This is a genomic window from Hymenobacter sublimis (assembly GCF_023101345.1).
GTDB lineage: Bacteria > Bacteroidota > Bacteroidia > Cytophagales > Hymenobacteraceae > Hymenobacter > Hymenobacter sublimis.
Genome location: NZ_CP095848.1, coordinates 3630200 through 3687512, shown reverse-complemented (window position 1 = coordinate 3687512; position 57313 = coordinate 3630200). Strand labels below are relative to the sequence as shown.

The 57313-nt window shown below is 58.4% G+C and carries 50 protein-coding genes (2 of these 50 cut by a window edge); 33 read left to right on the top strand and 17 right to left on the bottom strand.

Annotated elements, in window-relative coordinates; translation table 11 throughout:
- Positions 1-1038: the 3' portion of a methionine adenosyltransferase gene (gene metK, locus MWH26_RS15465; RefSeq protein ID WP_247974979.1), read on the top strand. 225 nt of this gene lie to the left of the window's left edge; 1038 of the gene's 1263 nt are visible here — the last part of the coding sequence; its start codon lies beyond the left edge, outside the window; the stop codon is at positions 1036-1038.
- Positions 1039-1170: 132 nt separating this feature from the next.
- On the opposite strand, the gene hpf is transcribed toward metK, so the two are convergent.
- The 4 genes from hpf to MWH26_RS15445 form a co-directional block, all read right to left on the bottom strand.
- On the bottom strand, positions 1171-1470 hold the full coding sequence (hpf, locus tag MWH26_RS15460; protein WP_188555948.1) for a ribosome hibernation-promoting factor, HPF/YfiA family: 300 nt from the start codon (positions 1468-1470) through the stop codon (positions 1171-1173).
- 30 nt (positions 1471-1500) lie between these two features.
- Positions 1501-2388, bottom strand: a complete 888-nt coding sequence (locus MWH26_RS15455) for a tyrosine-type recombinase/integrase (protein ID WP_247974978.1) — start codon at positions 2386-2388, stop codon at positions 1501-1503.
- A gap of 153 nt (positions 2389-2541) precedes the next feature.
- A complete protein-coding gene (gene rpsU / locus MWH26_RS15450; RefSeq protein ID WP_188555950.1) occupies positions 2542-2739 on the bottom strand; it encodes a 30S ribosomal protein S21 in 198 nt (65 codons plus the stop codon).
- A 153-nt stretch (positions 2740-2892) separates the two neighbouring features.
- Positions 2893-4032 (bottom strand): acyl-CoA dehydrogenase, encoded by a 1140-nt coding sequence (locus MWH26_RS15445; protein ID WP_244697525.1) that lies wholly within the window; start codon positions 4030-4032, stop codon positions 2893-2895.
- 237 nt (positions 4033-4269) lie between these two features.
- Between MWH26_RS15445 and MWH26_RS15440 the strand changes: the two genes are divergently transcribed.
- From MWH26_RS15440 to MWH26_RS15390, 11 genes are all read left to right on the top strand, one after another.
- A complete protein-coding gene (locus tag MWH26_RS15440) occupies positions 4270-5205 on the top strand; it encodes a polysaccharide biosynthesis/export family protein (RefSeq protein ID WP_247974977.1) in 936 nt (311 codons plus the stop codon).
- A 63-nt stretch (positions 5206-5268) separates the two neighbouring features.
- Positions 5269-7725, top strand: a complete 2457-nt coding sequence (locus MWH26_RS15435; protein WP_247974976.1) for a GumC family protein — start codon at positions 5269-5271, stop codon at positions 7723-7725.
- A gap of 18 nt (positions 7726-7743) precedes the next feature.
- Complete coding sequence (locus tag MWH26_RS15430; protein ID WP_247974975.1) at positions 7744-8511, top strand: tyrosine-protein phosphatase; 768 nt, start codon at positions 7744-7746, stop codon at positions 8509-8511.
- A 42-nt stretch (positions 8512-8553) separates the two neighbouring features.
- Complete coding sequence (locus MWH26_RS15425) at positions 8554-9561, top strand: NAD-dependent epimerase/dehydratase family protein (protein WP_247974974.1); 1008 nt, start codon at positions 8554-8556, stop codon at positions 9559-9561.
- A gap of 198 nt (positions 9562-9759) precedes the next feature.
- On the top strand, positions 9760-11157 hold the full coding sequence (locus tag MWH26_RS15420) for a tetratricopeptide repeat protein (protein WP_247974973.1): 1398 nt from the start codon (positions 9760-9762) through the stop codon (positions 11155-11157).
- Between the two features lie 186 nt (positions 11158-11343).
- Positions 11344-12177, top strand: coding sequence for a phosphosulfolactate synthase (locus tag MWH26_RS15415; RefSeq protein WP_247974972.1), 834 nt, complete (start codon positions 11344-11346; stop codon positions 12175-12177).
- 257 nt (positions 12178-12434) lie between these two features.
- On the top strand, positions 12435-13772 hold the full coding sequence (locus MWH26_RS15410) for a PQQ-dependent sugar dehydrogenase (RefSeq protein ID WP_247974971.1): 1338 nt from the start codon (positions 12435-12437) through the stop codon (positions 13770-13772).
- 164 nt (positions 13773-13936) lie between these two features.
- The gene (locus tag MWH26_RS15405; RefSeq protein ID WP_247974970.1) at positions 13937-14860 is read left to right on the top strand and encodes a TraB/GumN family protein; all 924 of its coding nucleotides are present in this window, start codon (positions 13937-13939) and stop codon (positions 14858-14860) included.
- 84 nt (positions 14861-14944) lie between these two features.
- Complete coding sequence (locus MWH26_RS15400) at positions 14945-15604, top strand: spermidine synthase (protein ID WP_247974969.1); 660 nt, start codon at positions 14945-14947, stop codon at positions 15602-15604.
- Positions 15605-15688: 84 nt separating this feature from the next.
- Positions 15689-16348 carry a DedA family protein gene (locus tag MWH26_RS15395; RefSeq protein ID WP_244697513.1) on the top strand — a complete coding sequence of 220 codons (660 nt, stop codon included), beginning with the start codon at positions 15689-15691 and terminating at the stop codon, positions 16346-16348.
- 93 nt (positions 16349-16441) lie between these two features.
- On the top strand, positions 16442-17185 hold the full coding sequence (locus MWH26_RS15390; protein WP_247974968.1) for a shikimate dehydrogenase family protein: 744 nt from the start codon (positions 16442-16444) through the stop codon (positions 17183-17185).
- Positions 17186-17420: 235 nt separating this feature from the next.
- Here MWH26_RS15390 and MWH26_RS15385 read toward each other — a convergent pair whose 3' ends face one another.
- From MWH26_RS15385 to MWH26_RS15350, 8 genes are all read right to left on the bottom strand, one after another.
- Positions 17421-19910, bottom strand: coding sequence for a TonB-dependent receptor (locus tag MWH26_RS15385; RefSeq protein ID WP_247974967.1), 2490 nt, complete (start codon positions 19908-19910; stop codon positions 17421-17423).
- A gap of 449 nt (positions 19911-20359) precedes the next feature.
- On the bottom strand, positions 20360-22948 hold the full coding sequence (locus tag MWH26_RS15380; protein ID WP_247974966.1) for a TonB-dependent receptor: 2589 nt from the start codon (positions 22946-22948) through the stop codon (positions 20360-20362).
- 243 nt (positions 22949-23191) lie between these two features.
- Positions 23192-24031 (bottom strand): ABC transporter permease, encoded by an 840-nt coding sequence (locus tag MWH26_RS15375; protein WP_247974965.1) that lies wholly within the window; start codon positions 24029-24031, stop codon positions 23192-23194.
- A 47-nt stretch (positions 24032-24078) separates the two neighbouring features.
- Complete coding sequence (locus tag MWH26_RS15370) at positions 24079-25017, bottom strand: ABC transporter ATP-binding protein (RefSeq protein ID WP_247974964.1); 939 nt, start codon at positions 25015-25017, stop codon at positions 24079-24081.
- A gap of 231 nt (positions 25018-25248) precedes the next feature.
- A complete protein-coding gene (locus MWH26_RS15365; protein ID WP_247974963.1) occupies positions 25249-25977 on the bottom strand; it encodes a hypothetical protein in 729 nt (242 codons plus the stop codon).
- Positions 25978-26156: 179 nt separating this feature from the next.
- Positions 26157-26930: a DUF4097 family beta strand repeat-containing protein gene (locus MWH26_RS15360; RefSeq protein WP_244697503.1), complete on the bottom strand. Its 774-nt coding sequence runs from the start codon at positions 26928-26930 to the stop codon at positions 26157-26159.
- Between the two features lie 92 nt (positions 26931-27022).
- Positions 27023-27892 (bottom strand): HEAT repeat domain-containing protein, encoded by an 870-nt coding sequence (locus tag MWH26_RS15355; protein ID WP_247974962.1) that lies wholly within the window; start codon positions 27890-27892, stop codon positions 27023-27025.
- A 29-nt stretch (positions 27893-27921) separates the two neighbouring features.
- Positions 27922-28470, bottom strand: a complete 549-nt coding sequence (locus MWH26_RS15350) for an RNA polymerase sigma factor (RefSeq protein ID WP_247974961.1) — start codon at positions 28468-28470, stop codon at positions 27922-27924.
- 312 nt (positions 28471-28782) lie between these two features.
- Between MWH26_RS15350 and MWH26_RS15345 the strand changes: the two genes are divergently transcribed.
- On the top strand, positions 28783-30054 hold the full coding sequence (locus tag MWH26_RS15345; RefSeq protein ID WP_247974960.1) for a sensor histidine kinase: 1272 nt from the start codon (positions 28783-28785) through the stop codon (positions 30052-30054).
- 162 nt (positions 30055-30216) lie between these two features.
- Positions 30217-30954, top strand: coding sequence for a LytR/AlgR family response regulator transcription factor (locus MWH26_RS15340; protein ID WP_247974959.1), 738 nt, complete (start codon positions 30217-30219; stop codon positions 30952-30954).
- Between the two features lie 248 nt (positions 30955-31202).
- On the opposite strand, the gene wrbA is transcribed toward MWH26_RS15340, so the two are convergent.
- Positions 31203-31814, bottom strand: a complete 612-nt coding sequence (gene wrbA, locus MWH26_RS15335) for an NAD(P)H:quinone oxidoreductase (protein WP_247974958.1) — start codon at positions 31812-31814, stop codon at positions 31203-31205.
- A 436-nt stretch (positions 31815-32250) separates the two neighbouring features.
- Here wrbA and MWH26_RS15330 point away from each other — a divergent pair, with 436 nt between their 5' ends.
- The 7 genes from MWH26_RS15330 to MWH26_RS15300 all read left to right on the top strand — a co-directional run bounded on the left by MWH26_RS15330 (position 32251) and on the right by MWH26_RS15300 (position 39752).
- Positions 32251-32943, top strand: a complete 693-nt coding sequence (locus tag MWH26_RS15330; protein ID WP_188555971.1) for an RNA polymerase sigma factor — start codon at positions 32251-32253, stop codon at positions 32941-32943.
- A complete protein-coding gene (locus MWH26_RS15325; protein ID WP_247974957.1) occupies positions 32924-34534 on the top strand; it encodes a hypothetical protein in 1611 nt (536 codons plus the stop codon). Before MWH26_RS15330 ends, MWH26_RS15325 begins: the two co-directional genes overlap by 20 nt.
- Positions 34535-34561: 27 nt before the next feature.
- A complete protein-coding gene (locus MWH26_RS15320; protein WP_247974956.1) occupies positions 34562-34927 on the top strand; it encodes a DUF6970 domain-containing protein in 366 nt (121 codons plus the stop codon).
- Between the two features lie 320 nt (positions 34928-35247).
- Complete coding sequence (gene uvrB, locus MWH26_RS15315; RefSeq protein ID WP_247974955.1) at positions 35248-37284, top strand: excinuclease ABC subunit UvrB; 2037 nt, start codon at positions 35248-35250, stop codon at positions 37282-37284.
- 160 nt (positions 37285-37444) lie between these two features.
- Positions 37445-37672, top strand: a complete 228-nt coding sequence (locus MWH26_RS15310) for a DUF433 domain-containing protein (protein WP_244697479.1) — start codon at positions 37445-37447, stop codon at positions 37670-37672.
- Positions 37673-38005, top strand: a complete 333-nt coding sequence (locus MWH26_RS15305) for a DUF5615 family PIN-like protein (RefSeq protein ID WP_247974954.1) — start codon at positions 37673-37675, stop codon at positions 38003-38005.
- A gap of 214 nt (positions 38006-38219) precedes the next feature.
- The gene (locus tag MWH26_RS15300) at positions 38220-39752 is read left to right on the top strand and encodes an ArnT family glycosyltransferase (protein WP_247974953.1); all 1533 of its coding nucleotides are present in this window, start codon (positions 38220-38222) and stop codon (positions 39750-39752) included.
- Here MWH26_RS15300 and MWH26_RS15295 read toward each other — a convergent pair.
- Entirely contained in the window at positions 39745-40464 is a 720-nt protein-coding gene (locus MWH26_RS15295) for an HAD family hydrolase (RefSeq protein ID WP_247974952.1), read from the bottom strand. The genes MWH26_RS15300 and MWH26_RS15295 overlap by 8 nt on opposite strands.
- A 57-nt stretch (positions 40465-40521) precedes the next feature.
- Between MWH26_RS15295 and MWH26_RS15290 the strand changes: the two genes are divergently transcribed.
- Complete coding sequence (locus tag MWH26_RS15290; protein ID WP_247974951.1) at positions 40522-41163, top strand: chloramphenicol acetyltransferase; 642 nt, start codon at positions 40522-40524, stop codon at positions 41161-41163.
- Between the two features lie 35 nt (positions 41164-41198).
- Here MWH26_RS15290 and MWH26_RS15285 read toward each other — a convergent pair whose 3' ends face one another.
- Entirely contained in the window at positions 41199-41612 is a 414-nt protein-coding gene (locus MWH26_RS15285; RefSeq protein WP_247974950.1) for an EamA family transporter, read from the bottom strand.
- 103 nt (positions 41613-41715) lie between these two features.
- Positions 41716-42561, bottom strand: coding sequence for a phosphatase PAP2 family protein (locus MWH26_RS15280; RefSeq protein WP_247974949.1), 846 nt, complete (start codon positions 42559-42561; stop codon positions 41716-41718).
- A 299-nt stretch (positions 42562-42860) separates the two neighbouring features.
- On the opposite strand from MWH26_RS15280, the gene MWH26_RS15275 reads away from it, so the two are divergent.
- From MWH26_RS15275 to MWH26_RS15230, 11 genes are all read left to right on the top strand, one after another.
- Complete coding sequence (locus MWH26_RS15275; protein ID WP_247974948.1) at positions 42861-44213, top strand: sigma-54-dependent transcriptional regulator; 1353 nt, start codon at positions 42861-42863, stop codon at positions 44211-44213.
- 145 nt (positions 44214-44358) lie between these two features.
- A complete protein-coding gene (locus tag MWH26_RS15270) occupies positions 44359-45489 on the top strand; it encodes a TlpA disulfide reductase family protein (protein ID WP_247974947.1) in 1131 nt (376 codons plus the stop codon).
- A 290-nt stretch (positions 45490-45779) separates the two neighbouring features.
- Entirely contained in the window at positions 45780-46133 is a 354-nt protein-coding gene (locus MWH26_RS15265; RefSeq protein WP_244697467.1) for a DUF7674 family protein, read from the top strand.
- Between the two features lie 134 nt (positions 46134-46267).
- Entirely contained in the window at positions 46268-46348 is an 81-nt protein-coding gene (kdpF, locus tag MWH26_RS20275; RefSeq protein WP_375374049.1) for a K(+)-transporting ATPase subunit F, read from the top strand.
- Between the two features lie 9 nt (positions 46349-46357).
- Positions 46358-48058, top strand: a complete 1701-nt coding sequence (kdpA, locus tag MWH26_RS15260; RefSeq protein ID WP_247974946.1) for a potassium-transporting ATPase subunit KdpA — start codon at positions 46358-46360, stop codon at positions 48056-48058.
- A 176-nt stretch (positions 48059-48234) separates the two neighbouring features.
- Positions 48235-50280, top strand: a complete 2046-nt coding sequence (gene kdpB, locus MWH26_RS15255) for a potassium-transporting ATPase subunit KdpB (RefSeq protein ID WP_247974945.1) — start codon at positions 48235-48237, stop codon at positions 50278-50280.
- A gap of 137 nt (positions 50281-50417) precedes the next feature.
- Positions 50418-50969, top strand: coding sequence for a potassium-transporting ATPase subunit KdpC (gene kdpC / locus MWH26_RS15250; RefSeq protein ID WP_247974944.1), 552 nt, complete (start codon positions 50418-50420; stop codon positions 50967-50969).
- 181 nt (positions 50970-51150) lie between these two features.
- Positions 51151-52281, top strand: a complete 1131-nt coding sequence (locus MWH26_RS15245) for a porin (protein WP_247974943.1) — start codon at positions 51151-51153, stop codon at positions 52279-52281.
- Between the two features lie 204 nt (positions 52282-52485).
- The gene (locus tag MWH26_RS15240) at positions 52486-53655 is read left to right on the top strand and encodes a sensor protein KdpD (protein WP_247974942.1); all 1170 of its coding nucleotides are present in this window, start codon (positions 52486-52488) and stop codon (positions 53653-53655) included.
- Positions 53656-53696: 41 nt separating this feature from the next.
- Positions 53697-55493 carry a HAMP domain-containing sensor histidine kinase gene (locus tag MWH26_RS15235; protein WP_247974941.1) on the top strand — a complete coding sequence of 599 codons (1797 nt, stop codon included), beginning with the start codon at positions 53697-53699 and terminating at the stop codon, positions 55491-55493.
- A gap of 248 nt (positions 55494-55741) precedes the next feature.
- Positions 55742-57103: a site-specific integrase gene (locus MWH26_RS15230; protein WP_247974940.1), complete on the top strand. Its 1362-nt coding sequence runs from the start codon at positions 55742-55744 to the stop codon at positions 57101-57103.
- Positions 57104-57251: 148 nt separating this feature from the next.
- On the opposite strand, the gene MWH26_RS15225 is transcribed toward MWH26_RS15230, so the two are convergent.
- Positions 57252-57313: the 3' end of a hypothetical protein gene (locus MWH26_RS15225; RefSeq protein WP_247974939.1), read on the bottom strand. Its footprint extends 1534 nt past the window's final position; only the last 62 of its 1596 coding nucleotides appear in the window; its start codon lies off the right edge, out of view; it ends in the stop codon at positions 57252-57254.

Below are 57313 nucleotides of genomic sequence, written 5' to 3'. Positions count from 1 at the left end.
GGCTACAACAAGCCCGAGTACCTGTTTAACGCCGACACCTGCGAGGTAATGAACCGCCTGCACGAGCAGTCGGCCGATATCAACCAAGGAGTGGAGCGCGCCAAGCCCGAGGAGCAGGGCGCCGGCGACCAAGGCATGATGTTCGGCTACGCTACCCGCGAAACCGAGAACTACATGCCCCTGGCCCTCGACCTGTCGCACCGCCTGCTGCGCGAGCTGTCGGCCATCCGTAAGGCTGGCCAGGAAATGACCTACCTGCGCCCCGATGCCAAAAGCCAGGTAACCATCCGCTACAACGACGACAATACGCCCGAAGCCATTGAAACCATCGTGGTGAGCACTCAGCACGATGAGTTCGACCAGGACGAGCAGGCCATGCTCAGCCAGATTGAGCAAGATATCAAGACCATTCTGGTGCCCCGCGTGAAGGCTCAGCTCGGCGAAGAAGTGCAGGCTCTGTTCACGTCGGACATCAAGTATCACATCAACCCCACCGGTAAGTTCGTCATTGGTGGTCCTCACGGCGACTCTGGCCTCACGGGTCGTAAAATTATTGTGGACACTTACGGCGGCAAAGGAGCCCACGGTGGCGGTGCCTTTTCGGGTAAGGATTCCTCGAAGGTAGACCGCTCCGCGGCGTACGCGGCCCGGCACATTGCTAAAAACCTGGTAGCCGCCGGCGTGGCCGACCAAGTGTTGGTGCAGGTAGCCTACGCCATCGGCGTAGCCGAGCCCGTAGGCGTATTCGTAACGACCTACGGTACCACGAAAGCCACCGGCTCTTTCGGCCACCAACTCACCGACGGCGAAATTGCCCAGAAGGTGCAGCGCATCTTCGATTTGCGCCCCTACGCCATTGTACAGCGCCTGGGCTTGCAGAATCCCATCTTCGCCGAATCGGCTGCTTACGGCCACATGGGCCGGCAACCGGGCACCAAGCATATCCAGCAGGCTGATGGCTCAACCAAAACCGTGGAAACCTTCACCTGGGAAAAGCTCGACTATGTTGATAAGATCAAGGCAGAATTTGGTCTGTAAATCTTAGTTATTCATACTGGCTATTTATTGCTGACCATGTACAAAAAAGCCCTACCTGATGAATTCAGGTGGGGCTTTTTTCTTAACACGAAAGCTGTTAGCCGTCAGTCAACTGCTAACAGCTCGCAAAAATCAGTGGCTAACTAACTTCTCCTTATACTTAGTAATCTGCCGCTTCAGGTTTTCGGCGGCAGCATCAGTAGCCGCTTCGAAGGTACCGGCATCTTCCTGCGAGAACAGGGTAGTGCCGGGCACGTGCAGCTTAATTTCTACTGTTTTATTGTTTATCCCGTCTTTGTTATTCAGGCGAAGAATTACTTCTCCTTCAATCACGCGGTCATAGAAGGTTTCGAGTTTATCGAGGCGCTTCTGGATGAAGTCAAGCAGTTTTTGGTCGGCATCGAAGTGCACCGATTGCATCTGTACTTTCATCGGGAGTGGGGTTAAGGGTAAAAGGAAAAATCAGGCCTTGGGGTGGGCCTTGTCAAATACGGATTTTAGCTTGTCAATACTCAGGTGGGTATACACCTGGGTAGCCGCCAGACTAGCGTGCCCGAGCAGCTCCTTAATGGCGTTCAAATCAGCTCCTTTGCCCAGCAGATGGGTAGCAAAGGAATGACGAAGCACGTGCGGATGCTGCTGGCCGGAAGCAGTGGTTATCTGGCTCAGATAGTGCTTCACGGTCCGGTACACAAACTTTTCGTAGAGCGGCTCTCCCTTGTCCGTAACGAGGAGGGCCCCCCGGGCGTTGCTCTCCGGGGCAAATTCACGTTGCTTAAATTCTATATAGCGGCTCAACACGAGCAGCAGCGTGGGGTTTAGCGGCACCACGCGCTGCTTATTACCCTTGCCCGTTACCCGCACCGTTCGGCCAGCCAGGTTGAGGTCATCGGCCCCAATACCAATCAGTTCCGAGAGCCGAATGCCAGTGCCGTACAGCAGTTCCAACACCAGTTGGTCGCGCACGCCGGCAAACGTGTCGGGAAACTCAAAAGAGTTGAGCAGCCCATTCAGGGATTCCTCCGGCACGAAATCGGGTAGCTTTTTCGCCACTTTAGGCGAGGTGATGCGCAGCATCGGGTTCTTCTGAATAACTCCCGTACGAAGTAAGTACTTGAAGTAGGAGCGCAGGCAGGCAATTTTGCGGTTCACCGTGCGCGGATCTTGCTGCTTTTGCATCAGCTCCACTACCCAGGAGCGAATCAGCGTGTGGTCGGCCTGGGTAGGGTCGGTCAGTTCGTAAGTGCCGGACAAAAACTCGGCAAACTGCCGTAAATCGGTCTGGTACGAAAGCACCGTGTGTGGGCTGTAACGCCGCTCAAACCGTAAATAGTCAAAAAACAATTCCATATAGCAGGGGCCAGCCGCCAGGGCCGGACAACCAATGTATGGAATTCAGGGGAGAAAAAAACGAAATAGCCCGGACGCGAAAAAACCGGCTGATTCACGCTAAGCGAGTGAATCAGCCGGTTTTTTCGTCCTGACAAGAGCAGGGGCAGACGATTACTCGGCGGCGTCGGGGCCGTAGGTAGCCAGCTTGTAGATGGCCTTCTGCTTCTGCTTGCGGTTGGTGATGGACGGCTTCTGGAAGAAAGTGCGACGACGCAACTCTTTCAGAACGCCGGTGCGCTCAAATTTCTTCTTGAAGCGCTTCAGCGCACGGTCAACCGACTCGTTTTCTTTGATTTGGACGATGATCATATGTTCAGTGACTTAGAAACCCGGATTGAAGGGGCCGCAAAGATAACCACAGATTCAGCAGATTTGAAAATGATTACGCTGATTTTGTAGGAAATAGCCCGCCGAAAGGCTACACAACGCAAAATCAGCCGCAAAACTGCCAACGACAAAACGCTATTTCAGCAGGGCCCGAGCAATTACGAGCTTCTGAATTTCAGAAGTTCCTTCGCCAATGGTGCACAGCTTGGCGTCGCGGTAGTACTTCTCGGCAGGGTAGTCTTTGGTGTAGCCGTAGCCCCCGAAAATCTGCACGCCTTCATTGGCTACTCGAACCGAAACTTCCGAAGCATAGAGCTTAGCCATAGCTGATTCCAGGTTCACATTCAGGCCGCGGTCCTTCATATCAGCGGCGCGGTAGGTGAGCAAGGAAGCCGCCTCGATTTCTGTGGCCATGTCAGCCAGCTTAAAGCTGATGCCCTGGAAATTGCTGATGGGCTGGTTGAACTGCTGACGCTCTTTAGAGTATTGCAACGCCGCCTCGTAAGCGCCCTGGGCGATACCCAGGCTCAGAGCTGCAATGCTGATGCGGCCGCCATCCAGCACTTTCAGCGCCTGCACAAACCCGTCGCCTACCTGCCCGATTACATTTTCCTTCGGCACACGGCAGTCGGTAAAAATCAGTTCGGTGGTTTCGGAAGCCCGCATACCCAGCTTGTCTTCCTTGCGGCCGGCCTCGAAGCCGGGCGTGCCGCGCTCAATGATAAAGGCCGTCATGCCGCGGGAGTCGCCTACCTCGCCGGTGCGGGCAATAACCACGGCCACGTTGCCAGTTTTACCGTGGGTAATAAAGTTTTTGGCGCCATTCAGGATGTAATCATCTCCATCGGCCACGGCCACGGTACGCATGTTACCCGCGTCCGAACCCGTGTTCGGCTCGGTCAGGCCCCAGGCCCCAATCCACTCGCCAGAGGCCAGCTTGGGTAGGTACTTGTGCTTCTGCTCCTCGGAAGCATGTTGCAGAATGTGGCCGGTGCATAAGGAGTTGTGGGCGGCCATGCTCAGGCCAATGCTGCCGTCAATCTTGGCCAGCTCCGCAATAGCCGTTACGTACTCCACGTATCCGAAGCCGGCACCACCATACTCCTGGGGCACCAGTACGCCCATTAGGCCCAGCTCGCCCAGCTTGTGAAATACTTCCGCCGGGAACTCCTGGGTTTCGTCCCAGCGCATCATGTGGGGCTTGATATGTTGAGCTCCGAAGTCGCGCACCATCTGGGCAATCATCGTCTGGTTTTCAGTAGCGACCAGTTCCATAGTAGTAGGGGTAGGGTGGGAGGTAAGAATGGACAGGTATAACCCATCCGAGCAAAATTTGGGTCCGCGAAAGTAGGATTTTACTGGCGTACAAGCCAGTGCCAGACCAAGGCCAAGGGTAGTGAATTTTGAAAGGGGGCACTAATTCGGTTTCTTTGATGGTTTTTTAGGGAAATACTGCCCGCGCAGATTTGTTTCCTAAATTTTTTACCACCGAATCCGGTTGTCCCGGCTTGCATGAACCGACCCACTTGCTACCACCTGTTGCGTCTCTGGATGCTGTGTTTGCCGATAGTACTGCTTACTTTCTCCTGCACTACCTCCCGAGTGCGGCAGCAAAACATCCTGTTTCGTACTGATGGAGCCGGGCGCCTGGATACTGCACGGCTGCGCGACGTAGTAAACCGAGCCGAACGCAACTACATCATCCAGCCTAACGACTACCTCGAGGTGCGGGTGTACACCAACAAAGGTGAGCGTATCCTCGACCCGAATGGCGAGTTGTTTTTCGGCTCGCCGGCCGGAAACAACACGGGTGGTGGCGGCTTTTCTCGCCAACGGGCTGGTGGTCAGCAAGGTTTGCAGGGGCAACAGCAAGGACAGCAGCAAAATGGGCAGCAGGGTCTTAATGAGTTCCTGGTTCAACACGATGGTATCGTGAAGCTACCTATGGTTGACTATGTCAAACTAGCCGGTCTGACCCTGCTCCAGGCTGATAGTCTCTTGCAGATTCGGTATACTGAGTTCTACAAAGATGTTTTCGTAACCACTCGCGTCACCAATAACCGCATCATCGTATTGGGGGCTACCACAGGTGGGGCCCGCGTAATTCAGATGTTCAACGACAACATGAACCTGCTGGAAGTGCTAGCCCAGGCGGGTGGCATTTCGGGTGGCTTTGTAGGGCCTACCGGCGGCAATGGCCAGGCCGGGCGGGCTGATAACATCCGCTTGATTCGGGGCAATTTGAAAAACCCGCAGGTTCAGATTATCGATTTGACTACCATCGATGGAATGCGGCGCGCCAATTTGCAGGTAGAGCCCAACGACATCGTGTACGTAGAACCCATTCGTCGGCCCTTCTATGAGGCCCTGGCCGATGCCAGTCCACTATTTGCCTTTTTAGGCGGGCTGTCGGGGCTAGCAACGCTCCTCATTGCCATTTCAAAATAAGTACAAGCACGCAGCGTTTCTCTTTGGCAATTCCAAGGAGCTGTTTTCACTACTCATTACTACATGGCGGCGAAAGAAGAGGCTGATCTGGAAGAACTAATTCGGAATGCAGGCGGCGAAGCCGAGGAAGAGGACGAAGGCGGCGGGCTGGACCTGACCACTTTATTAATGGTAGTGCGCAAGAGCCTGCCCTGGATGCTCTTGCTCATTCTGCTGGGCCTGACTGCCTCCTGGTTGTTCCTGCGCTACACGCCGCCCCTATACTTGTCGTCTTCCTCCATCAAAATTGATGAGAAAACGGAAGCCGGCTTGCTAGGGCTGGAAGGCATTGGTGCGCAAGCTGAAAAGCAGCAAAGCATCAATAAGCTCTCCGGTGAGGTAGAGCTTATTAAGTCGGATATTATCTATCAGCGACTAAAAGACTCCCTGGACTTAGCCGTGAACTACTACGTTCAGGGCACCGTCCTGGAGAATGAGCTGTACCGTACCTCTCCGTTCCGCGTCGAGTACATTGCCACCCCCGAGGCAGTGTATAACGTGAAATTTGGGCTAAAGCTGCTACCGGGCAACCGGGTGCGGCTGCAATATGAGCACAACGGCCAGGAAGGCGGCGGAGAATACGCTTTTGGACAAACTATTCGCGCGCTGGGCTTTACCTTACAAATATTTCCTACCAATCAGTATAACGCGGCTGCTCTGGAGCCCAATTACCACTTTGTCATCAACGACGAAGCTAGTCTGAATGCTTATCTAAGCAAAAATTTGACGGTAGAAATCGGCAATGCCGATGCCAACATCATCGGTATTTCCTTCACGGACCACAACCCGCGCAAAGCTCACGACATTGTCAATAAGATTGATTCGGTTTACCTGGTAGAGAAGCTGGCCCGCAAGCAGGAACAAGCTGCTCGTGCCACGCGCTACATCAATGAGCAGCTGGGCGAAAATCGCAAGGATTTGCAGCAGGCAGAGGAGAACATGCAGTCCTTTGTGAAGCGCAACGGCACCTATGACATCAAGGCCGATGTAGCTATGATTACCACGGCTCTCGAAGAGCAGGAGAAAGAGCGAGAAAAGTTACAAGAAGAGTCTGATGTGCTTCTGGAACTAGAGCGTCTGTTGGCCCAGCGACGCTTAACCAACCGGGAGGACGGTGACGTTTTTCAGAGCATACCGGCCTTGGGCGAGCTGAAGGATGAACAACTTTCGCAGCGGATTGTAGAGCTCAGCGACTTGCAATTAGATTTAGAGCGAGCCGAGCTATCCTATCAGCCTGGCGCTACTACCGCTCTGCAGTTAAGAGAACAGCGGATAGATAACACCAAGAAGATAATTCGGGAGCTGCTGCGGCGTAATCAGCAACTGGTGCGGCAACAGCTGCTGAAAATGGATGCCAAACGGGCCGAGTTGGAGAGCCGACTACGGGCCCTACCTGAGAAGCAAACGGAGCAAGCCCGGCTTCAGCGTCCCCTTGAATTGTACGAGAAGTACAATTTGAACATGATGGATAAGAAGATTGAGTTTGGCATTTCCATGGCTGGTACTACCGCCGATTTCCAGATTCTGTCACCGGCTACCATGCCTTCAGCGCCAATTTCGCCAGTGAAGCTGATGGTGTACGCCATTGGCCTAGCGGCGGGTATTATTCTAGGCCTGGGTCTGATTGCCGTCCGGTACCTCATGCACAACACCGTAACCAACATTCGGGAGTTGGAGCGAGCTACTTCTTCCTCCGTACTAGGTATTATCCCAACGTACGATAAGGAGAAGATGGCCGTATCGAAGCTGGTAGTGGATAAAAATCCGAAATCGGCCATTTCCGAGTCCATACGTTCCATCCGAACCAACCTGGAGTTCATGGCTTCTTCTAAAAAGAAGCGCTTGATTTCCATTACGTCGACCATTAGCGGTGAGGGCAAAACCTTCGTGACGGTAAACCTAGCCGGCATTATTGCTGCTTCTGACCAGCGCGTAATCATCCTGGACCTGGATATGCGTAAGCCCAAGGTAAACCTGGCTTTTGATGCAGAAAACGTGAAAGGGGTAAGTACTATCCTGATTGAGAAGCACACGTGGCAGGAGTGCGTGCAGCATACCAGCATTCCAACCCTGGATTTTATTTCAGCTGGTCCTACCCCACCTAACCCTTCGGAGCTGATTCTAAGCAACCGTTTCGACGAGTTGATTCAAAGCCTGCACGAGTCTTATGACGTGGTGATGATTGATACCCCGCCCGTTGGCTTGGTAACGGATGGTATCCTGATTATGCGCAAGGCTGATGTGCCGATTTACATTGTGCGCGCCAACTACTCTAAAAAGGCCTTCCTGAAGAATATCAATAAGCTGATGCGGGTGAATGGCTTCACTAAGCTCTGCACCATTCTGAACGATGCTCAGGGCAGTGGCGGCTACGGCTACGGGTATGGGTACGGCTACGGCTATGGGTATGGCCAGGGCTACTACGAGGATACGGCCCCCAAAGGTGGCCTGCTGAGTCGGTTGCGGAAGCGGAATTCCTAACCCGGCCCAACGTCAGCTATGTCTTTCTTTCAGAAATTATTCGGGCGCCCTACCCCGGACGACAATACGCTACCCGTTACGCTGGCCGTACTGGGCGCCGACATGCACTCCCACCTCCTGCCCGGCCTCGACGACGGAGCCGAAACCCTGGAACAGTCGCTGGTGCTGCTACAGCAGCTGCAGGACCTGGGCTATCGAAAGCTGGTGATGACTCCTCACATTATGGGGGACTTCTACCGGAATACGCCAGCCGGCATCCGGGGGGCACTGGACGTGTTGCGTACTGCTGCTGTTCAGGCAAACATTTCTGGGGTAGAGCTGGAGTGCGCGGCTGAATACTACATGGATGAGAGCCTGGCCCGCAAGCTGGAGGATGACGAAGAGCTGTTGAGCTTTGGGGGCGAGCAGCGCTACGTGCTGTTCGAGACGTCTTACATCAATGAGCCCTTCAACCTCCAGGAGATAATGTTCAAGCTGAAAGCCGCCGGCTACCGGCCCGTTATGGCGCACCCAGAGCGGTATACCTACCTGTATGGCCGGTTCGAAGAGCTGGTTCGAATTCGGGAGGAGGGCGTGCTGATGCAAGTGAATCTGAACTCCTTAACCGGTTACTACTCAGCCGGAGCCAAGCGTGTGGCCGAAAAGCTCATCGACGCGGGGCTAGTAGACATGGTAGGCACCGATGCTCATAACCTCAAGCACGTGGACAGCATTCGGAGCAAAGTGCTGCTAAGCGAGTACCTGCCCAAGTTGCTGGCTCTGCCCTTGCTGAATTCTACGCTGTAAACGTCGCCGCTTTTTTCCTTCTTCATAAGTTACCCCCACTTCATGATTTTCGTCACTGGCGGCAGCGGCTTAGTAGGGAGCTTTGTAATCTCGGCGTTGCGGCAGCGCGGACTATCCGTACGGGCGCTTTACCGGCAGCAACCGCCTGCTCTGGAGTTTGCCGAGCAGGTAGAATGGGTAGAGGGCGACATCCGGGATGGGCTGGGGTTGCGGGCGGCTTTGGAAGGCGTTACGCACGTGTTTCATTGCGCAGGGCTGGTGTCCTACGCGCCCCAGGATGAGGACTTGCTGCAGCAGATAAACGTGGAGGGAGCCGCTAACCTCGTGGACGCGTGCCTGGAGCGCCCTGGTATTCGGTTAGGCTTCGTTTCGTCGGTAGCAGCGTTGGGCGGCACCGTGCCGGGGCCGGAGCAGCCGACGGCGGCCGGACCGCTGGTGCTCGATGAAAATGCCAAGTGGGATTTGGGCGCTGAGCACAACGCTTATGCTACCTCTAAATACTTAGGTGAGCTGGAAGTGTGGCGTGGCGTGTCAGAAGGGTTGCAGGCTGTAATGATTAACCCTTCGGTTATCCTCGGGCCGGTCGACTGGGACCGAAGCAGCACCCGCTTGTTTCGCTACGCCTACAATGAGCACCGATTCTATACGCCCGGCAGCATTAACCTGGTAGATGTGCGGGACGTGGTAGACATCTTGTTGCGCCTCACCCTTGACACGAACTACAGTGGTCAGCGCTACGTCGTAAATGCCGGCGCCCTACCCCTGCGCGAGTTCATGACCCAGGCTGCGGCCTGCTTTAACAAGCGTCCACCCACCGTAGCCGTACCCGACTGGGCCGCCGAAACCATTTGGCGCCTGGAGCACGTGCGGTCCTTGCTTACCGGGGCCCGTCCGCTCATTACCAAGGACACGGCCCGCGCCGGCCGTCGGGTCACCGAATACCGCGCCACTAAAATTGAGCAGGCCTTGGCGTTTCGCTTCCGGCCCTTGGCGGACACTATTAGTTGGTGCTGTGCCGGACTTGTGCAGAGTAGCGGAGTAAATAGATAACAGCATCAGTAGGGTTGTCAACCCTTACCCGCTCGCTAATGCTGCTCCTTATTTACTCCGTTACTCCTCCAGAACCCATCGGCCTCCGGTGCGGTTATTGTATATTCAGGGCGGGAGGTGCTTTCCGCTGAAAATGCCCCCACTGACCCACGAAGTCTGCCGTTTTGGCGGCGGCGTGTCGATTGTAGCAGAATGAGAATGAACGAGAATTTTGAGGATCGGGAAGAAGTAGAAGCTACCGTGCGCCGTTTTGAGCAGATGGTAGCCCTCAACGAACCCGTGTTTTTTGATTTGGCCGATTTTGAGAACATCATCGACCATTATACCACCACTACTCAGTACGAAAAAGCCCTGCAAGCCTGCGAAGCAGGTATTGCGCAATATCCTTTCAGTACCGAACTCCTGATTGACCGCTCCCAGGTGCTGGCCATGAAGGGCGAGTATGCCGCAGCTAGCAGCCAGATTGAGGACGTAGCACTGCTCGACCCTGACAACCCCGATGTGGCGGTGACCCGCGGCATCATTGCCACCCAAAAAGGCGAGTTTGCCGAGGCCATTGCCTTTTTCCACCAGGCCGCGGAACGCGCCCAGGACCGCGACGACATCTTCTTCAACCTGGGGCTAGCCTACCAGAGCTGGCAGAAGTTCAAGAGTGCTGCCAAGTACTACAAGCAAAGTCTGCGCCTGAACCCCGACAACGATGTAGCAGTGCAAGAGCTGCTGTATTGCCTGGAAGTGAGCGAGCGGCTGGAGAAAAACCTGGATTTCTTTCGCCGCTTCACTGATGACGACCCCTACTCAGCGGTGGCCTGGTACAACCTGGGCCAGGCCTACTACCGGGCGGGCAAGCTCGATGAAGCCATTAGTGCCTTTGACTATGCTATCCTGATTGACGGCAAGTTCTATGAGGCGCACGGGTTTCTAGCCAGCGTGTACGTCACGCAGGAGCGCTACCGCGCCGCCATTAGTGAGTTTGAACTGAGCCACCCCGAGGGAGAGCCCAGCCCGGAGGCTCTGTGCAACATTGGCGAGTGCCACGAGAAGCTGGCCGAATGGGACTTGGCCCGCCGGTTCTACCAGCGTGCCATCGACCTGGACCCCGAGATGGATGAAGCCTGGTTTGGTATCGGCATTGTGATGAACGTGCAGGAAAAGTACTTCGAGGCCATTCATTTCTTCCGCAAGGCCGTGAGTCTTTATGAGGAAAGCGTGGAGTACTGGCTGGCCCTGGCCGCCGCCGAGTACCAGATTGGCAATATCGTATCGTCTATCGAGGCCTATGAGAAGGCCGTGGAAGTAGCCCCCGATAACAAGGATGCGTGGCTGAACTGGAGCATCATCCTGTATGAGCAGGGCAACTTCGATGGGGCCATTGACCTGATGCGCAATGCCGTAGAAATTCAGCCCATGGAGGCTGAGTTGCATTACCGCCTGTGCGCCTACCTGCTAGCCGGCGGCCGGTACCGCGAAGCCTACGAGTGCCTGGAAAACGCCTTAGTACTCGACTTCGACAAGCACCGTTTGCTGTTCGATTACTTCCCGGAGCTGGAGTCGCAGAAGGCCCTGGCCCGCCTGATTGATCAGTATCGGAAATAGGCGTTGCTTTCGGTTGAACGGGGGCCTCTGCGGGTACCGGCTACGTAGCCAGTGCCTGCGGAGGCCTCGCCTTTTCTAAGCGGTTACAGAATTCGGGCGTACTTTTGGGCGCGGCGCTACCTGGCTTTGGCATGGTTTCGAAGCCTGGCGCTGCTTTCACGTTCATCTGACTCTAGGTCTTACAACATGAATTACACCCTCAACCAACTCCCCGAGCGCACCCAAAAACCCCGCGAGCAGGGCTTTACCATGGTCATGGACAAAGGCCTTAGCGTACGCGAAGCGGAGGACTTTCTGGAAGTAGGGGCCGCCTACACCGACATTGTGAAGCTGGGGTGGGCCACGTCCTACGTCAACCCCAACCTGAAGCGCAAGCTAGCAGTGTACAAGGAAGCCGGCATCCCGGTGTACTTCGGCGGAACCTTGTTTGAGGCCTTTATTATCCGGAACCAGTTCGATGATTACCGCCGGCTGCTAGAAAACTTTGGCATGGAGTACGCCGAAGTTTCCGATGGCTCCATTGACCTAAACCACGATAAGAAGCTGGATTTTATCCGCACGCTGGCCCAGGATGTAAACGTGCTGTCGGAGGTAGGCTCCAAGGATGCGGAGAAAATCATTCCGCCTTACAAGTGGATTTCGCAGATGAAAACCGAGCTGGAAGCCGGTGCCGTGAAGGTTATCGGGGAAGCGCGGGAGGCCGGCAACGTGGGCCTGTTCCGCAGCACTGGCGAGGTACGCTCCGGTCTGGTGGAGGAAATCCTGACCCAGATTCCCTTCGAGAAAATCATCTGGGAAGCTCCGCAGAAAGCCCAGCAGGTGTGGTTTATCAAGCTACTCGGCGCCAACGTAAACCTGGGCAACATCGCCCCCAACGAAATCATTAGCCTGGAAACCATCCGCCTGGGCCTACGCGGCGACACCTTCACCGACTTCCTGGACATGGACAACGTGGACGAAATGTTCAAGCCCGAGCCCAAGGTAGCCGGCAAGCCCGGCACCTCTATGCCCCGCGGCTAGGCCCTGAAGAATCCGCTTAAAAAAGGCTGCGCCATATGTGGGCGCAGCCTTTTTTGTTTTTACAGCCCGTTTTTCCAATCCGAAACCTTTCTGCCAACCAAGCTAGTAGCAGCGCCGTGCTGCCCCACGCTACCCAGTAGCAAGCTGTTTGGGATGTACGGCGCCACAGAAGCCAACCTCATCCACGGCAATTCAGTAAGAGAAAAGCCCGGCTGCGTGAGGCTGGGCTTTTGCTTTCTACTGATCTAGCCATTACCATGAATAAACATTTTTCCGGCTCCGCCCTGAGCTTGCTGACGCTGTTGGGCGCCTGCAGCGGACCTTCCAAACAAGAAAAAGCGGAAGCCGCCGCTACTACCCCCGCCGACACCGTAGCTACGGCCGCTACGGCCGTTAATCTGCCTCAGCCCTACGCCAGTAAGTCTACCACCAAGCGTAGCAAAGTTATCGGCTGGCCCCAGGGCAAAATGCCCACCGCGCCGGCTGGCTTCGTGGTAACCAAATACGCCGATGGCTTCGAGAGTCCGCGCAATACCTACGTGCTGCCCAACGGCGACGTGCTGGTAGCGGAGTCGAACACCATTCCGCAAGACCCAAAAAAGAAGGTGGTGGCTGCCCTGGATCTGGACCCTTCCCGATCCTTGCGGGCCACCAGCGCCAACCGCATTACCCTGCTGCGCGACGCTAACAAGGACGGGAAGCCCGAAACCCGGGAAACGTTTTTGGCAGGTCTGAGCCAGCCTTTCGGTATGCTGGTGCTCGACAACTACTTCTACGTGGCGAATACCAACGGGGTGTGGCGCTACCCCTACCAAACTGGCCAAACCAGAATTACCGGCCAGGGCCAGAAAATTATGAACCTACCAGCCGGGGGCTATAACAACCACTGGACGCGCAACTTGCTGGCGGGCCCCGGTGGCGAGAAAATCTACGTGTCGGTGGGCTCCGCGTCCAACGTGGCGGAGCATGGCATCAAGGAAGAAGAGCGTCGGGCCAACATTTTGGAAATTAACCCCGACGGTAGCGGCGAGAAAGTGTACGCCGCGGGCCTGCGCAACCCCGTGGGCATGGATTGGGCCCCGGGCACCCAAACCCTATGGTCGGCCGTGAATGAGCGGGACGAGCTGGGTGACGAACTGGTGCCCGACTACCTAACCAGCGTGAAGCCGGGTGCCTTTTACGGGTGGCCCTACGCTTACTTCGGTCAGCACGAAGACCCCCGCCGCAAAGGAGAACGGCCCGATTTAGTGCAGAAAACTGTAGTGCCCGAAGTGCCCCTGGGCCCGCACACAGCTTCCCTAGGACTGGCCTTTTATAAGGGCAATGCCTTTCCGGCCCAATACCGCAGCGGGGCCTTTATTGGGCAGCACGGCTCCTGGAACCGCTCGGAGTTTTCGGGGTATAAAGTGGTGTTCGTGCCATTTGCTAACGGCAAACCCAGTGGCCCCATGCAAGATTTCCTGACTGGCTTCGTGGCCAATGCTGAGGAGAAGGAAGTGTATGGCCGCCCGGTAGGCGTAACGGTGCTGCCAGATGGGGCCCTGCTAGTAGCCGACGATGCGGCCGATACGCTCTGGCGCGTGGCCGCCCAGTAAGTTGCTCCTGAACATGATACCAAGCCCGCGTTTCCTTCTGGAAGCGCGGGCTTTGCATTGGTGGTCAGTAGAAATGGCCCTTTCGATAAAAAGATGCGTGCAAGCGCAACGCTCCGCCGCTGTAGCCGAATAACAGCAGATGTACTTCCTGTTTCGCGCTGATTATGCACTGGCTCTATAAAATTGCTTTACTCAGCACGTTGTGGCTGACTTTCCTTGGTGAAGGGCAAGCCCAGCCTGCCAGTAGCCCGCGCCGCTCCGTTGCCAAAGTTGCGGCCCCGCCCGCTACGCCTGCCAATGCGCTGCTGTGGAAAGTTTCGGGCAAAGGCCTCGCCAAACCCTCCTACCTCTACGGCACCATTCATCTGATTTGTCCCCAGGACTTGCGCATAAGTGAGCCGGTCAAGCGGGCCTTCGCCAGCACTCGGCAACTCATACTGGAGCTGGACATGGATAGCCCTACGCTGCTTGAGGACATGAAAGCCGGCATGAAGATGAACGACGGCCAAACCCTGCACAAGCTGCTGTCGGCCGCCGATTACGCCCGCGTTAGTAGCTACCTCAAAGACAAGGCCGGCATTCCTATTGCCCAGGTCAGCATGCTCAAGCCCTTTATTGTCAGCTCTCTGCTTTACTCCAACCTGCTGGGTTGTGCCCCGGCTAGTTACGAAACCAGTTTCGTGAAGCTGGCCCAGGAGCAGCACAAGGAAATACAAGGGCTGGAAACGGTGCAGGAGCAGCTAGGCTTTTTCGACAAGATACCCTACACCGTACAAAGCCAGCTCCTGGCCGATCTGGTTACTCGCGAAGCGGAGGCCCAGCAGGAGTTTCAGCAGTTGGTTACGCTTTACAAGGCCCAGAAAATTGAGGAGCTGCGGGCCGTAACCAGCGCCAGCGCCTTTTCCTTCCCTGGCTACGCTGAAATGCTGCTCGACAACCGGAACCAGCGCTGGCTAGCTACCATTGCCCAGCAGGCTGCCGGCCAGCCCACATTCTTTGCCGTGGGAGCGGCCCACCTAGGCGGCCCCAAAGGACTCTTGGCCCTGCTGCGCCAGCAGGGCTACCAAGTACAACCCGTAACCCGCTGAGGCTGCCCCTGCCGGCGGGCTGCTAAGCGTTGCTTCCTAGAAAGCGTGCTGCCAGGCTTACCCAAGGGCCGTATGTTTGCCCAGATGAACAAGCTCCTAACTACGTTACGCTACTGGGTAAGCTACGCCCTACCTCTTTCCCGCCGAATAAACTCGCGGTACAGCGGGCCGCTGACGGTAGAGTTGCACCGTGGCCGCAAGGTGCTGAACGCCCAATACGCTAATTACAGCTACGGCCCGCTCCAGCAAATTCTGCGCTACGGGCTGTTTATCATGGCTCCCAACCCCACGGTGCCAGTGCTGGTGCTGGGCATGGGCGGCGGCTCCGTCATCGATACGTTGCGGCGGGAACGGAAACACACCGGCCCCATCACGGCCCTAGAGCTGGACCCAGCCATTGTGGAACTAGCTGCCACCGAATTTGACATTCGCCCTGACGCCCAGCTGCACATTGTCTGCGCCGATGCGTTTGCGTGGCTGCCTACTGCCCCCGCGGCCGCTTACGGCTTGGTCATCATTGATCTATTCATTGATCTAACCTTGCCCCACCAACTCAGCGAGGCTGGTTTCTGGCAGCAGTTGCGGCGGGTGCTGCAACCCGGCGGCGCCGTGCTGCTCAACACCCTAGTGCAGGCTCCGCTTTTGATTGCCGGACAGCCGGCTCCCGCGTACCTAACCCAGCAGGGTTTCGAGGTGAAAGACCTGGAAGTGGAGTATAACCGTCTGCTGATCCTGCGGGGGTAGGGGCCGCATCCGGCTAAAAGCCTGGCCCATCACTAGAAGTTGCAACGCAGAAACCCCTTTCTTTGCAGGCTCAACCCCCGCCCTATGGAAATTCTGAAGCATCTGCTCGACTTTATTCTGCACCTTGACAAGCACCTGGCCGAGATAATTCAGGATTACGGGGCCTGGACTTACGCTATTCTTTTCCTCATCATCTTCGTGGAAACCGGGGTAGTGGTGCTGCCCTTCCTGCCCGGCGACTCCCTGCTATTCGCGGCCGGCTCGTTGGCAGCTCTGCCCGGCTCCCCGCTCAACGTGTGGGCCATGATGGGCCTGCTGATTCTGGCCGCCGTGCTGGGCGACACGCTCAACTACCACATCGGCGACTACCTCGGGCCGCGGGTGTTTCGGGAAAATTCCCGGTTTCTGAAGCGGGCCCACCTCGAAAAGACCCAGGCTTTCTACCAGAAGCACGGGGCCAAAACCATTATTCTGGCCCGCTTTATTCCTATCATTCGCACGTTTGCGCCGTTCGTGGCCGGGGTAGGCACCATGAGCTACACCAAGTTTCTGTCGTACAACCTGGTAGGGGCCGTGCTGTGGGTGGTGTTGCTCACGGGCGCCGGCTACTTTTTCGGGCAGATTCCGATTGTGCAGAAAAACTTCTCCCTGGTGGTGTTGGCCATCATTGTGCTGTCGGTGCTACCGGCTGTGTTTGAGTTCGTAAAAGCACGTCGCCCCAGTGGCAGCCGTCCGGTAGCGTAGGCAGATGTAGTAATTAACTGATAAAAACCGTTCGGCCTGAGTTGGGGCTGAACGGTTTTTTGTTGTTGTTTACAACGCAATTACCCGTGTTTTATGCCTGAATTCGGACTTTTGGGTCGCTCCTTGCGCCACTCCTTCTCTCAGACCTACTTTTCCCAGAAATTTCACAATCTGGAGTTGGCTGATCATCACTACGAGCTGTTCGAGCTAGCTACGATGGATGAGCTGCCGGGCCTGTTGCACCAGCACCCCAACCTGCGCGGCCTCAACGTTACAATTCCGTACAAAGAGCAAGTATGGCCCTTCCTCAACGAGGTAGCGCCTTCCGCCGCGCGCGTGGGGGCCGTGAATGTCATTGAGTTCCGGGAGGACGGGCAGCTGATTGGGCACAACACCGACTATGTGGGCTTTCGGGAGTCGTTACGGGGCTTTTTGCCCAAGGCCAAACTGCCGGAGATGCGCGCCCTCATTCTGGGTAGCGGCGGCGCCTCCAAAGCCGTGGAAGTTGCCCTTCGGGAGCTAAACATCGGTTATTGGGTTGTGTCGCGCAACGCGTTAGGCGCAGGACTTACCTACGAGGAACTGACGCCGCGCCTGCTGCAGGATCATCCGCTGATTGTTAACACTACTCCTTTGGGTACCACGCCCAATATAGAAGAGTGCCCGCCCATTCCTTACCCCTACCTCACGTCTCAGCACTACCTCTACGACCTTATTTATAACCCCACCGAAACTGAATTCATGAAGCGCGGCGCTGCCGCCGGCGCCCAAACCAAAAACGGCTTTGAAATGCTCTGCCTCCAAGCCGAGGCCGCCTGGCAAATCTGGAATCGGTGAAACGGGGAGATGGTGAAATGGTGAGTTGGCTGTTCTGTCATGGCGAGCGAAGCGCGGCTATTTTTCCTTCACGAAGTACTACCTCTTCTAATGCGACAAGCCCTTGACGCCAGCGCGGACGTCAAGGGCTTGTCTCGTTTCCAAGCTGGCCACAGAAGAGAGGACGGATGGCCGCGCTCCGCTCGCCATAACAAAACAGCCAACTCACTCATTCACCATCTCCCCGTTTCACCACTTACCCACCGGTGTTGCTGCTGCCTTGCTTGGAGTCGTCGTTGCGGATGGTGCGGCGCTGGCGCTGGCCGCTGCCATCCACCTTACCGAAGCGGTAGTTGAAGGCCAAGCGTACGGAGCGTTGGTACTGGTAGAAGCTGCCAACGCTGCGGAACTGGTCGGTGATGGTGGTGTTGCGGAACTCGCGGCCGGGCGAAAGAAAGTTGTTGGCACTGAGCGTGAGGTCGGCCTTCTCCTTAAACAGCATGCGCTTGAGACCCAGGCCGTAGTACACGCCGCCGGAGTAGCGCGTTTGGAGCTGCACGCCGCCCGTCCAGAAGCCGCCGTAGCCTTGCAGGGTGTAGTGGGTTTTGAATTTCAGCGACGAATTCAGGTTCATGTACATAGAGGCCAAGCTGCTGGTGCGGTTCAGGGCCTTACTGCGCAAGCGGGTGTAGTCGCCGCTGATGTTGCTGCTTAGGTTCCAGTCTTTGGTAGGCTTAAGCGAGCCATAGAGGTTCAGGCCGTAGGAGGAGTTGGTGGCCAGGTTGCCGTAGGTAGTTTCGGAGCGAGCCAGCGCCTCGTTGTAGCGGTAGAACTGCTCAATGGAGTTGCCCGTGCGCCGCGCAAATGCCGAAATGTTTAGGGAGCTTTTCTCGGCGAAGGTGCCGTAGCTCAGCTCGTAGCTGTCCGTCACTTCGGGCCGGAGCGTGGGGTTGCCGTAGCGGATGCTGTTGGGCGTTACCTGATCGACGTAGGGGTTGAGGTAGTAGATGTGTGGGCGCTGAATGCGGCGCGAGAAGCTGAAGCGCAGGGTTTGGCCTTCTTTCTTGAGCGTGCGGGTGGCGCTCAGGTTGGGCAGCACGTTCAGGTAGTCGTTCGAGAAACGGCCGTTTTCGCCCTGAAACTCGCCCTGAATGTCGGTGCGCTCCAGGCGGGTGCCCAGGCTGAACGTGTATTTTTTGCCCGCGGCGAAATTGTAAGTGCCGTAAGCCGCCAGCACGTTCTGGCTGTAGTCGAAGGCATTGGAGCGGCGCGGACTCCGGGCAAAATCCGCCTGCCGGCTGAGCTGTAAGGTGTCCAGGGTATAGTCGCTGCTCACTTGGCGACGGATGAGCTTGGCTCCGGTTTCCAGGGTGTTTTTCTTGCCGAACGGGTGCGTGTAATCAGATTGAAGAGTGGTTTCCAGGTTCCTGGCCAGGTTGGCGCTTCGTTCCCGGTACTCCAGCAGCCCTTGTTTCACATCCGCCGATTTATATTGATCGAGGCGGTAGCTTTCGTCGGAGCGACTGCGAGTGTGCTGGGCCAGCACGGCCCACTCCCGGCGCGGCTGCTTTTCCCCGAAAGTGCGTGTGTAGCCGGCGTTCAGGTCGTAGTTGCGGCTTTCCCCGTCGCGGTTGATGTCGCGGGAATACAGCGTGTCGCGCTGGGGTAGGCCGGCGTACTGGCTGAACAACTCCTGAGGCGAGTTGCTGCGGTAGAGGTTGCCGTTGCCGCTGAGCGTGAAGCTGTGCAGGGGCGACGGGTCGTAGGTAAGCTCCAACTGTCCGTAGCCGCCATTGCCCACGTTGCGGGAAGTAGTGCGCTCCGTAAGCTGACCAGTGGTTTCATTGGGCAGAAAATCGGTGCGCTGGTTGCTACTCTTGAACGGGTACACGTTGTGGAAGGCGCTGAGCTTGGTGTTCACCCCAAACTTGCCCCGCTTCACGTTAAGGCTGCCGTTCAGACCTTGGTTTCGGTTGCCGGTATTGGCGCCTACGCTACCATTCACGCCCTGCAAGCTGTTCTTTTTCAGAACAATATTGATAACCCCGCCCGAGCCTTCTGCATCGTACTTGGCCGAGGGCGAAGTGACTACTTCAATAGCCTTGATCTGGTCGGCGGGAATCTGCTTGAGTGCCTCGGCCAGGTTGCCGGATAGCAGCGACGAAGGCTTGTTGTTGATGAGAATGCGCACGTTGCTAGTGCCGCGCAGTTGCACGTTGCCGTCCCCATCCAGGTTCACCATGGGCGTTTTGCGCATAATGTCGGCGGCCGTGCCCCCAGCATTGGTGGCGTCTTGGTCGGCGTTGTACACTAGCCGGTCGGGCTTGGTTTCGATGACGGGCCGCTCCCCCGTGACGGTTACGCCCGCCAGATTTTGGGCGGAGGCCACAAGTGTGAGCGTCCCTAGGTTTAAGGGCTCCGTCGTAAGCGCCACGTCCTTCAGCTGACTCGCGTAGCCCACAAAGCTGATTTGCAGCCGAAAAGAGCCGGTTGGCAAATCCTTCAACTCAAACCGACCTTCCGCGTCGCAGGTGCCGCCCGTGAGTGGGGTAGTACCCGTGGCGGACAGTAGGGCCACGGTGGCGTACTCCACGGGCTTTTGGGTGGTGGCATCCACTATGCGGCCCGTGATGCGCGCGGGGCCTTTGGCCGCTGTGGAGGGGGTAGTAGGAGAAGAGAGAGTTTGCGCCTGAGCCGTAGGCGCGGCCAAGGCGGCCAGCAACAGCAGCGTAGCAGTATGCTTCATTGGGATAGTGGGAAAAGGATAACGCGCGTAATATTCTGAGGTCCGGTGCGTGCTGATACAGGAGTCCGCTCCGGTGTAATTGGTGGCAGAACGCTTCAAACCTAGACAGTATTTTCTTCTCCTAGCTAAAAATTAACCAGCAACTATATTCTAGTTTGTATAAACCTGTTTTCAAAACTGGTGAAGTGGTGATTCAGTGAGTTAGTGATTGAGTAACGGAGTGAGTAGCTGAGTAAACAGTGGTGTCATGGCGAGCAGAGCGACGCCATCCGTCCTCTCTTCTGTGACAAGCCTAGAAAAGTAACAAGCCCTTACCTCCGTGCGGGAAGTAAGGGCTTGTCATTTATCAGGCTTCGAGCAAAAAGGAGGAAGGATGGCGTCGTCGTGCCTCCTCGCCATGACAGAACAGCCAACTCACTCAATCACTAACTCACCGAATCACTAACTCACTACTGCTGACCTTGGCCGTTGCCTTCGCCTTGCTTGGTGTCGTCGTTTTGGATGCTGCGGCGGCGCTTCTGGGGCTGGGTGGTGGTTTTGCCGAAGCGGTAGTTGAAGGCTAGGCGCACCCCGCGCAGGTAGATGTAGTTGTTGCTTACCTGCCGAAATTGGTCGGTGTCGAGGGTGGAGCTGAGGTTGCGGGTGGCTTGCAGGAAGTTATCGGCGTTTAAGGTCAGGTCGGCCTTTTCCTTGAGCATGGTTTTGCGCAAGCCCAGGGAGTAGAACGTCCAGGCGCGCTGGCTGCCCTGCAGCTGGATGCGCGGCGAGTTCAGGCCGCCGAAGAACTGCACGCTCAGGCCCTTCTCGAACTTGTAGCTGGAGTTCAGGTTCAGGTTGTACATCACCCCGCTGTTGGAGTAGGCCGAAGTGGTAATGCTACCTTCCTCAAACGTCAGGGCTGGGCTTTCCAGCGACACGTAGTACACGTTCACGTTGCCGCTCACATCCCACTTCGGCACGGGCTTCACCGAGGTAAACAGGCTCACCCCAAAGGTAGCGTTGCGGCCGATGTTGCGGAAGGTTTGGTTATTCACGCCATTGCGGTCAATGAAGCGCACCGATTCAATAGCGTTGCCGGTGCGGCGGGCGTAGGCCGACATGTTCAGCACCGAGCCCTTAATAAAGGTGGTGTAGTTCAGCTCGTAGCTGTCCGTCAGTTCAGGGCGTAACTCTGGCTCGCCGTAGCTGATATTCAAGCTGTCGGAGGCATTGACGAAGGGGTTCAGGAAGAAGATCTGGGGGCGCTGGATTCGGCGGGAGTAGGCCAGGCGTAGGGTCTGACCGGGCTTCTTGGGGTTGTTCGGCTGGAAGCTCATGCTCAGGTTGGGCAGCAGGTTGGTGTAGTTCTGCGACACGCTGGAGTTGTCTTGCTCCTGCTGCTGAAAACTGCCCGAAATGCGCGTATTCTCTACCCGCGCGCCCAGCTTAAAGCTAACTTTCTTCGACGCCGAAAAGCCGTACGTTCCATAACCCGACAGCACATCCTGGTTGTAATCGAACAGGTTGGAGCGGCTGGCATCGTACACCGGGTCGATGTTGGAGGATCCAAAGGGGCTGGTGAAGACGTCGTAGTCGCTGCTCACGCGGCGCAGGATGGCCTTGGCGCCGGTTTCGAGCAGGGCGGTTTCCGAGAACGGGTGGGCGTAGTCGGTTTGCAGGGTAGTTTCGAGGTTGCGGGCCAGGTTGTCGCTTTCCTCCCGGTACGTCTTGGCCTGGTTTTCCTCCGAGCGACCCGCGAACTGGTCGAGGTAGTAGGCCTGCACGTTGCGGTTGCGGGTGTGCTGGGCCAGCACGCTCCACTCGCGGCGCTTCTGCTCAAAAGTGCGGGTGTAGGCCCCACTTAAGTCGTAGCTCTGGGTGCGGAAGCGCCGGTCGGTGTCGCGGGTGAATGAGGTGGCAGCGGGCAGCAGCACGTTGTTGTACTGGTCGTAGTTGCCGCTGTTGCGGAACATGCTACCCTGCAAGCCCAGCGTGAGGTTATGGTACTGGGCCGGGTCATAATCGAGCCCGAAACGGCCGAAGCCACCGCCGCCCAGCGTGTTGCCGTCGCCTTCCTGCCGCAATGATTCTCTTTCGCCACCCGGGGTTTTCAGGTAGCGTACCAAATCGTTGCGGTTGGGACTGTAAAAGCCAAAGCCGCTGACGGAGCTGCTCAGGCCTACCTTGCCTTTGCGGTAGTTGAGCGTGCCGTTGCCGTTGGAGCTGCGTGTACCCGCGGCCAGCCCCACGGAGCCGTTTACGCCTTCCAGGCTGTTTTTCTTGAGGATAATGTTGATGATGCCGCCCGTGCCTTCGGCGTCGTACTTGGCTGAAGGCGTCGTAATAACTTCTACGCTCTTGATCTGGTCGGCCGGAATCTGCTTCATGGCATCGGCCACCGAGGAGGCCACAATGCCCGAGGGCTTGTTGTTGATGAGCACGCGCACGTTGCTGGTGCCGCGCAGCTCCACGTTGCCATCGGGGTCCACGTTCACCAGGGGCACTTTGCGCAGTACGTCGGCGGCCGTACCGCCCGAGTTGGTCAGGTCCTTTTCGGCGTTATACACAATCCGGTCGGGCTTGGTCTCAATGACGTCCCGCTCCCCGGTTACCTTCACTTCGCCCAGGTTTTGGGCTGAGGAAGCCAGCTGCACGGTTCCTACCGTCGTCAGGCCCGAGTTAACCGTTACGTTGCGCGTTTGGGTAGCGTAGCCCACAAAGCTGATTTGCAGTCGGAACTCCCCGGCCGCCAGCCCCCGCAGAGCAAAGCGGCCCCGCTCGTCGCACACGCCGCCATCAACGGGCGTGTTGCCGCTCAAGGGCAGCAGCGTAACGGTAGCAAACTCCACTGGCTTTTTGGTGGTAGCATCTAGCACCGTGCCTTCCAGGCGGCCCGTTCCTTTGGGAGCCGAGGGCAAGATAGGCTTGGCGGCAGCACCCGCCGGGGCTCCAGCCGGCCGCTGACCCGCGGCCGGAGCCCCGGCGGGTGGGCCTGTTTGGGCGAAGACGGGAGCCGTAAGCAGGCTGGTAAGCAGCAGGGGAAGGGTAGCGTTTTTCATGAGATATAGCAGAAGATAGTTGCAAGGAGGGCGGCCACCGGGAAAAACCAAAACGGCCGGAGCTGAAGTGTAGAAAACAGGGGATGAAACGTAACCGGCAGCGTATCAGGCAGAAGCAACTGAAACTGAAATTCAGCGGTAAGGACTGCAAAACTCCGATGGCGTTGCCGGAGCCGACTGTTTATTCAACCAACTCTATGTTTTCGTCCGGCAACGCCCACGGGCTGGCACTAAGCGGAGTGCTTAGCTGGTCACGTTGCGGCGGTAGAGCAGCACGTAGCCGGCCACCAGCACCCCGCCAAACCAAGCCAGGGCGTACCATTCGTGCTGGGCTACTTCGTGGGCTGCTTCCAGCATCCCTGCCTTGGAAACGCGTAAAGACATGGCCGTCAGGAAAGGCGCTGCGTACGGAATCTTGCTGACATGCTCCCATTGCAGCAGGGCAAACGTGGCCACTACCGCCCCCATGCCTACCCCCACCGGCACCACGAAAGAGCGCCAGAACAGGCTCACGACGTACTGCACCGCCAGTAGCCCCAGCGTGGCCAGGTAGGTGCGCAGCAGCATCCAGCCCACCGTCTCGAAGGGAATAACATGCGTCTGGAAGCCTTGCCCGGGTTTTAGCAACCCCAGTAGCGTGCCGGCGCCTAGCAGCAAACCCACAAAGAGCAGCAGCGCGGCGGCATTCAGGGCCAGCACCAGCAGCAGCTTGGAGCCAAACACGGCCCCGCGCCCTACGGGCTGGGCGTACAGGTGCTTCCAGGCGGTAGCCTTGGTTTCAATAGTTACTACCAAGCTAGTTAGCAGCACCACGAACAGGGGCAGCAGCAGGGTGCCCGCCGTTTGCCAGGCCATGCTGATAAAGCGGGGCCATGGGTCGCCGCCCGCCTTCATAATCAGGTGGCCCTTAAAAAAGAAGATGCAGAAGGTAAGCAGCACTGGCAGGGCTCCGCTGAACAAAGTCAGGCGCAGGGCTGCCGTGCGCCGCAGCTTGAGCACATCGGTGGCCAGGGTGCGCCCCAGCTGCGTAAAGGGAGCTGGGGCTGCTGGCAGCGCGGCGAAATCGGGTAGGGTAGCGTCCATCGTCAGGCGGATTAAGAAATAAGCAGGATGAAATGCGCGGCTCTGGCTTACTGCACGAGGTCGGCTTTGGCCTCGGTGAGGTGCAGGAAGGTGTCCTCCAGGCTAGGCTGCTCCAGGCGCAGGCCGTAGAGCGGCTGGCCCGCCGCCGTAAGGGCCGCGGCCAGCTCAGCGGTGTGCTCCCGCGAAAGCCAGGGCAGCCAGAGCGTGCCGGGTGTGGCTACCGTGGCGCCGGCCAGCAGGCGGGGCAGCAGGTTGCGGCAGGTGTCGGCATTTTCCGTTTCCAGCACCAGCCGGGCCCGGCCGGCTTGCAGACGCTGCAAGTCCGGCAGGCTGCCCTGAAACACCAGCCGCCCTTCCTGAATGACACCCACGTGGGTAGCTACTTTCTCGATTTCGTTGATGAGGTGGCTGCTGACCACGATGGTTTTGCCGTGCTCCTGGCGCAAGTGGCGCAGCAGCTCGCGCATTTCAATAATGCCGTTGGGGTCAAGGCCATTCGTGGGCTCATCCAGCAGCAGCAAGTCGGGGTCGGAGAGCAGGGCAATGGCCAGGCCCAGGCGCTGCCGCATGCCCAGAGAGTACTCCCGGGCGGGCCGGTGGGCGTTATCAGTGAGGCCAACCAGCGCCAGCACTTCGGCGGTGCGGTGGGCCGCTACCCCGCGCAGGCGGCGGGTAGCCTCCACGTTCTCGCGGCCCGTGAGGTGGTCGTACAGGGACGGATTTTCGATGAGGGCGCCCACCCGGTTCAGCAGGGCTACCCGGTGCCGGGCCAGGTCGTGCCCGAACAAGTGCACGGAGCCAGCGGCCGGCCGCAGCAGTCCCAGCAGCAGGCGCATGGTAGTACTTTTTCCGGCCCCGTTCGGCCCCAGGAAACCGTAGATGCTGCCGGGCTCTACGCGCAGGTTGACATCGTGCAGAATGGGCCGCTTGCCGAAGTGAAAGTGCAGGCCGCGGGTTTCGAGTAGGGGAAGGGAGGCAGGTTGCATAGCGCCGAATTCAGATGACTGTGAAGACGGCAGCAAACGTAGCGGCCCTGCTATAGCCCGCAGCCGCTATTCAACCAACACGACGACTAGCCCCCGAAACAGCTGCTTTTTCTAACCAAACCCCGTTGGGGCCGAACGGCGCGGCCCCTCAACCAGTTAGCCACGCATGTAACGGCGTTGGTAGGGCAAAATGAGGGGTTGATGGAGAAACCAGCCCGCAACCGGGCGCTACTACCGGGCCCGCCGGAAAAAAACGTTTCCGCTCACAGACTCTAGCCGCAGCGTTGGCCCCGTGCCCGCGCCCAAAGCACCCTTCACCTCATACCCGACAATGGGGTTCTGCTGGCGGTTGCTGAAGGCTACTTCCTGGTCGGTGTACACTTCGCCGGTAATGGTTTTCAGGGCCACGCTGGCGGGGCGGGCCGCCGGCCAGCTCACGTCCACGAAGCCGCTGATGGAATTGGCGTTCAGCTCGCCGGTAAGGCCCTGCACGTCTACGTTGCCGCTAATAGTGCTGATGCGCAAGTTGGTAGCGGCCGGCACTGTAATTTCATAGGCAATGTCGGCGCACACCCCGGCGCGGCCCTCGCGCACGCCGCCCTTGGTGTTGTCCCAGTTGCCGTAGTAAAGCGTACTGCCATTGGGGCAGTCGCCGGGTTGGGCCTGGGCCAGGCGCTTGGCGTCCAGGTCAGAGACTACCCGCAGATTGTTGCCGGTAGTTTGCAGGCTCATGGTGAAGGCATCGTTGAGCTTGTTCTGGTTGATGCTGACCGTGGCCCGCACCCGCAGCTGCCCGTCGGAGGCCGGGCGCACCCGGATAGTAGTAGCGTGTTTCAGGTCCAGCGTTACCAGCGAACCGCTGCTCACGGGGGCGGTTTTTTCCAGCACGGTTTGGGCCACGGCCCGGCTTGAGCCGCTCAGCAGCCCCACAGTCAAAAAGCAAAGAAGTAAACGGCGCATGATAAGGGTTGGGTAAGGATGAGGAATTGGCAGTAAGCAGTGAGTAGGAGGGAAGTAGGCGGCTACTTGCCAGGGAAATGGCAGGGCCGGTTCGTCCTATTGCCTGCCCTGCGCTACTGAATAGAAGCCGGCTGATGAAGTAACCGACCTGGGCCGCCGACCAAAGGGTAGGGCCTGACTTACTTGGCCTTGCGCACGTAGATGTCGCCGCTGATGTTGTGCAGGGCCAGTTTCGAGCCGCCGCCGTTCAGGGGTACCGACACGGTTTGGCCGCTCACGCGGGTGAGGCCATCGGGCGTGGGGCGCGGGTTCAGGTCGAAGTCGGTGTACACCTCGCCCGACATAGACCGCACCGTGAGGTTGGCCTTGGAAGCAGCGGGCATGGTCACGTCGAGCTTGCCACTCACCAAGGACAAAGCGGTGGGCTCGGCTGGCAGGGAGGCGAACTGCACGGTGATGTCGCCGCTGGTGCTGTTGCCCACCACGGGCCCCGTCACGTTGGTCAGGGTAGCATCCCCGTTTTTCATCTTGAGCTCCAGGCTACCCGCCAGGCCGCTCACGCGCAGGTCGCTACCATTCCAGTTGGTTTCGGTGAATACTAGGGCCGTGCGCCGGGGGACCCGCAGGGTGTAAGTGACGGCCTTGCGTGAGGCCTGCACCACGCGCAGCACATTGCCTTGCGTTGCCACCGACAGGCCCAAGCGGGTGTTGTCTTCGGCTGAATTGTAGATGGGCCGCAGCCCTTCGGCTTGCTTGGGCGGCTCCTGGTAGCCGTTGCCGCGGATAATCACTTCATCCCCGTCGTAGCCTTCCACTACCACGTTGCTACCGTGCATTTCCAGCACAATGCGGCGGTTGTCGCGGGTAGGAAAGCGGGTTTTATATTCTTGGGCCCGTAGGGCAGAGGCCGTCCCGGTCAGCAGGAGCAGGCTAAAAAAGAAGGAGCGTTTCATAACAGCGGGAAAATGAGCGAAAAAGAAGTTGCCGCCGGGGTGCGCGGGCCCACGCAGGGAAGGGGGCGGCAATGCAACGGGTCAGATCAAAATCAGATAAGTAGACCTAGGCCTTGCTGGGCCTGCTGGCGCACTACGGGCAGCACGTTGGGCTGGCGGGAGAGTTGCTCCAGCGGCGCTAGGGCCCGTTTGTCGCGCAGGGCCACCAGTAGCTCAATTAGGGTAATCTGCACGTTGGGGTCGGTTTGGTTGGGTAGGGCCTGCACCAGAGCGGGCCCCACGCGCGGGTCGGCGCGCAGGTGGTACAGGGCCTCCGCTGCCGCCAAGCGCACATTCGGGTTGGGGTCGGCGTTGAGAGTGGTGATGAGTACCTGCACGGCAGCGTCGCCGGGCTGCACCGTTGTGGGGGCTTCACTAACCAGCTGCAGGCGGCGGTTGGCCGAGGCGGGCTGGCCCGCCAGGGTAGTAAGCTGAGCGGCTAGCCCCGGCGCCGGGGCCGGCCGGATTGCTACCTCCGGCAAGGCCGCCGGCTGCAGCAGCAACCCCAGCACCGTGCCCACTGCCAGCAGAGCTACGGCCGCGGCTACCCGCAGCCAGCGCCCCGCCGCCGACGCTTCCCACAGCGGAATGACCGTGCCACCCGCGGCGGCCTTCTCCGAGTGAGCTACCACGAGCGGCGCTACTTCGGGCTCATTTCCCTTCAAAGCAGCCTTTTCCTGGTTTAAAGCCTGCAGAAAATTCGCGCGCAGGGCTGGGGGCGGGGCGGGCGCCGGCAACTCATCGAGGTGGTGGAGCAGGGTGCGTAACTGCTGGAGCTGCTGCCGGCAGGTGGGGCACTCCCGCAGGTGCGCGTTCAGGGCCTCAGCGTCGGTGGGCGGCAGGGCGTGCTCGGCGTGGGCGGGTAGCAGCGGCTCCCAGTGGGCGCAGTCAGCGGGTAGCAAGTTGTCAGCGGAAGAAGTCATGCACAAGCGGGCGGCCAGGGCCCAAAAAATCAGCGAAAGTATAAGGTGCGCAGGGCCTCTAGGGCGCGGTGCGCTTTCACGCGGGCGGCTCCCTCGGAGCAGCCCAGCATCTGCCCAATCTCGGCGTAGTCGAACCCCTGGAAGCGGTGTAAGTCCAGAATTTCGCGTTGGGCCGGGGGAAGCAGGGCCAGGGCCTCCTGCACCGACTGGGCGCAATCGGTGGCCGTGAGGTGAGCTTGGGCGGCGCGGCCGTGGGCCGTGGTGTGCTCCAGGTCGTGGAGGTCGGTGGGTGCGGGGCGGCGCTGTTGCCAGTGGTCGGCGTGAACGTGGCGGGCCAGCTGGTACAACCACGTCCGAAAGCGCAGGCCCGCCCGGAAACTGGCCCGGTACTTCAGCACCCGCAGAAATACGTTCTGGGTCAGGTCCTGCCCAATTTCCTGGTCGCCGTGGTTAAGGCGAGTCAGGAAGCCGAACAGCGGGCCGTGGTAACGCTCAAACAGCGGCGTGAGCTGGTCCAGGTCGTCGGCCTGCACCCGGAGCATGAGGTCTTCGTCGCTGAGAGAGGTAGAAACAGGCACGGGCAGAACAGAACAAGCGGCGGGACGAAAGAACCGAATCTGCTCCGAATACCGGCGGCTGCTTTATTCGTTACAACCCCCGCAAAATATTTTTTGCGCCGCCTCCTTATGCTGCCTTACGGCCAGTTTTGCAGGAAACCCTACCCCAGATGAGGCCATAAGGAAAAGCAGGCTGCACATGAGTTGGTAGCCGAAAGCGGGCCCGTGCGGTGCGGCAGTAGGTTGGCCAGGTGCCAGCCGGTGTTGGTAGGCGTAAGTGCCGGGTTGATTGAAAAGGGCTGCTTTCGGAGGACAGAAGGCGTATTTTTAAGCATGGAAGTATCGTCCGCGCCCGTTGCTGCTCCGTTGTCCGAAAAATCAGTGCTTCCCCGGGTTGGCTGGCGGGCGCGCCTGCGGCCAGTGTTACGGTCGGCCAACTGGTCGGCCGCTTCCGAAGACACGCCTATTCCGCGCTGGATTCACGTGCTCCTGTGGCTGTGGCTGGCCGGCATCGATGCCCTAAAGCTCAGCGGCACCGTGGCCATGCTGCCCCGCTTTCCAGCCACGGCGGCCGAGTGGCAGCCGCTACTACCCCTGGTTGGGCGTCTGCTGCTGGAAGATATGTGCGGGGCACTATTGTTCTACCTGACCTGGCGCTGGCTGATTCCGCGCACCCTAGGCCGGGCCCGGGTTGTCCACTACGTGCTGCTAGCTGCCCTGCTGGTGCTGCCCTACGCGGCGCTGGTGGGCTGGGTCACCATGCAAACCTCGCGCAAAGGCGTGCAGATTTCCGCCTACCGAGTTACCAGCCCCGCCCAGGGCCAAAAAAAGCCCGTCACGACCATTGTGAAAAGCAAGAAGTCGGGCCCTCAGATGCCGGAAACCTGGATGCGCATCATCAGCGCGGGCATTATTGGGGTGTTTATCGTGGGTAGCAGCTCGGCCCTGCGCATCACTGGCGACTACATTCGGGGGCAGCGCAACCGCCGCGAAATGGAGCGTCAGCAGCTGCTCACGGAGCTGGCCATGCTCAAAACCCAAATCAATCCGCACTTCCTGTTCAACACCCTCAACAACATCTACTCGCTCACCAGCCGTAAGTCTGACAAAGCCCCCGAGGCCGTACTGCGCCTGGCCGAAATTATGCGCTACCTGCTCTATGAAAGCAGCACTGATACCGTGCCCCTGAGCCGGGAGCTGGCCCACCTGCGCAGCTTTCTGGACCTGCAGCGCCTGCGCCTGCCGGCCTCCGCTCAGGATGCTATTCAGCTGGAAGTAACTGGCACCTCCCCCGATTGCGCCCACCCGATTGCGCCGCTGCTGCTCATGCCCCTGGTGGAAAACGCCTTTAAGCACGGCGACCTGACTGCCCGGCCCGTGGCCGTACATATCTCCTTGGTGCTGGCTTCGGATGGGCTGGTGCGGTTTTCAGTGCTCAACCACGTAGCGCCCGCCGATGCGGAGCGGGAGCTACCCAAGCAGCCCGGCGGCGTGGGCCTCGTGAACCTGCGACGGCGCCTGGAATTGCTCTACCCCGGCCGCTACGTTCTGGATGTGCAAACCCCGCCCGGCCAGCACCTCGTTACGCTGGTGCTGCTGCAGTAAGCTGTTTGTAGTGGTAGGAGGGTGTGCGGGTAAGAAGGTATGGGGTAGGAGGGTAGGAGTTGAACTGCATATCTTACCTTCCTGCTCTAAATCCCTCGCACCCCCATACTCCTATACCCGCACACCCTCCTACCCTCATACCCTAACAAAGCTACCCAAGCCATGACCTGCGCTATTCTCGACGACGAACCCCTGGCCCTGGACCTGCTAGCTGATTACTGCGCCCAGGTGCCGGGCCTGGAGCTAAAAGGACAGTTCGACGATGCCCTAGCCGGCCTGGCTTTCCTGCAGGATAACCCCGTGGATGTAGTGTTTCTGGATATTCACATGCCCCGCCTCACGGGCGTGCAGCTGGCCCAACTGTTACCCCAGCCCGGTCCGCGCATTGTGTTTACTACCGCTTACGACCAGTACGCCGTGCGCAGCTACGAGCTGAACGCTGTTGACTACCTACTGAAACCCATTGCCTTTGAGCGGTTTGTGCAGGCCGTGCAGAAGGTGCGCCAGCACTTGGCTGCTCCCGCGCCGGCCCCGGCAGCGGCCCCTCCCGCCGCCAGCGCGGAGGCTCACCCCGTGGCGCCAGATGCCATGTTCGTCAAGAACGAGCACCGCCTGCAGCGCGTGGCTTTCGATGATATTCTCTACATCGAGGGCATGAAGGAGTACCTGATGATTTATACCACCACCGGTAAGGTGCTCACGCTCCAGTCGTTCAGGAGGGTAGAAGAGGTGCTGCCGCCCGACCGATTTGCGCGCATTCACAAATCCTACCTCGTTGCCCTCAGCCGCATTGAGCACGTGGAGCGGGGCAAAGTGCAGGTAGCCGGCCGCCTACTTCCCATCGGCGACACCTACCGGGATTCTTTCACCAACCTCATCAAGGCGTACAACTTGTTGTAGGTGGTTGAGTTAGGTGTCAAGTTAAGAAGGCCGAGCTACGCTGAAACTCCTCACCTTGAAACGTGTCCTGGAAAGCGGCGCGAAGCCATCCGCCTGCCCAACGTGCTACCCCTCCAAATGTGACAAGCCCTTACCTCCGCGCTGGAAGTAAGGGCTTGTCGGTTTATTAAGCTTCGAGCAAGTGAGAGGAAATATGGCCTCGGTGTCGTCGCCACGACATTTCACTCAGTCACTCATTCACCAATTCACTATTTCGCCAGTTTGCTGGCAATCTGGGCAGTGTGCTGGCCTTGGTGACGGGCGCCTTCCAGTTCGTTGGCGCTGGGCTGCCGCTCGCCCTGGCCGCCGGCCACGGTGCTAGCTCCGTAAGGAGTGCCGCCGGTTACTTCCTCGTGGCCCATCTGGCCCTGCCAGGCGTAGGGCAAGCCCACGATGACCATGCCGTGGTGCAACAGCTCCGTGTGCAAGGATCGGATGGTGGTTTCCTGGCCGCCGTGCTGAGTAGCCGTGCTCACAAAAGCACCGCCAACTTTGCCAATCAGCTTGCCCTGGGCCCAGAGGCCGCCCGTAGCATCCAGAAACGACTGGATTTGGCCGCACACGTTGCCGTAGCGCGTGGGCGTCCCAATGATAATGGCGTCGTACTGTTCCAGCTCCTCGGGCGTGGCCACCGGAATGTGCTCAAAGGCTTTCTGGGCCTGGGTAGCGCCAATCTTGTCGAGCAGGGCGGGGGGGAGGGTTTCGGGCACCCGCTTGATGGCTACCTCGTTGCTGGCAACCTGCCGGGCGCCTTCCGCCACGGCTTCCGCCAGCTTGTATACGTGACCATACGTGGAATAAAACAGCACGAGCGTCTTCATAAGCAGTTGGTTTTTTAGGTGAAAAACGAAAGACAAGTAGTAAAGCAGCAGTAGGCACTAAGCGGTTGGCTGCGCGGCTACCGCCCGCTATGTGAGCGTTTTCCCCGCCCAATAGACGGTGTATTCGCTTATAAGATATGTACCTACATGGTAACGCTGGAATAGGTTGCCGATCTGCTTATCTTAAGCGGAATATTTCTGCGGTTTCCCTTGGCAGGCGGGGCTATAAAAAAAGGCCAGTCTGAATGCAACCTTACCCTACAGCGGCAGCATCTTACCACCACAGCCTTCCTTTCCACAATGAAGGTATCCTGCTTTATTTCTATCCGACTTCGCAACGTATGCAGCATTCTTACTTGCGCGGAACCGAGCTCCTGATGGGGCTGGCCGCTGGTGAGCGTCGTAACGCCGGACCCCGCCGGGGCCGGAACTTCCAATGAGCGCCCTGTCGGCCTCGCTGGGAGGGAGCGGGCTGCGTAGCCTGTTGCCGGGTAGCGCCGCTGCGGCGCGCCCGGAGTCCCACTCCTCGTCGTTAGCTGCTCCCGTGCGCCCCCTGACCCCGCCTTCCCAGCTCTCAGATTCGGAGCTGATTGATGGTTGCCTAGCTGGTAGCCGATTGATGCAGAAGTATTTATACGAACGATTTGCCGGCCGCATGATGGCCGTGTGCCTGCGCTACGCCCAAACTACCTTCGAGGCCGAGGACGTACTGCAGGAAGGCTTCTTGACCGTATTTAAAAATTTGGCCAGCTTCCGCCGGGAGTGTCCGCTGGAATTTTGGATTCGCCGTATCATGGTCAACGCCGCCCTGCGCCAGCACCGCCGCAACGCGCCCCTGGTGGCCGTCAGCGACGGGGGCGAGTACCCAGAGGATTTGGCCGGCGAGGAGTTTACGCTTTCCAATTACAATTTCGAGGAGATGCTGAACATGATTCAGGACCTCGCCCCGCGCTACCGCATGGTGTTCAACCTGTTCGCCATTGAAGGCTACGGGCACAAAGAAATTGGCGACATGCTCGGTATTTCCGAGGGCACCAGCAAGTCGCAGTACTCCCGGGCCCGGGCCATTTTGAAAAGTAAAATCGAGCGTCTCGACGCTCATCGCACGCATGGCAGCATCCGCTCCTAACACAAATACTCCCGACCCCCGCTCAACCGGCGACCTAGAGCACCTGTTCCGGCAAAAGTTTGCCGAGGCTGAGGTGGCTCCGCGCGCCAGCTTCTGGGACCAGCTCGACCACGAGCTGGTAGTGCAGCAGAACGAGCAGGTGGTGCAGCAAAACGTGACCTACCGCCGCCGCCTGGTAGTACATCGTTGGGTTGCCGCCGCCTGCTTACTGCTGGCCCTGGGCTTTGGCAGCTGGGCTTTCCTGTGGCAGAATGGCGCCGCCGTGGGGCCCGAGCTGGCCGTGCAACTGCCGGCCGGGTCTGCTACTTCATCTGGTGCTGTAGGTTCAACTGCTGCGGCTACCTCCGGGTTCGGGACAGAAAATGCCGCTACTGCTTCGGTTTCTGCCGCTTTTCCAGCCACGGCTTCCAGCTCAGCCAGCGCCGTACCAAGTGGCTTGGAAGCTACTTCTGGTGCTACCGGGCCGGCGCTAGCCGCGCTGCTGCGTGGTAACTCTACCTCTGTGTATGCTGCGCAGAATGGGACTGGGCGCTCAGCTACGGGGTTGTATTCTTCTGCTCCGGCGCAGGGAGGTAGCCTACTGGATGTGTATCGCCAAGTAACGTCGTCGGGGAATGGAGCTGGAGCCAGCAGCACCTCTTTTTTCGCTAGCCTGACGGGAATGCAGCCCCGCTCTGCGGCTCTGCGCAGCGGCTTGGGCCTAAGCCGCCCCGATACCCTGAAGCCTTCTTTGCTGATGGCTCCGCAGTTGCCGGCTTCGGCCCCGCAAGTAGCCGTTGCGCCTGAGCCCGAGCAGAAGGAAACCCCAAAGCTATGGCGCCGGCTGCGGTTGGGCGCCAGCTACGCGGTAGGTTCCTACAACCCCAACATCAACTTCTCCCACACCGATGGCCGGCTGCGAACGAACATGCTGACCAACGCCGTGCGTAGCTACTACCAAGATGAGGCCGAAGACGAGTACCGCCGCAACTTGCGGGCCGGCGTAAGTCAGCGGGCCGCCCTGGTGGCTTCCTACGCCCTCAACGACCGGTGGACCCTCACCTCCGGGGCCGAGGTGGCCCAGCAACGCGCTACCTCCGCCACTACTTACGGCTTTATCGATGGCAAGCAGGTGGGCCATGAGGCTGCCGATGTATTCAACCGGCCCGCGGCCTACAGCCCAGCTCCGGCCCAGCCTCGCGCCACTTCCTACCGCTACCGCACGGCGGGTATTCCGGTGGGCGTGCGCTATGGCTCCACCAAGCCCGGCCTTTCTCTGTACGCCAAGGTAGGGGCGGCCGTAAACGTGCTGCTGGGTAGCCGCTCGGAGCTCGAAGGCTCCCCGGAAGCTACTCGCACCTACACTCTAAAATCGGCGGAGTCGCCGTACCGGCAGGTGCTGACCTCGTTACGCGGGGGCACGGGCGTTCGGTATCAGCCGGCTACGGCCGCCTGGAACGTAGTAATAGGGCCAACTGCCGAAGCCGGCCTAACGACCCTTAACGCCCACCCCAACCAGCGCGGTGCGCGCCAAAGCCGCCCCTACAGTATCGGACTGGAAGCTAGCATGGAATTTGGAACGGCGAAGCCTCAGCCCATTGCTGCTCAATAATTCCTGCGCCGTATTGCCTTGCTTTCCATGAGTCGCCTTTTTCTTTCATTCTCACTAGGATTGCTGCTAACGGGCGCTGCATCCTGCTCCAATTCCCTTGATGAAGCAGTAGACGGTACCTGCGTAACCAACTTTTCCGCTACCCTGATTGAGCAGTTACAGCAGAAACCCAAGCAAACGCCCGCGGCCGAAGTAATCCAGTACACCTACCAAGGCCGCACCGTGTACCTAGTAACGGGCGGCGATGCTGCCAACTACAGCTACCTGTTTGACACCTGCGGCAATGTGATTTGTGCCGCCGCCGGTGGCCCCAACAAAACCGGCGACGGACGGTGCCCGGATTTTGCCGCCACGGCCACCAACGCCACCCTCCTTTGGCGCGACCCGCGGTAGCGGTAAGGTAGTGAATGAGTGATTGAGTGGAAGTGGTGAGTGAATGTACTGTCATGGCGAGGAGGCACGACGCCGCTATTTATCCTAGCCAATATGCTACCCCTTAAAGCAAAACAAGCCCTTGATGCCCGTGCTAGCGTCAGGGGCTTGTCACGTTAGTAGGCTTTAGGATACACGAGAGGAAGGATGGCTTCGCTACCTCGCCATGACATACTTCACTCATGCACTTAGCTACTCATTCACCGCTTCACTTTCCCTCCGAACCATAAGTTGAGTTTTAGAGTTATCATAGGCTACCTTTCTGGCCTATATTTCCCCGCATGCACTACCAACTGACCTCGGAATTCAAACCCACCGGCGACCAGCCCCAGGCCATTCGGCAACTGGTGGAAGGAATTAATAATGGCGAGCCAGCGCAGGTACTGCTGGGGGCCACAGGCACGGGTAAAACCTTCACCATGGCCAACGTTATTGCCGAGACCGGCAAGCCAGCCCTGGTGTTGTGTCACAATAAAACCCTTGCGGCCCAGCTCTACGGCGAGTTCAAGCAGTTCTTCCCCAACAACGCCGTCGAGTACTATATCAGCTACTACGACTACTACCAGCCCGAGGCTTACATTGCTTCTACCGACGTCTTTATTGAAAAAGACCTGGCCATTAACCAGGAAATCGAGAAGCTGCGCCTGCACACTACTTCCACGCTGCTCAGCGGGCGCCGCGACGTGATTGTGGTAGCCTCCGTGTCGTGCATTTACGGCATCGGTAACCCCGAGGAGTTTGGCAAAAACGTCATTTTCCTGGCCCCCGGCCTGCGCTACTCGCGCAACAACCTGCTCTATTCCTTCGTCCAGATTCTGTACTCGCGTACCGAGGCGGAGTTTACCCGCGGTACATTTCGGGTGAAGGGCGACACCGTAGACCTGTTTCCGGCCTACGCCGACTACGCTTACCGCATTTTCTTTTTCGGCGACGAAATAGAGGCCATTCACAAGATTGACCCCGTAAGCGGCAAGAAGCTTGCCGACGAGAAGTCTGTTACGCTTTACCCCGCCCAGCTATTCGTAACCGGCAAGGACACGCTCAACCAGGCCATCAAGGAAATCCAGTTCGACATGACCCAGCAGCACGCCTACTTCGAGAAAGAAGGCCGTGATGCCGAAGCCAAGCGCATCATGGAGCGCACCGAGTTCGACCTGGAAATGATTCGGGAGCTGGGCTACTGCTCCGGCATCGAGAACTACTCGCGCTATTTCGACGGCCGCCAGCCCGGCTCCCGGCCCTTCTGCCTGCTCGACTATTTCCCCGAAGACTACCTGCTGGTAGTCGACGAGAGCCACGCCACCATGCCCCAAATCCGGGCCATGTGGGGCGGCGACCGGAGCCGCAAAACAGCTCTGGTGGAGTACGGCTTCCGCCTGCCCTCGGCCATGGACAACCGCCCGCTTACCTTCAACGAGTTTGAGGGCATGGTGCGCCAGGCCGTATTCGTGTCGGCTACCCCCGCCGACTACGAGCTAACCCAGGCCAACGGGGTAGTGGTAGAGCAAATCATTCGCCCTACCGGCCTGCTCGACCCCGAAATTGACCTGCGTCCCAGCGGCAACCAGATTGACGATCTGCTGGACGAAGTGGACAACCGCGTGAAAATGGGTGACCGGGTGCTGGTAACGACTCTTACCAAGCGTATGGCCGAGGAGCTGCAGAAGTACATGGAGCGCCTGGGCATCAAGTCGAGCTACGTACACTCCGACGTGAAAACCCTGGACCGGGTAGAGATTCTACGCCAGTTGCGCCTCGGCGAAATCGACGTGCTGATTGGGGTAAACCTGCTACGGGAAGGCCTCGACTTGCCGGAAGTGAGCCTGGTGGCCATTCTCGACGCCGATAAGGAAGGCTTCCTGCGCGACCAACGCAGCCTGATTCAGACCATGGGCCGCGCTGCCCGTAATGACCGGGGCAAGGTAATCATGTACGCTGACCGCATTACGGGCTCCATGCAGCGCGCCATCGACGAAACCAACCGCCGCCGGGCTACCCAGATGGCCTACAATGAGGAACACGGCATCACGCCCCGCACGGTGCGTAAGTCGCGCGAGGCCATTATGGAACAAACCTCGCTGTCGGACTACCGCATTGCGGAAGCGCCAAGCTACGCCGGCCCTACTGAGGACGCCGCCCTGGCCATTGCCGCCGAGCCGGTAGTTTCCATGATGAGCAAAGTGGACCTGGAAAAGCTTATTAAGCAAACCGAAAAGCAGATGGAGGCTGCCGCCAAGGACCTCGACTTCCTAACTGCTGCCAAACTCCGCGACGAGCTGGCCGGCCTCAAACAGGTGCTCAAGACCAAGCGCGACTAGTAAGGGCCCAATAAGTACTTATTACGAAGCGGGAACCTAAGACTGTACTTCAGATGCTACCGCAGGTCCCTCGCTTGAAACGACAGTAATTTGTTGCGGCCTACCCACGTTTCTCTATCAGTTCAAGCATTCCTGCCAGCAAACTTTCTTATCTTTTTACATGAAAACTGCTCATCCACTTATTAGTACGCAGCCAGGGGTGCGGTTTGGCAAACCTTGCTTGGTAGGAACCCGCATCGCGGTTCAGGATGTGTTGGGCTGGCTAGCCTCAGGGATGAGCTTTGAGGAAATCGTCGAAGACTTTCCAGAGCTAACTTTAGAGCATATACGGGCGGCTTTGGCTTTTGCTGCCGCTATTGAGCAGCGCACCCGGCAAGTAGCCGCTTAAATGAGGTGGTTACTAGATGCTAATTTATCGTACCGGCTGGTACGGCAGCTTGAGTCACATGTTCAGGTGTTACACGTCAGTCGTACTGGTTTAACTCCTGCGGCTGATGACCGCCTAATTTGGGAGTGGGCGCGACAAAATGACTACCTGATTATTACGAACGATGAGGACTTTTATCGATTAGCAGGAGTGTATGGATTCCCACCCAAAGTAGTGCTGCTGCGAATGGGCAACCAATCTACCCACCATGTTGCGGAAACACTAGTCCGTCATCTAGTCGATATTCAATCTTTAGCAGACACTGCAGAGTTGGGCATTTTAGAGCTGTACTAGCCGTGTTCGATACGTTGTTCGATATGTCCCTAGAAAACTAGGGTGCACTGGACAGAATAGGCTGTAGGAATTAACGCTGTAACAGCAGTAGCGTTGAAACGTCAGCCCAAGTAGGCAGCCGCTCCGCCCGAATCTGGTACTTTTGGCTGACCAGTCTTCAGCGCTACCCCAAGTGGCACTAGCTTACGCACTGGCAAGTGGGTTCCTTCTGGGCATGGTACATACGCTAACGACCTGGGTACGGCAGCATCGGGCCCAGGTATTATTCCTGATATTGCTACTACCGACGGTTGGGCCGCTGCTGCTTGTATTGCCCGAACCTATATACCTCTGGGATGAGTCTAGAGTAGCCGTAAATGCGGCGGAAATGGCGTTAAACAACAATTGGTTGGTGGCGCACTTCGAAGGTCAGCCCGATTTATGGAACACTAAGCCGCCTTTGCTGCTGTGGTTGCAAGTGCTGAGCATTAAGCTGTTCGGGTTTAATGAAGTAGCCATCCGGTTGCCTACCGTGGGGGCGGTGGTGGCAACTGTTAGCGCCTTATACTGGTTTAGTGCGAAAGTCTTGCGCAATGTAGCCGCGGGCCTGTTTGCGGGGCTCGTTCTGCTGACTACCGCCGGCTACTTCCGGGTACACGTGGCTTGGTCTGGCGACTACGATGGGCTACTGGTATGCTGGCAGCTACTCCTGCTGATTTTCTATTTCCGGTACCTAGAAAAAGCCCGCTCCCGAGACTGGTGGCTGTTTACTGGTGCCTTGCTGGGGGCCATTCTGACCAAAGGCGTGGCGGGGTTACTCGGGTTGCCAGGGTTGCTGCTGTACACGCTCTGGCAGGGTAGGCTGGGCTTTATACTACGAAACCGGCAGTTCTACGCTGCGGTAGCGGTGCTGCTTGGGCTGGTGGGCGGTTACTACCTGGGCCACGAAGTCAGCACCCCAGGCTACTGGCAAGCCGTGCGAGAAAACGAGTTGGGCGGCCGCTTCTCTACGGCGCTAAATGACCTGAGCGGCCCGTGGAACTACTACCTCGTCTACCTCAAAATTCGGGACTTTGTGCCCTGGCTGTACTGGCTAGCTCCTGCCGTTGTCCTGGCGTGGTGGCAGTCTAATCCGGTGCAGCGGCGGGCAGTGGGGTTACTGCTTATTTTCAGTGCCTGCTGGTTGCTGCTCATCAGCTGTGCAGCCACCAAGCTGGCCTGGTACGCCGCCCCCATCTATCCACCGCTGGCCCTACTAACGGGGCTAGGCATAGCCCGAATTTGGGAGCTGCTGCACGCGGCCTACCTGGGGCGTTACGTACCGCAAGTGGTTAGCATGGCGGGATTTACGCTCCTGTTCTTTGGCTTGCCCTACCGCGGTATGCTCCTAGATATGCTGATTCAGCTTCAGCACCGCACCCCGTATTACTTCTACCGAAATTACCTGTCAGCGCTGCCTGCTAGTACCCACCTAGCTTCCGTGGCCGTGGTGGTGCCCGATATCGTTAAAACGAACGTGGTGTCTACCGCCTGGGACCCCGGCCGCGAATACAACCCTGTGTTTACGTTTTACAAGCTGGCCTACAAGGCCGAGCGGAACCTGGACCTGCGCATTACCAGCGTCCGGCAGCTGGCCTCGCTGGTCCCAACCGATACGGTGGTGGTGTGTGATGAAACTTTGCACCAGCAAGTGCAGGCGCGGTTCGTTACCCGTATCCTGGGCCGCGCGACTCCCTGCCAATTGCTGGTGGTACTAGGGCCTAAATAACCGGCGAGGAGCCCAGCAGCTCGATGTAGGCCGGCACTTCGGCCAGGGAAGTAAGCGTGTGGAAGGCTACCCCTACTAGCTGCTCGGCTGGTACTTCTTCCATAATCCAGGTGGTGTGGTAGGGCACGTGCACGGCCTGAGCCCCCAAGCGGGCCACCGGTAGCACGTCCGACTTCAGGGAGTTGCCGATCATCAGGAACTGCGCGGGGCTTACCTGGTGGCGGGCGAGGATGCGCTGGTAGGTAGCCTCGTTCTTTTCGCTCACAATCTCGACGTAGTCAAATAAGTCGCCGAGGCCGGAGCGGGCCAGCTTGCTTTCCTGGTCGAACAGGTCGCCTTTGGTGAGCAGCATGAGGGGGTAGCCCTGCCGCTTCAGAGCCATCAGTACTTCGGGCACATCGGGTAGCAACTCAATAGGAAAGCTGAGCAGGCGTTTGCCATGGTCGAGGATGTGCTGGATTTCGGTGCCAGTTACCGCGCCACCGGTCAGCTGAATGACGGTTTCAATCATCGAAAGCATAAACGACTTGGCCCCGTACCCAAACAAGTGCATGTTCTGGCGCTGCACTTCGTTGAAACGGCTCCCGATAACGCCCGGCTCGCCGTGGTGGGTCAGCAACTCATACAGCTGGGCCTCGGCGTAGTCGAAGTGGGGCTGGTTAGGCCAAAGGGTATCGTCGGCATCAAAGGCAATCAGGCGAGGTGCGGGCATAAAGCGAAGGGTGGAGAGGGGCAAAGGCTTCGGCAAAGTTACCGAACTTGCGGCCCTATGAAGCAGCTAGTAGACCTGAGCACCTGGAACCGACGAGAGCATTTTGCCTTCTTTTCCGCCTTTGAGGAGCCGTTTTTTGGGGTGGTGGCGGAGGTGGATGCCACCCGCGCTTACGCCCGAGCGAAAGACCTGGGGGTATCGTTTTTTCAGCTCTACCTGCACTGCGCCCTTACGGCCGTAAACGAGGTAGAGGCCCTGCGCTACCGCATAGAGGAAGGGCAAGTATACTGCTACGACCAGGTGCACGTTTCGGCCACGCTTACCCGTCCAGACCATACTTTCGGGTTTTCCTTTGTGCCCTACGCCTCTTCGCTCACAGAATTTGGGGTAGGGCTGGCGGCCGAAATGGAGGCGGTGCGCCAAACCACTGGCCTGCGCCTGACTCCGACCACGGGCCGGCCCGATGTAGTTCACTTTTCGGCTCTGCCCTGGATTTCCTTTACCAGCCTGACCCACGCCCGCTCCTTTGGGCACCCCGACAGCATTCCGAAAATATCGGTGGGAAAAACCCGGCGGCAAGGTGAGGCGCTGCTGCTACCCGTAGCCGTCAATGTGCACCACGGCCTAGCCGATGGCTACCACGTAGGCCTGTTCTTGGCCGCTTTTCAGCGGGAGCTAGATGCTGCTGGCAACGAGTAGTTCTGCCTCACCAGCAGGGCACTGGCTCAGTGGCGCTACCGAATCAGGACCAGCGTGCCGATGACAATCAGGCCGGCACCTACTCCTGTCTGTAAGGTCAGCTTTTCTTCCAGAAACACGACCGAAAGAACAATGGCCAGCGCCACGCTCAGCTTGTCTAGGGGTGCTACCTGCGAAACCTGGCCGACTTGCAGGGCCTTAAAGTAAAAGATCCACGACAGCCCCGTGGCCAGCCCCGAAAGCCCCAGAAAAAGCAGGTTGGTGCGCGAAAGAGTGTGCACCTCGGCCAAACCGCCCCGGAAGAACACGATGCCCCAGGCCAGCACCAGAATAACAACCGTCCGCACCGCCGTAGCCAGGTTCGAGTCGACTCCTTTGATGCCAATTTTGGCTAGAATGGCGGTTAGGGCCGCAAACAGAGCCGATAGAAGCGCATACGTCCACCACATAAGTCGCTAGAAGAAAAGGTACTACTTAGGGTACGAAGCCCGGACGCGGCCGCCAACTGTTTGGCGCTCCGAGCCCGGACTTGCTGTGGCTTGCTACCTCGTTCTACTTCGGCCGCCAGGTAAAGCTAAAGCCTGGCGTACCACTCAGCCCCCCGCCGGCGCCCAGGCCGTAGCTGGGCAACCAAGTCGGCGAAAAGCCCATGCCCTCGGGCAAGCGGGGCTTGCGGCCCCAACGGTTGCGGTGGGTCAGGTAGCCGAGGTGGGCCGATAAAATGCCGAAGCCTGCGCCCGCCACCACGTCGCTTTGCCAGTGCTTGGTGTTAATCATGCGCAGGGCTGCCACGCTGGTGGCAATGGTATAGGCCCCAATGCCGTACCACTGGCTTTTGTCCCGAAACTCGTTGTGCACAATGCTGGCGGCCAGAAAGGCTTGCGCCGTGTGCCCCGAGGGAAACGACAACTGATCGGAGCCATCGGGCCGGGTTTTTCGGCTCAGATTTTTCACCGCAAATACCGTCGTGAGCATGATTAACTCACTTTTTAGCACCACCAGCCCCACGTTTAGCTGGTCGTTTTTAGACTCTACTCCCGACAAGGCCACCAGGCCCAGCTCAGCGTAGGGGACAAATATCAGGATGTCGTCGAGGCTGGTGCGGAAGGTAGGAAACAGCTTGTGTATGTCGCGGTTAGCTTCCTGGTTGGTATAGAAACCGCCCCCGTTAGAGGTGTAAGCTCCGTAGCCAATCAGCAAGGCCGGCACAATGGTCGCCTTGACCAGCTTGCCCTTGTACCAGGGCTGCTTTACAACGGCCGGCACCCCGGCCGGATTCTCGAACTTATGGGTGGTATCGGCGGGGGTAGCGGGCGGCAGCACCTGGGCCAGGCCCGGCCCGATAGATGCCGCACTGAGCGTCAGGCCAAGGGCAATCCGGCGAGCAATAGAATTCATGAAGCGAAAGGTAAACATGAGCTGATCGGGAGGAAGCGGAACCCACACATAGGTTCTTAAGGCAGAGTACCTAACGATTTTGTAGCCAACTTGTCTGAATAAGGAGCGGCAAAGTATGCAGCTCAACGGCGCTAGCTGCCTTGTGCGGGCCGGCCCACTCCGTTACGGCTCAGCACTCTACGGCCGGCTTGAGCAGGGCAGGCTATTGAAACTGCAGGAACAACTGCTGGTAGGCTTACGGTCGTTTTCGTCGTTTCTGTGTACCCTTGCAGCCCCTACCGCCTTATTGCCCGCCCAAAATGCCCGCCGGAACCGTACTGCTCATCGACGACGAAACCAGCCTGCGCCAGCTCCTGGCCCGGGTGCTGGAATTAGAAGGCTACACCGTGCTGCAAGCGCCCGATTCCCGCCGCGGCCTGGAACAACTGCGCTTACACGCTGAGGAAATACTGGTAATCCTTTCGGATGTAAAGCTGCCTGATGGCTACGGCCTCGATTTGCTACCCCGCTACAAACAAGCCGCTCCGCTGGCGGAGGTGGTTCTGATGACGGCCTACGGTACCATTCCCGACGGGGTGCGGGCCATGAAGGAAGGCGCCTTCGACTACCTCACCAAGGGCGACTCCGATGACCAGTTGGTGGTAGTGGTGGAGCGCGCCGCCGAAAAAGCCCGCCTGCAACAGCGCGTCGCCGATCTGGAAAAGAAGGTAGGCGCCCAGTACAGCTTCGAGAGCATGATTGGCCGCTCCGGGGCCTTGGAGCAGGCGAAGAAACTGGCCCAGCGCGTCGCGCCCACGGATAGCACCGTGCTGCTGGAAGGCCCTACCGGCGCGGGCAAGGAGCTGTTTGCCCAGGCCATTCACCAGGCCAGTTCGCGCCATACCAAGCCGTTTGTGGCCGTGAACTGCTCAGCTTTCCCGAAAGATTTGTTGGAATCGGAGCTGTTTGGCTATAAGAAGGGCGCGTTTACGGGGGCGTTATCGGATAAGAAGGGCCTGCTGGAAGAGGCCAACGGCGGCACCTTGTTTCTAGATGAAATTGGGGAGCTGGAGCTGAACGTGCAGGCCAAATTTCTGCGGGTGCTGGAAACTCAGCAGTTCACCAAACTCGGCGACACCAAACCTACCAGCGTGAACGTGCGCCTAGTGGCCGCCACCAACCGCAACCTCAAGCAGGAAGCCGCCGAAGGCCACTTCCGCCCCGACCTCTACTACCGCCTCTCCGTGTTCACGGTGCTGGTACCTAGCTTGAACGAGCGGCGCGAGGACATTGCCCCGCTGGCCGATTACTTCCTGCAATACTTCGCTGCCCGCCTGCGCAAACGCCTGCGCGGCCTGGAACCCGAAGTGCTCCAGCAGCTCCAGCGCTACGACTGGCGCGGCAGTGTGCGCGAGCTGAAAAACGTGCTGGAGCGCGCCGCCATCTTGGCCGACGGCGACCTGCTCACCACGGACGACCTACCCGCCGAATTCCACTACCTGCCTACCCCCCTCACCACCGACGAAGCCGCCGACCGCACCCTGCGCACCCTGGAAAAGCGCCAGATCCGGCAGGTACTCCAGGAAACCAGCGGCAACAAAATGGAAGCCGCTCGCCAGCTCGGCATTGGCACCAAAACCCTCTACCGCAAGATTCAGGAGTACGGGCTGTAGCAAAGGTCCAGTAAAGTCGCAGATGAGTCTGGTATATAGCGGGAAGGGTATACTGATAGTCATAGAATTTCCGTTACTTGAGTACGCCGGCTTCTGAGGGCAGAAGGCAGGCAAACATCTGTGTTTTATCTACTTACTCATCTTTATGAAAAAGCATGTATTGGGCTTGCTGTTAGCAGCACCGTGGCTGGCCAACGCACAAACGACCACTCCCTTCACCATTAAAGGCACGCTGGGCAAGCTCGATGCTCCGGCTAAGGTATACCTGGTGCGGCGCGGGGCGGTGGCGGATTCGGCCACGCTGAAAAACGGGGTATTTGAGCTGAAAGGTACCACGGAGGTGCCCACTACGGCCGACCTGATATTCCGGCGCAACGGCCGTTTGGGGAGCTTGTTCGGGCCGATGGGAGACCGTACGCGCGTGTTTCTAGAGCCCGGTACGGTCCTCATCACCAGCCCCGATTCACTGGCGCACGCCACCATCAAGGGTGGCCCGGCCATGAACGATTATCTGCGGCTGGATAAAGCAATGAAGCCGACTATTGCCAGCATGCACGCTTTGGGCGCCGAAGTGCAAAAGGCTACCGAGCAGCAGCGACAGGATCCGGCTTTTGAGGAGCGAATAAAATCCCGGTCTGAAGCTTTAACCAAGGAGCTTGTCAACACCAACTACACCTTCATCAAGGCCAACCCTAGTTCCTGGGCTAGCCTGGACGCCCTGCTGGGGCTCCAAATGATGGACCTGCCCCAGTATGCTACCGTCGCCCCGCTCTACGAGGCGTTTAGCCCAGCGCTCAAGAACAGCCCGCAAGGGCTTCAGTACGGCGAGATGGTGCGGGGGCTGAAAGTCGTAGCCATCGGGGCGACGGCCCCCGATTTCACCCAGCAAACACCCGATGGCAAAACCGTATCGTTGCGCGACTACCGCGGCAAGTACGTACTGGTTGATTTCTGGGCCTCCTGGTGCGGCCCTTGCCGGCAGGAAAACCCCACGGTTGCCAAGGCCTACAGCGAGTATAAAGGCCGCAACTTCGAGGTACTGGGCGTGTCGCTGGATAACGAAAAGCAGCGCGACAAATGGGTGCAAGCCATCCAGGACGATAAATTAACCTGGACGCAGGTTTCTGACCTCCGCGGCTGGGAAAACGCGGCTGCGCGCAGTTATCAGGTACGCGGTATTCCGCAAAACTACCTCATTGACCCCACAGGCAAAATTGTAGCCGCCAACCTCAAAGGCGCTGATTTAAAAGCTACCCTGGCGAAATACATCAAGTAATAACGCTGGCGGAGGAGCCAGCTTTCTGGTTAACAAACCTTACAACCGAGTTATTCTGACCGACACACCGGGTCAGAATAACTCGGTTTTTTTGCGTCGTAGAAAGTGGAGTTTTATAGGCAGCGAAATTTTGTATCTGATTACCAAGTAGATGCAAGGCAGGGGAGAGCAGGCTGACTATAAACGGGCCTGAATTGGCAAGAGGGGTAGCGTGCTATCAGACGGTTTCGGTAACCGAGCCACAGCTGCTAGCGCTGCACGGAATATTTCACCCTACCCATCTACCCCAGATGATTTCCTCTGCCGAAACGGCCATCGTGCTACTCGAAAATTTTCCGGAGCTAAGCCCAGCGTTACAAGTGCCCGCGGTGCGCCAGAGCATGTACCGGCAACTCGACTGCTTCGCTCTGTTCACCCGCTCTGCTGCCGAGAAAGGCCGTTTGGCCCTGCTCAAGCACTGCTTTGAGGTAGCCGACCGCCTCGTGCGCCAGGGCGACGCCTACCTGACTCGCGCCATGGAGAACGTGTACCTGCATTGCCTGCACCTCGATGGCAGCACCTACGGCAACCAGCTTGCCCGCCAGCTGATGCCCACCCGCCTGTACCAGCTATACCAGTATCCGCACACCAACATGCTGCCCTAGCGCAGCTAGCTCATTCACACTTGCATGGCACCCTTACTTATGATTCTGCTGCTCACTGCTGCCGGCCTTGCCGGGTTCGGGCTCTTCTATAAATCCGTCGATTTTTTCGACCACATCTAACGCCACCTCGTGCCATGATGGTCACCCTGTTTGTCCTCTCCCTCGCCACGTTCGGCTACCTCTGCTACGTGCTGCTGCGCCCGGAGAAATTCTAACCTACTTCCATGAACAACGAACTACTCGGCATCGGCGCCATTTACTTCCTGACGCTGCTGCTGGCCCTGCCGCTGGGCCACTACCTGGCCCGGGTGTTTAAAGGCGAAAAGAACCTGTTTGATTTTATGCGGCCCGTGGAGGCCGGCATTTTCCGCCTTTCTGGCCTGGATGCCCGCCGCGAAATGAGCTGGCAGCAGCACTTGGTGGCCTTGCTTACCATTAACCTTGTGTGGTTCCTGCTGGCTATGCTGGTCCTTTCTACTCAAGGCAGCCTACCCCTCAACCCTGACCAGAACCCCAGCATGTCGCCGGACTTGGCCTTTAACACGGCCATTTCCTTTCTGGTGAACTGCAACCTGCAGCACTACTCTGGCGAGTCGGGCCTGAGCTACCTCTCGCAGATTGTGGTGGTTACCTTCCTGCAGTTTGTGAGTGCTGCTACGGGCATTGCGGCGGCCATGGTGGTGTTCAACGCCCTGCAAACCCGCGCCACCGATAAGCTGGGCAACTTTTACAACTACTTCGTCAAGAGCCTCACGCGCCTGCTGCTGCCGGGCTCCCTACTCATAGCCTTGCTGCTGGCCTTCAACGGCACCCCCATGACCTTGCAGGGCAAGCAGGAGCTAGTGACCCTGCAGGGCGACTCGGTAGCTGTGTCGCGGGGGCCGGTGGCGGCTATGGTGGCTATTAAGGAGCTGGGCACCAACGGGGGCGGTTTCTACGGAGCCAACTCGGCCCACCCGCTCGAAAACCCGAACTACTTCACCAACGCCGTCGAGAATATTGCTCTGGTCATCATCCCCATGGCCATGGTATTTGCCCTCGGCTTCTACCTCAACCGCCGCAAGCTGGCCCTGATGATTTTCGGGGTCATGACGGTAGGCTTCGTGGTGCTGCTGGCCCCTACAGTGTACTATGAGCTGCAGGGCAACCCTGCTATTAGTCGCCTGGGCGTAAACCAGGGGCTGGGGGCGCTGGAGGGCAAGGAAATGCGGTTTGGTGCGGCGGCTTCGGCCTACTGGAGCATCACCAACACGGTTATCAGCTGCGGCTCGGTGAACTCCATGCACGATTCGTTTATGCCGCTTTCCGGCCTGACCCAGATGCTGGGCATGATGACCAACGCCTTTTACGGCGGGTGCGGGGTAGGGCTGCTCAACTTCTTCGCCTACCTCATCATTGCCGTGTTCATTGCCGGCCTGATGGTAGGCCGGACCCCGGAGCTGCTGGGTAAGAAGATTGAGGCCCGCGAGATGAAAATTGCCATCCTCGTGACCCTGCTGCACCCGCTGCTGATTCTGGCGGGCACGGCCCTCACGGCCCACCTCTACGCCGGCAACCCCACCGAGTACGCCGGCTGGCTGGCCAATCCCGGCTACCATGGCTTCTCGGAAATGCTCTATGAGTTTACCTCCGCCTCTGCCAATAACGGCTCCGGCTTCGAGGGCCTCGGCGACAACACACCCTGGTGGAACATCAGCACGGGGGTAGTACTGCTGCTGTCCCGCTTCCTGCCCATCATCGGTCCGGTGGCCATTGCCGGCTTGCTGGCCCGCAAGAAGTATGTGCCCGAAAGCGCCGGCACCTTGCCCGCCGACACGGCCACTTTTGGCGTGATGGTTATGGCTGTCATCGTCATCATTGCTGCGCTAGCCTTCTTCCCGGCCCTGGCGCTCGGGCCCATTGCCGAACATTTCTCCCTGTATTAGCCCCACCCCAACCCCTCCCCGGTAGGGAGGGGCTCAGGTCAGCCTCTCACGACATCGTTCACTTATAGAGTAGCCACACAGCTACCTCCACTAAATAGTCACCTCTAGACAACTTCCCATAGGCGTTAGGCTCCCCCTCCCCACCGGGGAGGGGGCCGGGGGGTGGGGTCCACAATATGTCAACCAAAGAACAATCCTTGTTTCAACCCGCGCTGGTGCAGGAGGCTATTAAGCAAGCCTTCGTGAAGCTCGACCCGCGCGTGATGTTCCGCAACCCGGTGATGTTTACCGTGGAAATCGGGACGGTGGTCATGCTGCTCGTGACGCTGGGGCTGCTCGTGAAGCCCGATGCGGCCCAGGGCTCCTTTGCCTACAACTTCACCGTGTTTGTGGTGCTGTTTCTGACCTTGCTATTCGCCAATTTTGCCGAGGCCATTGCCGAGGCCCGCGGCAAGGCCCAGGCCGAAAGTCTGCGCAAAACCCGCGAGGAAACCCCAGCCCGCGTCATTGACGAAAAAGGCAACATCTCCTCGGTGTCTTCTTCCCAACTCCAGAAAGGCCAGGTATTTCTGGTGGAGGCCGGCGAAATCATTCCTACCGACGGGGAAATTATCGAGGGGCTGGCGACCATCGACGAATCGGCCATTACGGGCGAATCGGCGCCCGTAATTCGGGAGGCCGGCGGCGACAAGTCGTCGGTGACGGGTGGCACCAAGGTATTGTCGGACCGTATTAAGGTAGTGGTGACGACGGCGCCCGGCGAGTCGTTTCTGGATAAGATGATTGCCCTGGTAGAAGGCGCTTCGCGGCAGAAAACGCCCAACGAAATTGCCCTTACCATCTTGCTGGCGGGCTTTACGCTGGTGTTCATCATTGTGTGCGTGACCTTGCAGCCCTTCGCCGCCTACGCCAACACGCCCATTGCCATTGCCTCCTTTATTGCCTTGTTCGTGTGCCTGATTCCGACCACCATTGGTGGGTTGCTCTCGGCGATTGGCATTGCGGGCATGGACCGCGCCCTGCGCGCCAACGTCATCACCAAAAGCGGCAAAGCCGTGGAAACTGCCGGCGACATTGACGTACTGCTCCTGGACAAAACCGGCACCATCACCATCGGCAACCGCAAAGCCACGCACTTCTGGCCCGCGCCGGGGGTAGGGGAGCAGCAGTTTATTGAGCTGGCTACCTTGTCCTCGCTCACCGACGAGACTCCCGAGGGCAAAAGCATTGTGGAGCTGGCCCGCGAAAAGCAAGTAAGCCCCGAGCAGCTGCAAGTCCGCCTCCAAGGCGCTGAGCTCATCAAGTTCACGGCTGAAACCCGCAGCTCCGGCGTGACGCTGCCGGATGGAACACGCCTGCGCAAAGGAGCTTCCGATGCCATCCGCCAGCTCGCTAACCGTGCCAACCAGCCCTTCCCCCAGGAAACCACCCAGCGCGTGGAAGCCATTGCCAGCAACGGCGGCACGCCCCTGGTAGTGAGCGAAAACGACCGGGTGCTGGGCGTGGTGGAGCTGCAGGACATCATCAAGCCCGGCATTCAGGAGCGGTTTGAGCGCCTGCGCAAAATGGGCATCAAAACCGTGATGGTAACCGGCGACAACCCGCTCACGGCCCGCTTCATTGCCGAAAAAGCCGGCGTGGATGACTTCATTGCCGAAGCCAAGCCCGAGGACAAAATGACTTACATCCGCCGCGAGCAGCAGGAGGGCAAGCTGGTAGCCATGATGGGCGACGGCACCAACGACGCGCCCGCCCTGGCCCAGGCCGACGTGGGCGTAGCCATGAACTCGGGCACCCAGGCCGCCAAGGAAGCCGGCAACATGGTGGACCTCGACAACGACCCCACCAAGCTCATCGAGGTAGTGGAAATCGGGAAGCAGCTGCTCATGACCCGCGGCACGCTCACCACGTTCAGCATCGCCAACGACGTAGCCAAGTACTTCGCCATCGTGCCGGCCTTGTTCATGGTGGCTATTCCGAGCTTGGGTGCGCTAAATATTATGGGCCTGAAGTCGCCACAGTCGGCTATTCTTTCGGCGGTCATCTTCAACGCCATCATCATTCCGCTGCTGGTGCCGCTGGCGCTGCGCGGGGTAGCCTACAAGCCCATCGGCGCCTCGGCGTTGCTGCGCCGCAACCTGCTGGTGTATGGCCTGGGCGGCGTCATCGTCCCTTTCATCGGCATTAAGCTGATAGACCTGCTGGTAGGGCTGTTTTTATAGAAAGCTGACATAACAAAACATCTGTCATCCTGAGCGGAGCGAAGGACCTTATTAGGTTCGCACGATCATCGAATGACTTGTCATGCGTGATAAGGTCCTTCGCTCCGCTCAGGATGACAGAAAATCAAAAGAAACACATGAAACAATACCTGCTTCCCGCTTTCCGCCTGACCCTTGTGCTCCTGGTAGTGTGCTGCCTGATTTACCCGGCGCTGGTATGGGCCGGGGCGCAACTGGCCCCGGACAGCGGCCAGGGCGAAACCATCCGCTACCGGGGCCGCGTGGTGGGCTACGACAATGTGGGCCAGAAATTTACCCGGCCGGAGTACTTCTGGTCGCGCCCCTCGGCGGTAGATTACAACTCGGCCGGCTCGGCGGGCTCCAACAAAGGCCCCAGCAACTCCGAGTACCTGGCCACGGTGCAGGCCCGCCTCGGTACCTTCTTGCTCCAGAACCCCAGCGTAAGCAAAGCCCAGATACCGGCCGAGCTACTAACCGCCTCTGGCTCCGGCCTCGATCCGCACCTCTCGCCCGCCGGAGCCGCCGTGCAGGTAGCCCGCGTGGCCCGCGCCCGCCAGCTCGACGTCGCGAAAGTGCAGGCCCTGGTAGCCCGCCACACCCAGCACAGCCTGCTGGGCCCCGATCGGGTGAACGTGCTGCGCCTAAATGTAGCGCTGGATGAGCTGTAGAGACGCGACACTTCGCGTCTTGTCGTTGAACGGCCCAGCAGAACGCGGGTACACACAACATCAGCCAACAACAAGACGCGAAGTATCGCGTCTCTACAGCCCAGCTCGCCTACCTTCGTTTGATCGTATTCTTTCGTCCTTATTCCCTCTACCCGCCGCACGCTACGGGCACTTCTCTCCCATGAAATCTATTTCCCTACTTGCCCTCGGCCTGCTGTGCAGCGCAGCTGCTACCGCTCAAACCATTCCCGTTGCTGCCGATTCAGTGGTGACGCCTGCCGAGGCGCCAGCTACCCCGCCTGCCAACCCCCTCACTACCTACGGGTTTGTGGATGGCTACTATGGCTACGACATCAAGCACGCGGCTACCAACGACCGGCCCGGTTTCCTGTATTCCCACGACCGCCAGAACGAGTTTACGGTGAACAACGCCATTCTGGGCCTGCGCTACGACAACGGGCAGGTGCGCGGAGCCCTGGGCCTGCACGCCGGCACCTACGTTTCAGCCAACTACGCCGCCGAGGACCCGGTGCTGCGCCACATCTACGAGGCATACGCGGGTTTCCGGCCGTTCCAGAAAGCCTGGCTCGACGTAGGTATTTTCGGCTCCCACATTGGTTTCGAGTCGGCTATCAGCAAAGATAACTGGACGCTTACCAGGTCTATGATGGCCGAAAACTCGCCGTACTACGAGGCCGGCGCCCGCTTCACCTACGAAGTGGACTCCAAGCTGACCCTAACGGCGCTGGTGCTCAACGGCTGGCAGAACATCCGGGAAAACAACCAGAAAAAAGCGGTGGGCACCCAAATTCAGTGGAAGCCAACCGACAAGCTGCTCATCAACAGCAGCACGTTCTATGGCAACGAGCAACCCCAGGCCCTACAGAAGCGCCGCCGCTACTTCCACGATTTTTACGTGAGCTACGCCGTCACCGAGCGCCTGAGCGTGGCCGGCGTATTCGACGTGGGCAAGCAGGAGCAGGCCGCCCGCGGCAGCAAAGCCGATACCTGGCACACCGGCGCGGCATTCGTGCGCTACAAGCTGGCCGATAAGTGGTCGGCCACGGCCCGCGCCGAGTACTACAACGCCGACCACGGCGTCATCATCTCCTCAATTTCACCGGCCCCCACGGATGCCGACTTCAAGGTAAAAGCCGCCTCCCTCAACCTCGACTACCTGCCCACTAGCAACGTGACTTTCCGAGTAGAAGGCCGCGTATTCCACTCCGGCCAGGATTTTCTCACCGACCGCAACGGCCAGCCTTCCAACTCCTACGGCAACCTGACCAGCAGCATTGCTATTTCTTTCTAGGAAGGAAGTAAGCAGGTTGGGCTACAAGTCTAAATAAAATCGTCTGCCATGCTGAGCGCAGCCGAAGCATCTCTCCTGCTGGCTAACCAATAGTCGTTCGGCTCCCCCTCTCCCCCGGAGAGGGGGCCGGGGGGTGAGGCGCCGATGCCAGAACGACCCCGGGGTCTGTACCCAACAGCACAGTAATTTCCACAAGTCTATTCCATGCCTCCTTCCAACGATGACGACCAGCTGCGCGACTTATCGGCGGAGCGGTTTCTGCGGCTGGTGCAGGAGCCGCGGCGCGGGCGGCTGAAGGTGTACATTGGGCTGGCCGCGGGGGTAGGCAAAACCTACCGCATGTTGCAGGAGGCCCAGGAGCTGCGCCAGCACGGCGTAGATGTGGTATTGGGCTACGTGGAAACCCACGGGCGGGCCGGCACCGTGGCCCAGCTGCAGAACTTGCCCCTGATCAAGCGCAAAAGCATCTTCTACAAAGGCCGCATGCTGGAAGAAATGGACGTGGCGGCTATTCTGCAGCGCCGGCCGGCGGTGGTCGTCGTCGATGAACTGGCTCACACCAACGTGCCCGGCTCGGAAAACGAGAAACGCTGGCAGGACGTGGAGCAGCTGGTGCGGGCGGGCATTTCGGTGATTACCGCCGTGAACGTCCAGCACCTGGAAAGCCTCCACGACCAGGTGCTACGCATCACGGGCCAGGACGTAGCCGAGCGGGTGCCCGACCAGCTCCTCAAGCTGGCCGATGAGGTAGTAAATGTGGACCTGACCGTGCCCGAGCTGCGGGCCCGGCTGGAAGAAGGCAAAATCTACGACCCGCAGAAGGTGCCCACGGCCCTGCGCAACTTCTTTCAGCCCGAAAACTTGCTGCAACTGCGTGAGCTAGCGTTGCGGGAAGTGGCCGGGCAGCTTAGCCGCCAGATTGATACGGGCGCGGCCCCGGTGCCCGCCCCGCGTCGCAACCACGACCGGCTGCTGGCCTGTATCAATTCCAACGCCCCGGCCGCCCGCGAAATCATCCGCAAAACCTCCCGCCTCGCCGACCGCCTGGGCACGGCCACTTGGTACGTGCTCTATGTGCAAACCGCCCGCGAATCAGCGGACCGGGTAGGACTGGCTACCCAGCGCCACCTGCTGCGCAATCTGCAATTAGCCACCGAGCTGGGCGGTCAGATTCTGCGGGTGAAGTCGGATGCGGTGGTAGCGGAGATACTGCGCGTGGCCCAGGAAAAGCGCGCTACCCTACTTATTTGCGGCGTCACGCGGGAAAAAGGTTGGTGGCAGCGGCTAACCCGTCGTCCGGGTACTACGTCGGCCCTGATCCGGGCCGTGGCCCACACGGATACCGACCTGGACCTGTTTCTGGTGACCTACTGATCGGCCTCACGTTGCCGCCAGCTTACTACCCTCTCTCATTCATGAATCTCAAAACCAAAATCACGCTGGCGTTTCTGACCATGTTGCTCCTGCTGCTGGGCGTCAGCGCGTTTACCCTGTACTCGCTTAACCGCCTGGACCGCAGCGCCCGCAACGTGTTGCGGGACAATTTGTATTCCGTGGAGCTAGGCCAGCACATGTTGCGGGCCCTTGACCGTTTGCAGGCTCAGGAGGCCCCGCTGGATACACAAGCCAAGCAACGGTTTGAGCAACTACTGGCCCGCGAGGCTGGCAACGTAACCGAACCCGGTGAGCAGCAGGTAGTTGATTCCTTGTTCAGTGAGTTGGCCGATACGGAACGGTATCTGGCTTCCGACACCACGGCGCTGCAATTATGGACCGCGCACATGGGCCAGTTGCGGCAACTCACGTACCGCATGGTAGGCCTGAATACCCAGGCTCTGACGCGTAAAAACGAAGCCGCCAACCGCCTAGCGACGGAGCAAACTGGCTACGTGCTGGCCCTACTCACATTTGCGGTCCTGACCTGCCTGTTGTTTGTGCTGAGCGTGCCCGAAGCCGCCGTGAGTGGATTGCGCAAGCTCTCGGCCAGCATCGAAAACGCTACCCACCAGGATTACTCCAACTCCATTCCGGTGGAAGGCCACGACGAATTTGGCGCCGTGGCGCGGGCCTTCAACCGCCTGCTGGTGCAGCTGCAAGACTACCGCACCTCCACGCTGGCCCAACTGCTGGCCGAGCGCAACCGCATGGTCAGCCTCGTGAACAACCTCGATGAAGGCCTGTTGCTGGTGGATGAAAACCGCCGCCTGATTCTGGCCAACCCCGTGGCCCAGCAGCTCCTGTCCCTACCCCCCGAGCAGCTCCTGAACCGCCCCGCCGAGGAAATAGCCCAGCAAAACGACCTGTTCCGGGAACTGCTGCGTCACCTCGATACGCCCGCCGCCCAGCGCCCCACCGAAGCCGCTCCCGTGCTCACCCTGGCCCAGCACGATGAGGAAGCCTACTACCGCGTCAGCGTGAACGATGTGGTGAGCTTTAATGAAGTCCTGGATAAGATGGAGTTCGTGGGCTCTATTTTGACGCTGCGCAATGTGTCGGAGTACAAGAAGCTGGACCAAGCCAAGTCGAACTTCCTGGCTACGGTGTCGCACGAGTTGAAAACGCCCTTGTCGAGCATCAACTTCAGTTTGAAGCTGCTGCAAAACGGCAAGGTCGGCCCCGTGAATGAGGAGCAGCAGAACATTCTGGCTACCATCAAGCAGGAAAACCAGCGCCTGCTGCGGCTGGTAGGGGAGCTGATTGACGTGTCGCGGCTAGAGTCGGGCAATATCCAACTCAACTTCCAGGCGGCCCGCGTGGCCGAGGTAGTGCAGTTTGCCGCCGCCACCATTCAGCTCCAGCTCCAGCCCAAGCAGCTCACCCTCGACATCCAGATTGCCGACACGCTACCTGCCGTGCGCGCCGACATCGAGAAAACGACCTGGGTGCTGCTCAACCTGCTGGCCAACGCTATCCGCTACTCCCCGGAACAGGCGCAAATTCATATTCGGGCGGCTCTCACCACCGAGGCCCAGCCCCAGATCCGCATCAGCGTGCAGGACCACGGCCCCGGCATTGCCCCCCAGTATCAGGAGAAAATCTTCCAACGCTTCGTCCAGATTCCCGACAAAAACGGTTACAAAGGTGGTTCGGGCCTGGGTCTGAGCATCGCCCGCGAGTTTATTGGGAGCCAGGGCGGGCAGCTGTGGGTAGAAAGTGAGCTGGGCAGCGGCAGCACCTTCAGCTTCACACTACCGCTAGCACGGCCAGAGTAATCCAGGCTTCTTAAATAGCCATTCATTTACAAGTCAAGTCATAAAAAAAGCCCCTTGCTAGTAGAAGCAAGGGGCTTTTTTATGAGCGGGAAACGAGGCTCGAACTCGCGACCCTCAGCTTGGGAAGCTTTGGGTTGTCTAATAAAAATGGCTTTACATAGCGTTTTAAACTGATTTATGTTGCTAAAATGGCCTGTTTAACTACTTTTGTTTAAACCAACGTTTAAACCGGCGCTGGTTTAAACTGTATGGCAAGAACGACTGATTTCAAAGAAGGAAAAGCTACGGTTAGGGCCGTCTACTACACTAGCAAGACCTTAGCTGATGGTTCGCACCCTTTTATGGTTCGGATTACCAAGGACCGTAAACTGAAATACATTGCCACTGGCCTTTCACTTCATCCTAAGTACTGGAATGAGAAGAAAGGAGAAATTCGGAAGAGCTACCCAGGCGACACCAAAGCGTTGTGGAAAAAGCTGAAAGCTCAGGAAGCCAAATTTGAAGCAGCAGCAGAGGCGTTAGCCGAGGACGATAGAGTTCATGACCCCGAAATAGTAGCTGTAAAAGCAAACGAGTTACGAAAGAAGCTACGTCGAGTCGGAATACTAGCCTACACAGAAGAGTTAGCGCAAAGTATGTCAGCAGCCGGTCAAATTGGTAACGCTGGCGTATATCGTGACCTTGCGAACCAGTTAGCGAAATTTATTGCGTCTGAATGTGGCGCTTCGGAACCGCCAACTGGAAAGGGTAAAGAAAAAGACTGGCTCGAATGGGTGAAGCTCTACGACATTCCTTTCGATAGAGCAGACGTCGCCTTTTGTAACGAGTGGGAAATGGCACTTCGGGCTACTGGTGCAGCTGAAATTACCCTCTCACTTCGCTTTCGTACACTTCGGGCAGTTTTAAATAAAGCTATTGCTAACGGAGTAGCTAAAGCTAGTACTTATCCTTTCGCTCGTAATGTGGCAGAAAGACATAAGTTTAGCGTAGGTAAATTTGACGTTACCACTAGCAAAAGAGCCATTACCAGAGAAGACATTAGGCTCTTAGAGGATTCGCTACCCGATACGGATAGAATGCGTCTCGCCAAAAATGTGTTCTTATTCTCCTTTTACTGTGGCGGAATCAACTTTGTGGACCTAGCCCAACTTCGCTGGCGTGACTTACACGGTAGCGAAAATGGTTTACCACAGCGCTTACAGTACACTCGGCAGAAGACAGGGGGTAAGTTTTCCCTTCGGCTGTTGGCTCCTGCCCTCAGCATAGTTGCGGCGTACGAAGGGTTAACCCGCACTACTCAGGATAACTACATATTTCCTGTTCTTAAATCTAATCTGCATCAAACGCCGACGCAGATAAAGAATAGACTGCACAAAGTACTAGGTCAAGTGAACAAGGACTTAAAGGTGTTAGGTGAATCTGTAGGAATAATTACTCCTATTACTACCTATGTAGCCCGTCATTCATTTGCGACCAACTTGAAGCAGTTTGGGGTAGCTACTGCTGTAATCAGTGAGGCAATGGGACATAAGTCTGAGGCAGTTACCGCCGTGTACTTGGATTCCTTTGCATCAAATACAGTTGACTCGGCTTTCGAACACTTGCTTTAAGAGTAGGTAGCGACATTAGATACGCTTTGTAAATGCTAGATTCTAATTCGGAAAGCAGCTATGCTCTCAGTGAGTCGTTTTTTCCTTGGAATGGCTCCTATTATAAGCCGCAACGACAAAAGCCTCTCCACAGGAGAGGCTTTTGTCGTTATAGATAGAATAGGCATGGAAGTGCATTGGAGTCCATTACACGAATCTTCATCATTCCTT

Excerpts from the sequence above, each read along its gene's own strand:
- kdpA (WP_247974946.1), top strand. The coding sequence starts at position 46,358 with ATGAACAACGAACTACTCGGCATCGGCGCCATTTACTTCCTGACGCTG.
- MWH26_RS15265 (WP_244697467.1), top strand. The coding sequence starts at position 45,780 with ATGATTTCCTCTGCCGAAACGGCCATCGTGCTACTCGAAAATTTTCCG.
- MWH26_RS15455 (WP_247974978.1), bottom strand. The coding sequence starts at position 2,388 with ATGGAATTGTTTTTTGACTATTTACGGTTTGAGCGGCGTTACAGCCCA.
- MWH26_RS15340 (WP_247974959.1), top strand. The coding sequence starts at position 30,217 with ATGACCTGCGCTATTCTCGACGACGAACCCCTGGCCCTGGACCTGCTA.
- rpsU (WP_188555950.1), bottom strand. The coding sequence starts at position 2,739 with ATGATCATCGTCCAAATCAAAGAAAACGAGTCGGTTGACCGTGCGCTG.
- MWH26_RS15240 (WP_247974942.1), top strand. The coding sequence starts at position 52,486 with ATGCCTCCTTCCAACGATGACGACCAGCTGCGCGACTTATCGGCGGAG.
- MWH26_RS15390 (WP_247974968.1), top strand. The coding sequence starts at position 16,442 with ATGCCTGAATTCGGACTTTTGGGTCGCTCCTTGCGCCACTCCTTCTCT.
- MWH26_RS15420 (WP_247974973.1), top strand. The coding sequence starts at position 9,760 with ATGAACGAGAATTTTGAGGATCGGGAAGAAGTAGAAGCTACCGTGCGC.
- wrbA (WP_247974958.1), bottom strand. The coding sequence starts at position 31,814 with ATGAAGACGCTCGTGCTGTTTTATTCCACGTATGGTCACGTATACAAG.
- uvrB (WP_247974955.1), top strand. The coding sequence starts at position 35,248 with ATGCACTACCAACTGACCTCGGAATTCAAACCCACCGGCGACCAGCCC.
- MWH26_RS15245 (WP_247974943.1), top strand. The coding sequence starts at position 51,151 with ATGAAATCTATTTCCCTACTTGCCCTCGGCCTGCTGTGCAGCGCAGCT.
- MWH26_RS15435 (WP_247974976.1), top strand. The coding sequence starts at position 5,269 with ATGGCGGCGAAAGAAGAGGCTGATCTGGAAGAACTAATTCGGAATGCA.
- MWH26_RS15285 (WP_247974950.1), bottom strand. The coding sequence starts at position 41,612 with ATGTGGTGGACGTATGCGCTTCTATCGGCTCTGTTTGCGGCCCTAACC.
- MWH26_RS15275 (WP_247974948.1), top strand. The coding sequence starts at position 42,861 with ATGCCCGCCGGAACCGTACTGCTCATCGACGACGAAACCAGCCTGCGC.
- MWH26_RS15425 (WP_247974974.1), top strand. The coding sequence starts at position 8,554 with ATGATTTTCGTCACTGGCGGCAGCGGCTTAGTAGGGAGCTTTGTAATC.
- MWH26_RS15305 (WP_247974954.1), top strand. The coding sequence starts at position 37,673 with ATGAGGTGGTTACTAGATGCTAATTTATCGTACCGGCTGGTACGGCAG.
- MWH26_RS15440 (WP_247974977.1), top strand. The coding sequence starts at position 4,270 with ATGAACCGACCCACTTGCTACCACCTGTTGCGTCTCTGGATGCTGTGT.
- kdpB (WP_247974945.1), top strand. The coding sequence starts at position 48,235 with ATGTCAACCAAAGAACAATCCTTGTTTCAACCCGCGCTGGTGCAGGAG.
- MWH26_RS15330 (WP_188555971.1), top strand. The coding sequence starts at position 32,251 with ATGAGCGCCCTGTCGGCCTCGCTGGGAGGGAGCGGGCTGCGTAGCCTG.
- MWH26_RS15430 (WP_247974975.1), top strand. The coding sequence starts at position 7,744 with ATGTCTTTCTTTCAGAAATTATTCGGGCGCCCTACCCCGGACGACAAT.
- MWH26_RS15270 (WP_247974947.1), top strand. The coding sequence starts at position 44,359 with ATGAAAAAGCATGTATTGGGCTTGCTGTTAGCAGCACCGTGGCTGGCC.
- MWH26_RS15355 (WP_247974962.1), bottom strand. The coding sequence starts at position 27,892 with ATGACTTCTTCCGCTGACAACTTGCTACCCGCTGACTGCGCCCACTGG.
- MWH26_RS15365 (WP_247974963.1), bottom strand. The coding sequence starts at position 25,977 with ATGCGCCGTTTACTTCTTTGCTTTTTGACTGTGGGGCTGCTGAGCGGC.
- MWH26_RS15395 (WP_244697513.1), top strand. The coding sequence starts at position 15,689 with ATGGAAATTCTGAAGCATCTGCTCGACTTTATTCTGCACCTTGACAAG.
- MWH26_RS15415 (WP_247974972.1), top strand. The coding sequence starts at position 11,344 with ATGAATTACACCCTCAACCAACTCCCCGAGCGCACCCAAAAACCCCGC.
- MWH26_RS15230 (WP_247974940.1), top strand. The coding sequence starts at position 55,742 with ATGGCAAGAACGACTGATTTCAAAGAAGGAAAAGCTACGGTTAGGGCC.
- MWH26_RS15385 (WP_247974967.1), bottom strand. The coding sequence starts at position 19,910 with ATGAAGCATACTGCTACGCTGCTGTTGCTGGCCGCCTTGGCCGCGCCT.
- MWH26_RS15310 (WP_244697479.1), top strand. The coding sequence starts at position 37,445 with ATGAAAACTGCTCATCCACTTATTAGTACGCAGCCAGGGGTGCGGTTT.
- kdpF (WP_375374049.1), top strand. The coding sequence starts at position 46,268 with ATGATGGTCACCCTGTTTGTCCTCTCCCTCGCCACGTTCGGCTACCTC.
- MWH26_RS15445 (WP_244697525.1), bottom strand. The coding sequence starts at position 4,032 with ATGGAACTGGTCGCTACTGAAAACCAGACGATGATTGCCCAGATGGTG.
- MWH26_RS15410 (WP_247974971.1), top strand. The coding sequence starts at position 12,435 with ATGAATAAACATTTTTCCGGCTCCGCCCTGAGCTTGCTGACGCTGTTG.
- MWH26_RS15360 (WP_244697503.1), bottom strand. The coding sequence starts at position 26,930 with ATGAAACGCTCCTTCTTTTTTAGCCTGCTCCTGCTGACCGGGACGGCC.
- MWH26_RS15290 (WP_247974951.1), top strand. The coding sequence starts at position 40,522 with ATGAAGCAGCTAGTAGACCTGAGCACCTGGAACCGACGAGAGCATTTT.
- MWH26_RS15380 (WP_247974966.1), bottom strand. The coding sequence starts at position 22,948 with ATGAAAAACGCTACCCTTCCCCTGCTGCTTACCAGCCTGCTTACGGCT.
- MWH26_RS15400 (WP_247974969.1), top strand. The coding sequence starts at position 14,945 with ATGAACAAGCTCCTAACTACGTTACGCTACTGGGTAAGCTACGCCCTA.
- MWH26_RS15375 (WP_247974965.1), bottom strand. The coding sequence starts at position 24,031 with ATGGACGCTACCCTACCCGATTTCGCCGCGCTGCCAGCAGCCCCAGCT.
- MWH26_RS15300 (WP_247974953.1), top strand. The coding sequence starts at position 38,220 with ATGGTACATACGCTAACGACCTGGGTACGGCAGCATCGGGCCCAGGTA.
- MWH26_RS15235 (WP_247974941.1), top strand. The coding sequence starts at position 53,697 with ATGAATCTCAAAACCAAAATCACGCTGGCGTTTCTGACCATGTTGCTC.
- kdpC (WP_247974944.1), top strand. The coding sequence starts at position 50,418 with ATGAAACAATACCTGCTTCCCGCTTTCCGCCTGACCCTTGTGCTCCTG.
- hpf (WP_188555948.1), bottom strand. The coding sequence starts at position 1,470 with ATGAAAGTACAGATGCAATCGGTGCACTTCGATGCCGACCAAAAACTG.
- MWH26_RS15320 (WP_247974956.1), top strand. The coding sequence starts at position 34,562 with ATGAGTCGCCTTTTTCTTTCATTCTCACTAGGATTGCTGCTAACGGGC.
- MWH26_RS15405 (WP_247974970.1), top strand. The coding sequence starts at position 13,937 with ATGCACTGGCTCTATAAAATTGCTTTACTCAGCACGTTGTGGCTGACT.
- MWH26_RS15280 (WP_247974949.1), bottom strand. The coding sequence starts at position 42,561 with ATGAATTCTATTGCTCGCCGGATTGCCCTTGGCCTGACGCTCAGTGCG.
- MWH26_RS15370 (WP_247974964.1), bottom strand. The coding sequence starts at position 25,017 with ATGCAACCTGCCTCCCTTCCCCTACTCGAAACCCGCGGCCTGCACTTT.
- MWH26_RS15295 (WP_247974952.1), bottom strand. The coding sequence starts at position 40,464 with ATGCCCGCACCTCGCCTGATTGCCTTTGATGCCGACGATACCCTTTGG.
- MWH26_RS15345 (WP_247974960.1), top strand. The coding sequence starts at position 28,783 with ATGGAAGTATCGTCCGCGCCCGTTGCTGCTCCGTTGTCCGAAAAATCA.
- MWH26_RS15325 (WP_247974957.1), top strand. The coding sequence starts at position 32,924 with ATGGCAGCATCCGCTCCTAACACAAATACTCCCGACCCCCGCTCAACC.